Genomic DNA, 55,394 nt, shown 5'->3' with positions numbered 1-55,394 from the left:
AGCAGGCGCAGGTGGCGGTGACACTCGCGCTGGCGAGCCGGCCGGACCTGCTCGTGCTGGACGAACCGCTGGCGAACCTCGACCCCCTCGCCCGCCACGAGGTGATGCGCTCGATCATGGCGGAGGTGGCCGAGCGGCGGCTGACCGTGCTGCTGTCCTCGCACGTCGTCTCCGACCTGGAGGAGACGGGCGACTGGCTGATCGTGCTCAACGCGGGCCGGCTGCAGGTCAGCGGTGACATCGAGGAACTGCTCGACGGGCATCTCGTGGTCACCGGGCCGGACGAGGCGTCGACCGCGGGAACGCAGGTGGTGAGCGCGAGCCGCACCGGCGGGCAGGTCGGCATGCTGGTCAGGGGTGCGCCTCCGCTCGATCCCCGCTGGCAGGCGCGGAGCCCCGGGCTGGACGAGCTCGTCATGGGCTACCTGCGCAGCCCCGAGTCGGCGGCACTGCCGAAACTGACGGGGGTCGGGGCGTGATCTGGGTGACGTGGCGCCAGCATCGGGCGCAGATCCTCGTGACAGCGGCCTTCCTGGCGCTGCTGGGGGTGCTGCTGCTGGGCTCGGCGGTGGAGGCGATCAGGTACGTGGCCGGGCACGCCCCGCCCGGCTGCCCGGGGCCCGCCGTGGCGTGCGGAGACCTGGCGGCGGCGCTGGAGCGCCGCTATGACGCGGTCTACTCGGTGTTCGGCTGGATGCCGCTGGTGGCCCCGGCGTTGATCGGGGCGTTCTGGGGCGCGCCGCTGCTCGGCCGGGAGTACGAGCGCGGCACCCACCGCCTGGCCTGGACCCAGTCCGTGCCCGTGGGGCGGTGGCTGGCGGTCAAGCTGTCGGTCCTGGGCGGGGCGGTCGTGGCGGGCGGGCTGCTGCTGTCGCTCATGGTGAGCCTGTGGCGGCCGGTGTTCAGGGCGGGGGGCGACTCGACGTTCGGCAACATCGGCGTGTTCAACATGGTCGGGGTGGATCCGGCGGCGTGGTGGCTGTACGCGTTCGCGCTGGGTACGGTGGCCGGCTCCCTGTTCCGGCGTACGCTGCCCGCGATGGCACTGGTCGTGGCCGGTGTGGCGGTGACGATGTTCACCCTGTTCCGGCTGAGCCACTACTACGCCGAGCCGGCCCGCACCGAGCTGACCGGCACCGTGGTGCTGGACGACCAGGACGCCCGGCTGGTGAGCGCCGCCTGGGTGGAACCCTCGGGAAGGGAGGTCGCCGACCCGTCGGACAGCGGCTGCCCGCGCCGGGTGGACGCGGGGCAGAGCAGCAAGAACACCGAGGCGTGGCAGGCGTGCCTGTTCGGCAAGGGCTACCGGTTCGCGGTGTACTACCACCCGCCGTCGAGGTTCTGGCGCTTCCAGTGGACCGAAGCGGGGATCCTGACGCTCACGTCGGCGGCCCTCGGCGGCCTGGCGGTGCGCCGCACCCTTCGCCGCCCCGGCTGACGAGCCGGTCGTGTCGGGGGGCGGCGCATGCCACCGAGCGCTGCCGCCTCCTCGACGTGTACGCCCGCATGTTCGTCGAGCGGCCCTCGCAGAAGGCGACGAGCCGGTCGAGGTCCGTCCGTCACTCGCCGGGAGTGAAGCGGGACAGGTCGTAGATGCCGAGCGCCTTCTCGATGTCGGCGACCTGGTCGACCACGCCTTCGAAACCGCGCGGCCCGAAACGCCGGTGCTCTTCGTCTTCGAAGACCTCGCCCAGGCGGAGGAACTCCTTGGCGGGGACGACCTCACGGAAGGCGGGGAACACCACCGTGTCCTCCCGCGCCTCGTGCGGCTCGTACATGCGCACGAACGCCGTCATGTCGGCGACCAGGGGGTGGGCGGCCCTTGCCCCTCTGGAACGCCCGGTGGCGGTGAGAATGCGCCCCGTCAGCTCGCGTCCCCGGCGGTGTTGCAGCAACAGGACCGAGACGGTGCCGGTGAGCCTGCCGGCCTCGCGTAGCCGGGGAAAGACGTACCTCTCCTCCAGGTGCTCGTGGTAGTCCTCGATGAAGCCGCGGATGATGCGGGCGGCGGCGTTCAGCGGCTGCGCGGGAGCCCGCTCGCCGCCCTCGATCCGCCGGATGCCCTCCCGGTAGACGAGCAGGAGACGCTTCAGCACGCCGTGCTCGCGCATGAGGTCCTCGGGCGGAGTCACCTCCGCCCCCTCCTCAGGGGTTTTCGGCGCGGCCGCCGCGGGGGCCGCGACCGTAACCGCCCCGGCGAGGGCGGCGGCGGACAGGTTGAGCAGGTCGCGGCGGCGCACCGCCGGTGAATCACGATCGTCCACGCCGTCTCCGTCCTCCGCCCGGTCGTCGGGCTCCGCCCACGTGCTCGTACGCGATCGGAGACTCCCCCGTACGGCCGGAGGCCACGCGGGGGCGCCGGTAAACGCTTGGCCTGGCGATCCGTCTCACGCGATCGGCCTGGCCGGCCGGCGTCAGGGCCGATGGGCGGGCTGGAACAGCTCGACGAGATTGCCGGCGGGGTCGGGGAGCAGGATCTGCCGGCCGCCGGGGCCGGTGACGATCTCGCCGAGGAACGGCAGGCCCGCGGCGTGCAGCCGGCCGATCTCCGCGTCCAGGTCGTCGACGACCAGCTGGATGCGGTTGCGGCCCGTGCCGGTGGCCTCGGCGGGCGTTGCCCGGGCACCGGAGCTGGCGGGTCCCGACAGCAGCAGCCGCAGCGGCCCTCGTACCACGTCGGCGAAGGCGGGCGCGGCGCTGCTGTTCAGGGTGAAGCCGAGGTGGGTGGTGTAGAAGCCGACGGCCGCCTGGACGTCGTCGACGAGGTAGCGGACGCTGGCGTAGTGGTCGGTCGCCGTCATGAGTGAGCCTCCGGAGTCTGAGCCAGGACGGGCAGTAGGTGACGGATGCGCGTGTCGATGTCCGCCGTCGCCCGGCCGAGCGCGGCATGGACGTCCTGCTCCGACCGGCCGGCAGCGGCCGGGTCGGGGGTGCTCCAATGGATCCGCCGCGCGTGGTCGCCGAACTCGGGACAGGCTTCGCGGACCTTGTCGCACAGGGTGATGACGTAGTCGAACCGGCGACCGCGAAGCGTGTCCAGATGGCGGGGCCGCCGGTCGGCGATGTCGATGCCGTACTGCTCACGCAGCACGCGTACGGCGTGGGGATTCATCCGTGCCGCGGGCCTGCTGCCGGCACTGGTCACGGTCACGTGACCGGCGGTGTGATGGCGCAGCAGAGCTTCGGCGACCGGTGAGCGGGCGCTGTTTCCCGTGCAGGCGAACAGCACAGAGAGACGGGGCCACCGCGGAGGAGGCGCCGGCGGCTCGGGAACGCCGCGCAGTGCGGGATGCAGGGCGGCCCCGGCGCCTGCCAGGGCCTGGGCGCAGCGGTCCAGGTCGAGCCGGTAATAGCTGTCGCGGCCGTCGTGACTGCTTCGTGTGGCGGTGACCAGGCCGCCGTCGCGCAGCAGCCGCAGGTGGTAGGAGACCAGGTTCTGCGGTGCCCCGACCAGTGTCATCAACTCACGGACCCGCAGGTCGCCCACCGCGAGCTCGGTCAACAGCCGCCAGCGCAGCGTGTGGGCGGCCAGGCGCACGAACGCCGGAAGGGCTTGCTCGGACGACGCCATGACCTGGACAATACATCAAATGCATTTGATGGAACACTGTCGAGGAGGCGAGCTCGCGGCATCAGCCTCGTGGCGTCTCGGGACCAGACGCCGGGCTCGCGGTGGTGAGCACGGCGGCTCGAAGTGGAGGAGTGATCGTGGGGGAGAACGCTGTGGCGGGTTCGATTCGTGATCTGTTGCGGGGGCTTCCGGTCTTCGACACCGCATTGCCGGAGTTCGACGTCGACGCCGCGCCGTCCGACCCGGTCGCCCTGTTCGTGGAATGGCTGACCTCGGCCGTCGAGGCGGGGGTGCGCGAACCGCACGCGATGTCGCTGGCGACCGCCGACAGCCGCGGACGGCCGTCCTCCCGCGTGCTGATCTGCAAGGACCTCGCGGCGGACGGCACCTGGTATTTCGCGACGAGCGCGGGCAGCCGCAAGGGACGGGAGCTGGCCGCCACGCCGTACGCGGCTCTGTGCTTCCACTGGCCCGAGCAGGGCCGTCAGATCCGGGTGCGGGGCGTGGCTGTCCCTGCGGACGCCGAGCGCGGCGCGGCCGACTTCCTGGCGCGTTCCCCCGGGGCCCGCGCCGACGCGCTGACCGGCCGCCAGTCGCAGGTCCTGGACGACCCTTCCGACCTCGACGCCGCCCTCCGCGCGGCACACGCCGCGATCGAGGCCGATCCCGGCGTGGTCGCGCCGGGATGGACCCTGTACGGCGTGCGCGCGGAAGAGGTCGAGTTCTGGCAGGCCGACCGCGACCGCCGGCACACCCGCCTGCGCTACACGCGCGAGGAGGCCGCCTGGGCGCGGCACCGCCTGTGGCCCTGAGACGACACGCCGGCCAGGCCCGAATCCTCGGCCGGAAAGCACGGTGATCGATGTCGGGATCGGAGGTAGTCGTGGGAACACCGGCCCGCGCAGGGGAGGGGCCGCTGGAGCGCCGGCTCGGCGTGGCCGACGCCGTGACGATCGGGCTGGGTTCGATGATCGGCGCGGGGATCTTCGCCGCCCTGGCGCCGGCGGCGCGGGCGGCCGGGTCCGGGCTGCTGCTCGGGCTGGCCGCCGCGGCGGTGGTCGCCTACTGCAACGCGACCTCCTCGGCCCGGCTGGCCGCGCGCTACCCCGCCTCCGGCGGCACCTACGTGTACGGCCGGGAGCGGCTGGGGGACTTCTGGGGCTACCTGGCGGGGTGGGCGTTCGTGGTCGGCAAGATCGCCTCGTGTGCGGCGATGGCGCTGACCGTCGGCTCCTACGTGTGGCCGGAGCGGGCCCACGCGGTGGCGGTGGCGGCCGTGGTCGCGCTGACCGCGGTGAACTACGCGGGGATCCACAAGAGCGCCTGGCTCACCCGGGTCATCGTCGGGGTGGTCCTCGCGGTGCTGGCCGTCGTGGTGGTCGCCGGTCTGACCTCCGGCGCCGCGGACCCGGGACGGCTGGACGTCGGATCCGACGCCACCGCCGGAGGGGTGCTGCAGGCGGCGGGTCTGCTGTTCTTCGCCTTCGCCGGATACGCCCGCATCGCCACCCTCGGCGAGGAGGTCAGGGACCCGGCGCGGACCATCCCCCGCGCGATTCCGCTCGCACTCGGGATCACCCTGGTCGTCTACGCGGCGGTCGCGGTGTCCGCGCTCGCCGTGCTGGGCGGCGGGGGACCTGGTGACGGGGGACTGGGTGACGTGGCCGCCCCCCTGGCCGCCGTCGTGCGGGAGGCCGGGCATCCCGGGCTGGCCCCGGTCGTACGGGCGGGCGCCGCGGTCGCCGCGACCGGCTCGCTGCTCGCGCTGATCCTCGGGGTGTCCCGCACCACGCTGGCCATGGCCCGCGACCGGCACCTGCCGCACGCGCTGGCCGCCGTCCATCCGCGCTTCGCCGTGCCCCACCGCGCCGAGCTGGCCGTCGGCGCGGTCGTGGCGTTGCTGGCCGCGACCGCGGACCTGCGCGGCGCGATCGGGTTCTCGTCCTTCGGCGTGCTGGTCTACTACGCCCTCGCCAACGCCAGCGCGTGGACCCTCGGCCCCGAGGAGGGACGGCCGCCGCGGGCCGTGCCCATCGCCGGCCTGGCCGGGTGCCTGGTCCTGGCCTTCGCCCTGCCGCTGTCGTCGGTGGTCTCCGGGGCCGCCGTGCTGGCGGCCGGCGCCGCCGTCTACGCCCTGCGCCGGGCCGTCACCTGACGAGCGGGGCTTGAGACTCGCGGGCCGTTACCATGAGCGGATGCGACCCGAAGCCTCAAGTCCGGTGAGCCACAGGTGAGTCACAGGGCGCTGCGCCCGGTCGACCTGGCGCGGGAGGCGGGGGTCTCCACCCAGCAGATCCGCAACTACGCCGACACGGGGATTCTCCCGCCCGCGGAGCGGACGGCCGCCGGCTACCGCAGGTTCGACACGCGGCACCGCGAGGCCCTGCTCGCCTACCGGGCGCTGGCCAAGGGATACGGGTGGGAGGCCGCCCGGTCGATCATGCTGGCGGTGCACGACGGCGACCTGACGGGTGCGCTCGCCCTCGTGGACGCCTGCCACGCCGCGCTGCACGGGCAGCGGCTCGCCCTGCGGGCGACGGGGGAGGCGCTCGAAGCGGTGGCCGGGCAGGATCCCGGCGGCCCGGCCGCGCCGCAGTCCGCGCTGCGCATCGGGGAGGTGGCCGCCCTCCTCGGCGTACGCGCCTCGGCGCTGCGGGTGTGGGAGGCCGCCGGACTGCTGACGCCGCAGCGCGAGCCCGGCACCGGCTACCGGTGGTACGGCCCGGCCGAGGTCCGCGACGCCCGCATGATCCACATGCTCCGGCAGGGGCGTTATCCGCTGACGCGGATCGGGGACGTGCTCGACGGCCTGCGCGCCACCGGCAGCACCGAGGCGCTGCGCGCCGCCCTCGCGGAACGCGGCGCCGCCCTCGCCGCCACGGCCGTCGCCATGCTCGAAGGATCGGCCCGCCTGCACGACTACGTCGCCGGCGCACGCCGACAGGCCTGATTCCTTGATCCTTACGATCTCTTAACAACTACACTCCTAACGTGCTAGGAACCTAGTTGAATAGAGGTTGCGATGATCGAGTTCTACCTGGACGGCAGGTCCGGTCTCTCGCCGTACCTGCAGCTCGTCCAGCAGGTGCGGCACGCGCTGCGGCTGGGCCTGCTGCGCGAAGGCGATCAGCTTCCGACCGTCAAGGACGTGGTGGCGCGCCTGGCGATCAATCCGAACACGGTGCTCAAGGCCTACCGGGAACTCGAGCACGAGAGCCTGGTGGCGGCCCGGCCGGGGGTCGGGACGTTCGTGACCAGGACGCTGACCGACGCCTCACTGGCCGCACACGGCAGGTTGCGGCAGGACCTGCGCCGATGGCTGACCAAGGCCCGCCTGGCCGGCCTGGACGACGAGAGCATCGAGGCCCTGTTCATGACCACCTTCCGCACCGCCTCCCAGGAGGACATCGCGTGAGCGCCGTCCTGCGGGCCCACGACCTGGGCAAGAAGTACGGCAAGCGATGGGCGCTGCGCGACTTCACCGTCGACATCCCGGCCGGCCACGTCGTCGGGCTGGTGGGCCCCAACGGCGCCGGCAAGACCACCCTGCTCAAGCTGGCGGCAGGTCAGCTGACGCCGACCTCGGGAACCATCGCCGTGCTCGGCGGCCGTCCCGAGGCAGAGCCGGCGCAGCTGGCCATGATCGGGTTCGTCGCCCAGGACACCCCCGTCTACGCGGGGTTGAGCGTGGCCGACCATCTGCGGCTGGGCGCCCGGCTCAACCCCGGCTGGGACGCCGCGCTCGCGCGCGACCGCCTCGAACGGCTCGGTCTCGATCCCCGGCATCGGGCCGGGAAGCTGTCGGGCGGGCAGCGCGCCCAGCTCGCCCTCACGCTGGGCCTGGCCAAACGGCCCGATCTGCTGATCCTGGACGAGCCGGTCGCCGCGCTCGACCCGCTGGCCCGGCGCGAGTTCCTGCAGGGCCTGATGGAGGCCGTGGCCGAGCACGAGCTCAGCGTGGTGCTCTCCTCTCACCTGGTCTCCGACCTGGAACGGACCTGCGACTACCTGATCGTCCTGGTCGGCTCGCGGGTGCGGGCGGCGGGGGAGGTCGAGGAACTGCTGGCCACCCATCACCGGCTCACCGGCCCGCGCCGGGACCCCGATCGCCTGCCCGCCGGGCAGCATGTCGTGTCCGCCCGCCACACCGACCGGCAGAGCACGCTCATCATCCGCACCGACGCCCCGATCCACGACCCCGCCTGGAGCGTCAGCCAGGTCACGCTGGAAGACCTCGTCCTGGCCTACATGGACGAACCCGCCCCTGCCCCCCTGAGACCGGTCCTGGAGGTCAAGCGATGATCTGGCTGACCTGGCGCCAGTTCCGCCTCGCGGCCTCGGCGACGGCCGCCGCGCTCGTCGTGCTCGCCGCCGTCCTGGCACTGACGGGCCCCGGCCTGGCCTCCGGCTACTCCGCCGGGATCACCGCCTGCACCCGGAACGGCGACTGCCCACGCTTCTTCGACCACTTCTTCGACGACTACCAGACGCCGTTCCTGGCCGTGGCCGTCGTCGTGCTGATCCTGCCGGCCCTGCTCGGTCTCTTCTGGGGGGCGCCGCTGATCACCCGTGAGCTGGAGGCGGGCACCCACCTGCTGGTGTGGAGCCAGAGCATCACCCGCACCCGCTGGCTGGCCGTCAAGCTCACGTTCACGGGCCTGGCCGCCGTGGCCGCCGCCGGAGTGTGCAGTCTCGTCGTGACCTGGTGGTCCACTCCTCTGGACAGGTCCGCCGCCCCGGGCTTCACGCTCATGGACCCCCTGGTATTCGGCGCGCGCGGCATCGTCCCCATGGCCTACGCGGCGTTCGCCTTCGTGCTCGGCGTGACCGTGGGGATGCTCGTCCGCCGCACGGTGACGGCCATGGCCGTCACCCTGGCCCTTTTCGCGGCGGTTCAGATCGTCATGCCGCTGGCGGTCCGGCCCCACCTGCTGCCTGCCGTCAGCGCCTCCTTCGAGCTCGGCCCGGAGAACGTGGACTCGTTCAACAAGCTCAGCGACCAGGAGTTTCCGCAAGTGATCCTGGATGCGGCGATACCCGGGCAAAGGGGCGCGTGGGTGCTGTCCAGTCGCCTCACCGATCCGTCGGGACGCGTGGGCGGCGACGGCGCTCCCGTCACCGTTCGCGTGTCCACGACATCAGGACCGTGCGCGCCGTCCCAGCATTCCCAGGGTCCGGGCAAGGGCTTCGACACCTGCATCGCCGAGATCAACCGGCTGGGCTACCGGCAGGAGGCGGTCTATCAGCCGTTCGAGCGGTTCTGGGCGTTCCAGTGGATCGAGACCGGGATCTACGTCCTCGTCACCGCCGGCCTCGCCGGTCTCTGTTTCCGGTGGATCCGCAGGCGTCTGTCATGACCGCCAAGTCCACGGTGGCCGGGCTCGTGCTCCTCCTGACGGTCGCCTGCACGGCGACGACCCCGCCGCGGACCCAGCCCGCCACGGCGACCGCCGCCGGATCCCCCGTCTGCGCCGAGCCCCGGGGGAATCCCCCGCCGGAGTCGCCCACCACGATCGACGTCGTCGAGCAGGCGTACTTCTGCATCCTCGCCAACTACTACAGCGGGGCCACGCTGGACGCACGCTCGCTGCTGACCGCGGGATTCGCGGCCTTCGTCCAGGAGCTCAACCGCGGCGGACGCGACGTGCCCGAGGCCACGATGCCGGCGTTCACCGGGGACCGGACCACCGACTGGGCCGCCTTCGAGACGGTCTATCGGCGCGTCACCGGCCGGTTGCCGGACGACGCCGAACTCCAGGGGAAGCTCGCCGCCGCCACCCTGCAGGCCGTCGTGGCCGCCCTGGACGACGACCACGCGCGCTGGAACCACGCAGGCCGGCGTCCGCCGGATTCCTACGACGGGGACCAGTACGGCCTGGGCCTCCACGCCAACATCGGCCGGACCGCGAACCCCGGGACCGCCCTGCCCCCGCTGTTCGTCACCACTGTGCCGGGCGGACCGGCGAAGGAGGCCGGGCTGCGCCCCGGCGACGTCATCGAGTCGATCAACGGATCGGCGCCCTTCGCCGGCGGAGAGGTCACCCCGGCCGCCGTCGCCGCGCTGTATCCGCACTACCCGGAAGCCGGAGCGGTCCGGCTCCGGATGCTGCGGCAGAAGACCGGCAGGCACTGGACCGTGACGCTGAAGCCGAGGTTGTACCGGCCCGATCCGGCCACCCTGCAGGTGGTGACACCGACGCTGCTGGGCGACGGCATCGCCTACGTGCGGCTGAGCGGTTTCGCGCCCGACGCCGCGGACCGGGTGTTCCACGCGATCTCCAGGCTGCGCGCGGGCCGCACGCTGACCGGCGTCGTGCTCGACCTGCGCGGCAACGGCGGCGGGAGCCCCGACGAGGCGATCCGCCTGCTGAGCGGGTTCGCCCACGGCAAGGTCACGGCCTACCAGTGCGCGGCCTCCCCGAACACCGGGGACGGCGCGTGCGACCCCATGCGGACCGACGACAGCGTGCCGCTGCTCGGCCTGCCCCTGGTGGTGCTCACCGACCGCGGCTGCGCCTCGGCCTGCGAGCACTTCAGCTCCGCCGTCAAGGACCTGCGTCTCGGACAGCTGGTCGGTACGCGAACCGCGGGCGCCGTCTCGGGTCCGGCGCGGCCGTACCTTCTCGGCGACAACACCACCCTGACCCTCCCGTCGACGCACCACCTGGCGCCCGGCCGCGAGGTGATCGACCGGGTCGGCGTGGCACCCGACCACTACGTCCCACTGACCCCGCAGGACGCCGCCGCCGGGCGCGACCCCGCGCTCGGCGAAGCCCTCAACCTGCTGCACACGTGACCGGCGCGCACGCAGACGTGCGCCGCGGGAAAGGACGGACCGCTTCATGAGTCACGCCGTCAAGCACCTGGCGGTCGCCGGGCTGATCGGCCTCGCCGCGGCCGCCTGCACCGCGCCGCCCCCGCCCAGGACCGTCGCCGCCGCGGCCACCGCCCCGGCGGCCGCACCCACCGGCGCCGCGGCCCTGCCCGCGCCCACCGGTTCCCACCCGGTGGGCGCGACCACCCTGTACCTGAAGGACGCCTCCCGCCCCGACCCGTGGGTGCCCGAAGTGAAGGCCAGGGAGCTCATGATCACTCTGTGGTATCCGGCTCGGGCTGGGGAGGGGCGGCGGGCCCCGTACATGACCGCCAAGGAGTCCGAGCTCACGCTGCGGGGCAAGAAGGTGACCGGCGTGCCGTACGACGTGCTGAGCCGCACCCGCACCAACGCCGTCGACGACGCGAAACCGGCCGGGCGCGCGGGCAGCCTGCCCCTGGTGGTGCTGTCGCCGGGGTTCACCATGCCGCGGAGCACGCTCACATCTCTGGGCGAGGAACTGGCCAGCAGGGGATATGTGGTGGCCGGCGTCGACCACACCTACGAGAACTACGCGACGACCTTCCCGGACGGGCGGGTCGCCGAGTGCGTCGCGTGCGACAGCGACACCGACCCCGGCTTCGGCGCGAAGGTGGCCGACGTCCGCGCAGCAGACGTCTCCTTCGTGCTCGACCAGCTGACCGGACCGCACGCGAAGTGGGAGGGCTCCTCCTTGATCGACCCGTCCGAGATCGCGATGGCGGGCCACTCGATCGGCGGGGCCGGAGCCGTGGCAGCCATGCTGAAGGACTCGCGGGTGCGCGCCGGAATCGACATGGACGGCACCACCTACGCCCGGATCCCGAAGAGCGGGCTGTCGCGGCCGTTCCTGTTCATGGGCTCGGCCGGGCACGAGCCCGCGGGCCGCGACAACTCCTGGGACCGCGACTGGAAGCTCCTGACCGGATGGAAGCGCTGGCTCGTCCTGCCCGGCGCGGACCACCAGTCCTTCACCGACGTGCCGCTCCTGGTCGGCGCTCTCGGCATCGCCGTCCCCGGCGACCTGTCCCCGGACCGCTCCGCGGAGATCACCCGCACGTACGTCCGCGCCTTCCTCGACCGGCACCTGCGTCACGAGCCGCAACCCCTGCTCGACGAGCCGTCGCCGCGCTACCCCGAGGTGCGCTTGTGCACCCCGGGCGGGGCCGCCTGCCGGTAACGCGGCGCCCCCGGGCTACAGAGCCCACCAGTGCGCGGCCAGGCAGTCGAGGGTGGGCCGCGGCGGCGCGGGCAGCCGGGTCAGATACCAGGCGAGGCTGCTGTAGCGGTGCAGCAGGGCGTAGGCCAGCAGCCTCCTGCTCAGCTCCTCGCCCAGGTCGCACTCGCGGTAGCCGTACGCGAGGAGCAGACGGCGCAGGATCCCGGTCTCTGCGCAGGAGAAGAACAGCCCCACCGAGGCGAACTCGTACTCCCGCGCGCCCCGCATCGCCGGTTCGAAGTCGAACAGGCCCGCCGGCCGCCAGCCGTCGCCGTCCCGCTCCACCCTCAGGTGCTCGCGCATCACCTCCGTGTGCAGCAGTACGGGCGCGGACGGCGGGAGCTCGACGCTGTCGAGGAAGCCCGGGATCTGCGCCAGCCACACCTCGTCCAGCCCGTCGGCCCGGTGGTGGGCCACGCACTCCTGCCGCCGCGTACGGAGGAAGCCGTCCCAGTCGGGCGGGCCCACGGCGGCGTCGACGGCGGGGGAGGAGGAGACCGAATGGAGCGCCGCCAGCGTCTCACCCACGATGGCGGCGAGCTCCATCCGGTCGTCTCGTGGGATGTGCGGCCAGGCCCCGGCGAGGCTCTCGCCGCGCAGGCGGGTCATCAGGATGTAGCTCCACCCCTCGAGATGCTCCGCCCCCATGACTCGCGGTGTCGGGATCGGCAGGCGTCCCTCGACGGCCCGCAGGACGGTCAGCTCCGTGTCGTATTCCTCAGGCAGGTAGACCTCGGGGTAGAGCTTGAGCACATGCCGGTCGCCCACCGCGTAGACCGGCAGCGACCCGTCGGCGAAGCGCTCGACGCGTTCGCCGCCGAGCCCGAGATGTTCCAGCAGGGCCGACACGGCCGGTCCGAGACGGGACTCGTCCCGCCGGACGGCCATGAACTGCTCCTGCGTCTCGGCCGGAGGCAGCCGCACGTCGGATAGCACGGCCCCGACGATAGACGGGGGCGCCCGAAGCCGATCAACTGGTTTTCCCGCGGCGACCGCCCCTGCGCGGCCTGCCGCACGTCGAGGAGCAGTCCCTCGTGTCCTCGGCTGAGCTCACGGCCTCCGCCGGAACGGGGCGAGCGTGGCCCGCACGAGGTCGGCGGCGCCCCAGTCGGGGTCGAACTGGGCGATCACCGCCAGGTGCTGGCGCAGCTGGAGGATCGGCATGCGTTCACGCCAGTCGCGGTCGAGCCCGGTCAGCTCGGCGTACAGCTCGAAGAACACCTGCGCCTCGGGCGGCGGCGCCGTCGTCCAGAGGTGCGCCAGGTCGACCTCGGCCCACGTGTACGACACGGCCGGGTCGATCAGCGCGGGCCGCCCATCGGGGGTGGCCATGACGTTCAGCGCCCACAGGTCGCCGTGCGTCAGGCACGCGGGCCTGACCGGCAGCAACTCGGGCAGCCGGTCGCACAGCCGCTCCAGCGCCGCCCGGTCCGCGGTGTCGAGCGCCTCCCGGACGCGCGGCTCGCCGAGCCAGCGCAGCAGACGGTGCCGGGCGAAGAACTCGAACCCGTCGTCATTCCAGGTGTTGACCTGGCGGCGACGGCCCAGCCAGTTGTCCCGGTGCCATCCGAATCGCGGGGACCGCGTGGTGGTGTGCAGGTGGGCGAGCGCGTGCGCGAACCGCTCCCAGAAGGCCCCGGTGTCCGGCCGGGGCTCCAGCACGGACAGCACGAGCAGGTCCCGGTCCGCGAGGGTGATCTCGGGCGTGGCGACGCCGCCCGCCTCACGCAGCACCGTGAGCCCTTCGGCCTCCGCGGCGAAGACGTCGTCCGAGGGCGACTCGCCGAACGCCTTGACGAACACCGGCGTGCCGTCGCCGCGGCGTGCGAGCCCCGCCGTCGCGGCGAGGCCGCCGGTGGCGGGCTCGACCGCGACGACGTCGGTCAGGCCGGCCGCGTGCAGGCGTTCCAGCAGGAAGGACGTCGTATTTGTCACGGGTGAGCTCCTCTACTCCCCAAAGGCCCGGACACGGGCGCCCGAAGCCGATCAACCGGTTTCCGCCGTCCCGGCCGCCTCAGCCGGCGGGGCTCGGCCTGGTTCCGATCACGGTGGTCGCGTCCAGTTCCTCGTCGTACGTCAGGCGCGCGGTGAGCCCCGCGCGGGACACGGCGTCGGTGGTCGCCCGGGCCTGGCCCTCGCTCGTCTCCACCAGCAGGTGGCCGCCGGGCGCGAGCCAGGCAGCCGCCTCGTCGACGACCCGCCGTACGATGTCGAGCCCGTCCGCGCCGCCGTCGAGCGCGACCTGCGGCTCGTGCACACGCGCCTCCGGCGGCAGCAGCCCGATCGCGCCGGTGGGCACGTACGGCGGGCTGGCGAGCAGGACGTCCACCCGGCCCCGCAGGTCGGCCGGCAGGGCCTCGTACAGGTCGCCCTCGTACACGCCGCCTCCCATGGCCCTGCCCCCCACGACCCTGCCACCGGTCGCGGCGAGGTTGCGGCGGGCGCAGCGTACGGCGGCGGGATCGACGTCCACGGCATGCAGCTCGACCGGCCCGACGGCGGCGGCCAGCGCCGCGCCGAGCGCGCCCGAGCCGCAGCACAGGTCGACGACGACGGCGCCCGGCCGGGCCAGTGCGGCGGCCTGGCGGACCAGGAACTCGCTGCGCGGCCGGGGCACGAAGACCCCCGGGTCCACGGCCAGCCGGAGACCGCAGAACTCGGCCCACCCGAGGACGTGCTCCAGGGGAAGGCCGCGGGCGCGCCGGTCCACCATGTCGTCGAGCTCGGCGGGCGTACGCGCGGCGGAGACCAGCAGACGGGCCTCGTCCTCGGCGAACACGCATCCGGCGGCGCGCAGCCGGGCCACGATCGGAGAAGGAGCGGGGGAGAAGGACAGTGACAAGGGAGAGCCTTTCGGTGTGCAGAGGGCGCTCCCGCGGTCGCCTGCCTCTACGCGACCGAACGCATGGGGAGAAGGGAGCACCCGACCTGTTCAGCGGTAATGGGGCTCACCTCCTCGCGTCGTCGCCGCCGTGAGCGGCACCCTACACCAGGCCGCGGGCGCACCCTCACATCGCGGGGCCCGGAAAGGCGGGGCCCAGAGAAGCAGGGTCCAGGAAGGCAGGATCCGGGAAGGCAGGGTCGAGAAGGGCAGGGTCGAGAAGGGCGAGATCCAGCGCGTGCAGGCGCGCGGGGTCGGCCACCACGTCGATCTCGGCGATCCGCTCCCCTTCCACCGCCAGTGCGAGAGCGAGCAGCAGCCGGCCGTGCGGCGCCACCACCACGCCCACGGCCCCGTTGACGAGCGCCGGTTCGGCGAACCGGGCCCGCCGGCCGAGGACGACGGTCTCCTGCGCGACCGCCCGCGCACCGCGCACCACCGCCGGCACACCCGGGGGCAACGCAGCCGGATCGGCCCTGCGCACCACTTCGGGCGCCAGCACCGCCATCAGCGCGTCCATGTCGCCCTCGCGCGAGGCGATGAGGAAGGCGTCCACGACGCGCCGGTGCCGCGCGGCCTCAGCGCCCGCGGCCTCCGGTCTGCCCCGCAGCCGGTGGCGTGCCCGGCTGGCGAGCTTCTTGGCGGCGACCGGCGACCGGCCCACGATGGGGCCGATCTGGTCGAACGGCACGGCGAAGACGTCGTGGAGCACGAACGCGACCCGTTCGGCGGGAGGCAGCGTGTCGAGCACCACGAGCAGCGCCCGGCCCACGGAGTCGGCCAGCACCGCCTCCTGCTCGGGGTCGCCCCCGCCGTCCAACGCCCTGCTGTCCCACTCGCTGCCGTCGACCGCCTGGCCGTCCCGCCCCCGGTCGTACGGCCGCGGCGCGGCCTCCTCCCGGCGGGCGCGGGCGCGCAGCATGTCGAGGGACACGCGGGAGACGACCGTCGTCAGCCATCCGCCCAGGTTGGCGACCCCGCCGACGTCGGAGCGGCTCAGCCGCAGCCAGGTCTCCTGGACGGCGTCGTCGGCCTCGCCGCCGGTGCCGAGCATCCGGTGGGCGACCGCGCGCAGATGCGGACGGTAGGTCTCGAACAGCTCCGCCAGCCCGTCGTGCTCGCCCATCGGTCACCTTTCCCCCGCCCGCCTCGTCACCACCATGACGTACACGAGGCAGGAGAGGTGACAGGTGACGTCATTGCTGCATGTCGATTCCAGCGCGAGCCTCGCGGGCGATTCGGTCACCCGGCGGCTGACGGCGTCGTTCGCCGATGCCTGGTGCCGGCGGCACGGAACGAGCGGGTACCGCTATCGGGATCTGACGGCCGACCCCGTGCCGCTGGTGTCCCACGCCTACACAACCCTCGGCCGCCGGGTGGAGCGGCACGGGGTCGTCCCGCTCGCGCGGGTGACCGCGATGACCGGCGGCCCGGCCGAAGAACGCGAATGGGCGCTGACGCTGCCGCTGATCAGGGAGCTGCTGGCGGCGGACACCGTGCTGGTCGGCGTCCCGATGTACAACTTCACGGTGCCGGCCGCGCTCAAGGCGTGGATCGACCGGGTGACGTTCCCGGGAGCGTACGTCGATCCCGTCACGGAGGCCGGCCGCCTGCGCGACACGACGGTGGTCGTGGTCGCCGCCAGGGGCGGCGCCTACGGTCCCGGCACCCCGCGGGAGGGCTTGGACTTCCAGACGCCCTACCTGCGGACGTACTTCCGCGAACTCGGGGTGGCCGAGGAGAACCTGCACGTCGTGCAGGCCGAGATGACCCGCGCCGGGGACGTCCCCGCGCTGGCCCGCTTCCGCGAGCTGGGCGACAGGTCGCTCGCCGACGCGTACGCCGCGGTGCGCGTGCTGGCCGGCGGCGGGGAGGGCGACCGGGCGTTCCCGCAGGATCTCGGCTCACGACTGTGACGCCGTCCACCTGTGACGCCGTCGGATCCGTGACGCCGTCTACTCCCGGCGCAGGGGCGGCCGGCGGGTCCAGGTGGCCCAGCGCCACAGCCATTCCAGCGGGCCCTGCCGGTAGCGGCGCAGCCACAGGGTGGACCACACCCATTGGACGGCGAGGATGACGCCGGCGATCAGGGGCACGGCCGCGACCGGCCAGGTGTGCGGCGGGCTGCCGAGGGCGCGGCCCGCCACCAGCACGAGGACCGTCGCGGACAGGTAGTTGGTCAGCGCCATCCGCCCGAGGGGTGCGAACACGGCCCGCAGCACCGGACGCAGCGGCGTCCTGAGCACAACCAGCAGGGCGCAGACGTACACCCCGGCGATCAGCAGTCCGGCCCCGGCCAGTGAAATGCCGAAGGCGCGGCCGGCCGGGTCGGACCGGGCCTGGAGCCACAGCACGGGCGCCGCGGCGGCGGCCAGGACCAGCCCGAGCGTGGCGGGCACGCGCGCCGACTGCTCCAGCCGGTCGATCACGCCATAGCGGACCAGCGCCGAGCCCAGCAGGAACAGTCCGGCGATCAGGGCGAACCGGTCGCCTCCGACGAGCAGCGACACCGCGATGAACGCGGGAGCGAGGGCGGCGACGGCCAGACGGGGCAGCCAGGTCGAGGGCAGCAGCACCAGCAGGCCGATGACGGCGTAGGTGCTCAGGATGTCGCCGTGCCACAGCAGCAGGAAGTGCGCCACGCCAAGCGCGAGCAGCGCCAGGAGCCGTCGCAGCAGGATCACCCGCGGGCGGGCGGTGCGGGTGGCCGCGGAGTCCAGCAGCAGCGAGAAACCGACGCCGAAGAGCAGGGAGAAGATCGGGAAGAAGCGCTGCTCGACGAGCACTCCGAGCCAGGCGGCCTCGCTTCCCCCGGGGGTGGACGGCGGGACGAACGCGCCGGTCGCGGCGATCGGCTGGACGTTGGCGAGCAGGATCCCGCAGAGGGCGAACCCGCGCACGACGTCGAGTGCGGCGATGCGCGGGCGGCCCGCCGAGGTGGTGGCGTGGCCGCCCTCGCCGGGCCGCAGGTGCACGGCGGGGGAGGTGACGTTCTCACGATGCATGGGGCCTCATCCTGCGGGCGGCGGCCCTTCGCCGTTATCGGCCGGAAGCATGGTTCCGGCCGCCCGCGACCGTACTTTCGGCCAGTTCCGGAGGCCGGGCTCGGCGCGGCGGCGCCGGGGGTGCGCCCTGACCTCCCTCGTCCCGCTCGGCGGGGCCGCCCGGCAGGCCGCCGGGCGCCGGTCAGGGGCTCCCGGCCGCCGCGACGATCGGAGTGACGTGGTGTGGGCTCAGCCCCGGCCGGCTTCCCGCGCCGTCTGCTCCAGTCGGTTGCGGTAGTCCTCCCACCACTTCTGATCACCGGAGGGCAGGTTGAGGTTGCCGTCCCGCATCCCGGCCTCTCCGTCGATGAGCTCCCTGACGATGTCGGCGTGGCCGGCGTGCCGGTTGGTCTCGGCGATCACGTGCACGAGGATCTGGTGCAGCGTGACCTCGCTCCGCTCGTCCGGCCACCACCGCACGCGCCCGGTCGCGTCGAGCGCCAGCGCGGCGATCGTGGTGTCCGCGTGCTGCCACACCCGGCGGTACAGCCCGGCGATGTCGTCACGCGACTCGTCGGCGGTCGCCCACATGTCGGCGTTGTCCTCGGCGTCGTCCGCTATCCACGGCAGCGGTTCGCCGAACGGCCGCCCGAAGGTCTCGCCGAAGTAGCCCGCCTCCACTCCCGCGAGGTGCTTGACGAGCCCCAGGAGGTTGGTGCCGGTGGGCGTCAGCGGGCGGCGGATCTCATACTCGGAGAGCCCGTCGAGCTTCCACAGAAGAGCGTCACGGGCGGCTTGCAGATAGCGGTGCAGGTCATTCTTCGGTTCCCATGCGGTCATCCGCGCAGTCTTTCAGCCGGCACCTGCAGCACGCACCGGCGTTTTCCGGGGGAGCGGTCGTCCTCATGTCATGCGGTCGTCCTCGGGCAGCGCGGTCGTCTTCGTGCAATGCGGAAACGTCCCGCCCCCGGTGGGCACCGGGGGCGGGACGCGGCGGAGCCGGGGTCAGCAGACGATGAAGATGCTCTTCCAGCCGACCGGAGTCCTCTGCTCCGCGTTCCTGTCGGCGGCGAGTGTGAAGTGGGCGACGCCCTGCGCGTCGGGCTGGTTGTACATCCGGCCGCTCTGGCCGTCGCCATACCAGCGGTAGGACCCGTGGAAGGGGATGTTGGACACGCCGCAGCGGTCGATGACCACCGACCTGCCGCTGAAGCCGGGGCCCTCATAGGCGACGTACTGGGAGGCGTAGGCGGCGCCGGCGCTGATCGCGATCGTCGCGGCCGTCAGGGCGGGGACGAGGACGAACCTTTTCATGACACTCCTTCGGCAGACCTTTGTCCTACTCTCAGTAATCAAATGGTAACGCTCAGTGCTCACCTCGTCATCCCCTGGGGCGTGGCGGGAGCTCGGGTGATCGCCGGCGTCGTCGCCTCGTGAAGTTTTTGAAGAAATCCGGAAGGCGGGTGTCGGATCGAGGCGGCGGTGTTCGTAGCAGGGGTGTGGCCGCCCACGAGGGGCGGCGCCCAGGAGAAGGAAGCGCGATCATGAAGCTGACCACCATCACCCAGATCACCCTCGACGGAGTGACGCAGGGGAACGGCGGCGCGTCGGACGAGGACCGCAGGAACGGATTCGAGCGCGGCGGATGGGCCCTGGGCAAGGGCGACGACGAGACCCACGCGTTCATCAATCAGACCTACCAGCACGCCGACGCGTTCCTGTTCGGCCGGCGGACCTACGAACTGTTCGCCGGCGCGTGGGGGACCATGACGGTCCAGGACGCGCCGGGCTGGGAGCCCGTCGTGCGGGCGTTGAACACACGACCCAAGTACGTCGCGTCGGCCACACTCGCCGATCCGGCCTGGTCGGGCACCACCGTTCTGTCCGGCGACCTCGCGACGGCCATCGCGGACCTCAAGGCCAAGCCGGGCGGTGAGCTGCAGGTGCACGGCAGCGGCATCCTGATCCGGTGGCTGCTGGAGAACGATCTGGTCGACGAGATGACGCTGATCGTCGTTCCCGTCATTCTCGGCCAGGGTGCGCGGTTGTTCCCGGACGCGGGCCCGGATCATGCGCTCGACCTGGTCGAGTCGCGCGTGGACTCCAAGGGTGTGACGATCCAGGTCTACCGGCCGGCGGGGCGCCCGCAGTATGCGACGGCGTGAAGCGCCCGACCGGCACGCCCCCAGTCTTGACACCACCGTCTTGACATCGCTGTCTTGACACCACTGTTGCGGCTCCACTTGTTCCGGCACCCAAGGAGATGATCCTCAGATGCAGTACCTGCTTTCCGTGATCCACGACCAGGCCGGTCTCGCCACCCCGGAGGAGGACGCCGCGATCGACGTGTTCAACGACCGGCTCCAGGCCGAGGGCCACTGGGTCTTCGCCGGCGGCCTCGCCTCGCCCAGCACGGCCACCGTCATCGACAACCGGGGCGGGGAGGCGATGGTCACCGACGGGCCCTTCCTGGAGTCGAAGGAGTACCTCGCCGGCTTCTGGATCATCGAGGCCGCCGACCTCGACGTGGCGCTCAGGCTGGCGACCGAGGGGTCCGAGGCCTGCAACCGGAAAGTCGAGGTGCGACCGTTCCTGTGAGCGGGATCGACGTCCGCGAGGCGATCACCCAGGCCCACCACGAGGAATGGGCACGGGTGGTCGCCGCCCTGACCAGGCGGTTCGGTGACCTCGACATCGCCGAGGAGGCGGCCGCCGAGGCGTTCGCGACCGCCGTCCAGCGGTGGCCGGCCGACGGCGTGCCGCCCAATCCCGGCGCCTGGCTGACCACCACCGCCAACCGAAAGGCCATCGACCGGATCCGGCGCGAGAGCAGACGCGACGACAAGCACAAGGAGGCTCAGATGGTCTACGACGACGACCCGCGCGAGCCCGTCGGCGCCATCGACGACGACCGGCTCCGGCTGATCTTCACCTGCTGTCACCCGGCACTGGCGATGGAGAGTCGCGTGGCGCTGACGCTGCGCATGGTCGCCGGCCTGACCATGCCCGAGATCGCCCGTGCCTTCCTGGTGGCCGAGAGCGCCATGGGGCAGCGGATCACCCGCGCGAAGGCCAAGATCAAGGCGGCCCGCATCCCCTATCGAGTGCCGTCGGCGGAGGACCTCCCGGCGCGCGTCTCCGGCGTCCTCGCCGTCCTCTACCTCGTGTTCAACGAGGGCTACCTGGCCACCGGCCCCGACACCGATCCCGTACGGCACGAGCTGACCGCCGAGGCGATCCGGCTCACTCGCCTGATCCGTGTCCTCCTGCCCGACGACGGTGAGGTGGCCGGACTGCTGGCGCTGATGCTTTTGACCGAGGCCCGCCGCCCCGCACGGGTCTCGGCCGACGGGCAACTGGTCGCTCTCGACGAGCAGGACCGTGGGACCTGGGACGCGGCGCTGATCGCCGAGGGGCACCGGCTGGTGCGCGAGCGCCTCGCGGCCGCCGCCGCCGGAGAGGCTCCGGGCCGCTACCAGATTCTCGCGGCCATCAACGCGGTGCACACCTCCGCCCGTGACATGCGCGACACCGACTGGTCGCAGGTCCTCGCCCTCTACGACCAGCTCGTCCGCCTCGACCCATCGCCGATCGTCGCGCTCAACCGGGCCATCGCGGTCGCCGAGCTCGACGGCCCGGAGGTGGCGCTGGCGGCCGTCGGCCGTCTTGAGCCCCGGTTGGCCGGCTATCACGCCTACCACGCCACCCGTGCCGACCTGCTGCGCCGGCTGGGCCGTGATCATGAGTCGCGCGCGGCCTACGACAAGGCCATCGGCCTGGCGGGCAACACCGCGGAGATCGCGTACCTGACCCGCCGTCGCGACCACCTGCGGTAGCGCCTGCGGACACATCCTGTCCGCCAGGTCCCGCGACGAGGGCCGCGCCGCCCGCACGGCCCTCGTTCCGCCGGCGACGCTCACGCGCCCGGGACCTGACCCTGACCCTCGGACTTGCCGATCCGGGTGAGGAAGAAGTCCCGGACGTCCCCGGCGAGCAACTCCGGCACCTCCATCGCCGCGAAGTGGCCGCCGCGCTCGAACTCCGACCAGTGCCTGATGTCGTAAAGCCGCTCGGCCAGCGGCCGCACCGACTGCGTGATGTCGTGGGCGAACACCGCCACGCCGACCGGCGCCGGGCACGGCGCGGCTCCCCGTGGGGTCTCGTGGTGCAGTCGCGCCGAGGAGGCCGCGGTGGCGGTCAGCCAGTACAGCGAGACGTCGGTGAGCATCCGGTCGTCACCGATGTCCGAGCGGGGGTCGGTCCACTGTGCGAAGCGCTCGGCGATCCAGACGAGCTGGCCGACCGGCGAGTCGGTCAGCGCGTAGCCGATGGTCTGAGGGGTGAGAGCCTGCAGGGCCTGGTACGGCGGACGGTTCGCCATCAGGCGCCTGACCTTGCCCAGCCGGGCCTCGTCCGTCTCGGACAGCTCGATGCCGGCATCCGGGACCGGCCGGGTCGGAAGGTAGTTGACGTGGACCCCGACGACCCGCTCGGGTGCCACCGCGCCGAGCGCCAGGGAGATGCCCGCGCCGAAGTCGCCGCCCTGGGCGCCGTACCGCTCGTACCCGAGACGGCGCATCAGCTCGGCCCAGGCCCGCGCAACCCGGACGACGTCCCAGCCGCGTTCGTGGGTCGGCCCGGAGAAGCCGTATCCGGGGATGGACGGGATCACCAGATGGAACTCGCGCGACAGCGGCTCGATGACATCGAGGAACTCCAGGAACGAGCCGGGCCAGCCGTGGGTGAGGATCAGCGCCAGCGCGTCCGGCTTCGCGGACCGGACGTGGACGAAGTGGATGTTCTGGCCCTCGATCTCCGTGGTGAAGTGCGGGAGCCTGTTGAGCTCGGCCTCGTGCTCGCGCCAGTCGTACCCGGTCCGCCAGTATTCGGCGAGTTCCTTGAGTTGCGCGAGCGGGAAGCCGTAGTCCCACCCGGCGTCGGCGACCTCGTTGGGCCAGCGGGTGCGGGCGAGCCGGTCGGCCAGGTCGTCGAGGTCGGCTTGAGGGATGGCGATGTGGAACGGCTTGATCATGGTCTCAACTCCGGAGGGAATCGTTTGTTTCATAAACGTTAGGCTGGCCAACGTTTGCTTGCCGAACGATAGCACAACCATTAGTGCGCCAAACGATTCGTTAGACTTGGCTGCATGGAGACCGAGGAGACGCCCGCCCGGTGGGAGGGCCTGCCCAGCTGGCTGCTCGGCCAGACCGCCAACCACGCGCACCGCCTGGTGGGCGACGGGTTCTCGTCGGTCGGCGGCCGCGGCTACCACTACCGTCTGCTGGCGACGCTGGAGGAGCGCGGCCCGGCCAGCCAGGCCGCGCTGGGCCGCCGTAGCGGCATCCACCTCAGCGACATGGTCGCGACGATCAACGAACTCGCCGAGCGCGGACTGGTCGAGCGCGCCCCGGACCCCTCTGACCGGCGGCGCAACATCGTCTCGCTGACCCCGGAGGGCGCACGGCAGCTGCGGCGGCTGGAGAAGCGGCTGGCCGAAAGCCAGGACGAACTGCTGGCTCCGCTGTCACCCGAGGAGCGACAGCAGTTGACCGAGCTGCTGTCCAAGCTGCTGGTTCACCACAGTCGGCGAACCGGCTCCCCCGAAGAGCGGTGGCGGTGAGCACCCGCGGCCGGTCGGGTACGTCCTGCCGCCATTCCTAGGATCCCTAGGAGAAAACTTAATCAATTGCCCTGAAAACCGGCCACCGATAGGTTCGTGCCTATGAGGCCAATTGCCGAGCGCGAGATCCGCGCCTCGTTCGTCAACTGCACCAAGGGTGAGGTCAAACGCCTTGCCGTACCGAGGGACCTGGATGGGCGGCCCTGGGACGACCTGGACTTCCTGGGCTGGCAGGACCCTTCCTCCCCGGGTCGCGCCTACCTGGTCGCCGAGCAGGGCGACCGTCTGGTGGGGGTGGCACTACGACGGGCCGCCCCCAACGCCGGACACGTACGGCGCAGCATGTGCTCGCTCTGCCTGACCACGCACACCGGTGACGGCGTGTCGCTGATGACCGCCCGCCGCACCGGCGGAAGCGGCAACTCCGTGGGCGCCTATATCTGCACCGACCTGGCCTGCTCCCTCTACCTGCGAGGCAAGAAGGACGTCGGTCCCGGCGGGCGGATGCCGGAGTCCCTCACGCTCGAAGAGAAGATCAGCAGAACCGCGGTCAACGTGAGCGAGTTCCTCCAGAAGGTGACCGGGTGACCGCCACGCTCCGCGCGCACGGCGCGACGGAGCCGCATCCCTTGCCCGTCATCTGACCGGCAAGGGGTGTCGCCGCCCTGACCTGGTCTCATCCGGCACGGCGGTCGATGTGATCGGCCGGGCGATGGCGAGCACGATCGCGCCTCGGGCATGCCTCGGAAAGCGCACTCCAGACGTGGACGAGGGCTCAGGCGGCGCCGGCGTCGTACGTCGCGCGGTTGGCGAGCACATCGTCCATGTGCATCTCGGCCCAGGCCTTCAGGCCGCGCATCAACTGGTGCAGGGAGAGACCGAGGTCGGTCAGCTCGTAGCAGACCGTTACGGGCACGGTCGGCGTCGCGGTGCGGGTGATCAGACCGTCGCGCTCCAAGGAGCGCAGCGTCTGGGTGAGCATCTTCTGACTGACGCCGGCCAGCTGGCGGGACAACTCCGAGTAGCGCATCGACCGCGGCTCACCGGCGCAGTCGGCGCCCGGCTCAGGCGAGCCGCCGCCGCTGCCCAGCGCGGCCAGGATCAGCGTGACCCACTTGTCGGAGATCCGGTCGAGCAGCTTGCGGCTGGGACATACGGCGAGGAAGGCGTCATACTCCGCCTTGGCCTGTGCCCTCTTCTGTGCCGCCGTCATCGTCGTCATCGACCGCTCCTTGGATCTGTGGGTGCCTTACGCACTCCGAAGTGCCTACTTCCTATCGGTGCGTTGCACACCAATACTGATGCATCGAACCGTTATGCACCACTTAGTTCGACACGAAAGACGTAAGGCATGAGCACGCTCTCCACTTCGCTTCCCGGCGGCACCTGGACCCTGGGCGATCTGACCGTCACCCGGTTCGGCTACGGCGCCATGCAGCTCGCCGGGCCAGGGGTCATGGGCCCGCCCGCCGACCACGACAGCGCCGTCGCAGTCCTCCGCGAGGTCGCCGACCTCGGAATCACCCACATCGACACCGCCGGCGCCTACGGCCCGCGCGTCACCAACCTGCTGATCCGCGAAGCGCTGCACCCGTACGCGGAATCGCTGCACATCGCGACCAAGGTCGGCGCGACCCGCGACGAGCACGGCGGCTGGCCCCCGGCCCGACAGCCCGAAGACCTGCGCCGCGCCGTCCACGAAAACCTTGAAACCCTCGGCCTCGATGTGCTCGACCTGGTCAACCTCCGGCTCGGCGACGCCCGGGGACCCCGGCCCGGCTCGCTCACCGAGCCCTTCGAGACGCTCGTCGAGCTTCAGCGGCAGGGTCTTATCCGCCATCTCGGAGTCAGCAACGCGACGGCCGAACAGGTCGCAGAGGCACGCACGATCGCGCCGATCGTCTGCGTGCAGAACATGTACAACCTCGCCTATCGCCAAGACGACGAGCTGATCGACGAGCTCGCCGAAGAGGGCATCGCCTACGTGCCCTTCTTCCCCCTCGGCGGCTTCAGCCCCCTGCAGTCCTCGGCGCTGTCGACGGTGGCGGCACGGCTGGATGCGACGCCGATGTCTGTGGCCCTGGCCTGGTTGCTGCAGCGGTCGCCGAATATCCTCCTGATCCCCGGCACCTCGTCGCTGACGCACCTGCGCGAGAACGTCGGCGGCGCCGGGCTCTCGCTCTCCGACGAGGAACTCGCCGAGCTGGACAAGATCGGCCGCTGACGGGGTGTCCACGGACCTTGGCGGGGTCGGTCACCGCGCCGGGAGGAACCTCCGGTCCTCGCGAAGCCGGCTCCGCTCCACCCGCGGAAATGCCTCCACCGAGCTCGTCCGCTCGGGGGCGGGGGTCAGAGCTCGGCCGCGGCCCGCTCCACGGTCTCGAACTGGACAAGCGCGCGTTCGAGGCCGGTCAGGTTCAGCACCCGGGCCAGCATCCCGCGCGTGTCAGCCAGCACCATGCGGCCGCCGTCCGCGACGCACCGGTCCTGCAAGCGCAGCAGCATCCGCAAGCCGTAAGAGTCGCAGAACCTCAACGCCCCCACGTCGAGGATCACCTTCCGGTAGCCCGCCTCGCACTCCCGCACGAACGCGTCGTCGAGGTGTGGGGCGGTGGCCACGTCGAGTTCCCCGTCGAGAGCCAGCACCGTGTGGGGCGGTTTGTGGCCGACGACGATGTGTAGCCTGCCCATCTCGTCCTTCCCAATCTTGTCAGCCGCGACCAGCTTCAGCCGGGGGTAGCACTCCACTCAGACCCGGCCCGCGTGGACCCCGCCCACGGAGACACCGGTTCACGGAGACCCGGTTCACGGAGACCCGGTTCACGGAGACGCGGGGCGCCGTACCCCCTCGGGGTTGGGCACGAGCGGCTCCCTCTCAAGCCTCCTCGGTAGGGCCGCGGCCGGCAGATCGCGTTCTCTGTCATGAAGGTGGCTCGCTCCTGTTCCGTTGCAGGGAAAGCGGCGGCCGTCAGCGACGGACCTTGGAGGACAGCTCGAACCAAATGATCTTTCCCCTCGGGGTGCGATCGGTCCCCCAGCAGCAGGCCAGTGCGTCCAGTATGTGCAGCCCTCGGCCGCTCTCGTCGTCGGGGGCGGGCCAGCGCATCTTGGGGATCCCCTCGCTGCAGTCCTCGATCTCGCAGCGCAGCAGCCCATGCACCGTCGACAGTCTCATGGTGAGGTCGTCGCAGCACGTGTGGCGCAGCACGTTCGCGACCAGCTCGCTCACCAGGAGCTCCGCCTCGTCGGCCAGGTAGTCCATGCCCCATGTGCTCAATTGCTTGCGGGTCAGACGGCGGGCCCGGCCGCATGAAGTCGTCTCCACGGGCAACCGCCAGGAGGTCACTTCGAAGTCGGGGCTGTCCGCGAGCTGTATCGCCAGGTCGCCGACCACCCGTAGCAATGTCTGCCAGCGGTCACGGATGAACGAGTGCCGGCGCCGCGGGCGGTTGCCCGCCTCGCAGCCGTACGAGGCCGGCACCGGCTGGTTCCGGAAAGGAGAGTAGATCATGCTCACACCGCACACCCCACCAGCTCGCGGGCGGGGATGCTCCGTCCGCCGGCCGTGAGCTCGCCGCTGTCGGCCAAGAGCACCACGCCGTCGCCCAGCGGTCCCCATCCCTGCCGGAGGCCGTCCCCGATCCGGCAGGTCACGGCGCGGTCGGGAGCGGTCGCCGACGGGCGCTGCGAGTGGTGCCGGCACATGGTCGATTCCCCCTTGCTGTCATGCACTGCTCCAGGGACTTCCAGGTTGCCTGCGCCCGTCGTGTGGTTGGCAGGGGGAAAACACCCGTATCGCTACCCCATCGCGGCATATCCGCCGCAGTGGGCGCCGGCCGGGAGAGCGGAGGGGTGACGCCGGCCTGGCTGCGCCGCATGTCGCCGGGGACGAATTGGCGGTGAAGCGGCGGGAGCTTACGTCTATCGAGGAGTGATTCCCGGACGTACGCTGTCGGAGTGGAGCTGGCCGAGATCCGTATGTATCCGGTGAAGTCGGTTTCTGGGTGGGTTGTTGATTCGGCGGTCGTGGAGCCGTGGGGGCTGGCGGGGGATCGCCGGTGGGCCGTGGTGGACGAGTCGGGCAACCTGCACTGGGTCGGGGAGAATCCGCGGATGCTCTCCGTCGTGGCCACCCCCACCGCCGAGGGCGGCCTTCTGCTTGAGGCTCCCGGTCTGCCGCAGCTGAAAGTCCCCCCGGCCACCGGTGAACACGTCCCCGTCCACTTCGTGGAAGTGGACACGGTGGTCCTCGCCCATCCGGAGGCCCACACCTGGTTCACCCGATTGCTGGGCAAACCCGCCCGCCTCGTATGGCTCGACGACCCCCGGCGCTGCGCCGTCCCGGCCTCCCACGGCGGCCTCCCCGGCGACGTCGTCAGTCTGGCCGGGGACGCCCCCTTCCTGATCACCTCCCGTTCCTCCCTCTGCCGGCTCGACGACTGGATCGCCGAGGGCGCCCTCGAACGCCAGGAGGAGGTCCCCGCCCCCCTCGACATGGCCCGCTTCCGCCCCAATCTCGTCGTGGACGGCTTCGCCCCCTATGTCGAGGACACCTGGCGCGAGATCCGCATCGGCGCCCTCCGTTTCCGCATGTCCGAACTCTGCGACCGCTGCGCCGTGCCCACCTACGACCCCACCACCTTGGAGAAGGGCAAGGAACCTCTCCGCACCCTGGCCCTCCACCGCCGCTGGGACGGCAAGACCTGGTTCGGCGTCCGCTTCGTCCCCCGCGACTACGGCGAAATCCGGGTCGGTGACCCGGTGACCGTCCTCGCCACCCAGCCCTGATCCGGCAGCGCGGGGCTAAGGCGTGTCCTTTGGATCATGGGACGGGGGGCGCGGAGCCAGATATTCGCGAGTTGATGACGGATCGTCACCTGAGTGCTCAACCGAAGGTCCAGGCGCCGCCACCGAGCAGGTGGTCCAAGTCATTCGCGACCTGCTCGATGAGGTCATCTCCGAAGACGACGAGGGCTTGTTCGGCGTAGTGGGCGAACGTGCCGAGGCGGGCGTCCGCGGTGGCGAGGAACTGGAACTCGTCGTCGGCGATGGCGCTACCCGGCCAGGGCGGCTGTCCCGGACCGCCGACGCGGTGCGGGTCGAACTCCCAGCCGTTGAGATAGGGGCGGCACTCGTAGATCCATTCGCCGGGCCGGACGCAGGCGCGCAGGCCGCGCTCGATGACGCCTTCGGCGGCTGCGATCGCCGAAGTGCCGCGGTCGAGCATGCCGTAGAACCAGCGGCGCGAGTCGAGCGGCGCGGTATACCGTCCGCTCCCGCTGGCGTAGTCGAAGCCGATGCGGGCCTCGCAGCGACGCGCTATCCGTCCGGACCCGGCGTCGTGGAGAGAATGCCTCGCGGGCGGGGTCGCAGCGGGCTCGCCCGGCGGTGTCCAGTGGTGGGACCGGACCGTCGTGACGTCCCGTAACCCAACGGCCATAAGGGCGCTGCGCAGCTGCCCGTCGGCCTCGGCGACCAGGAACCCCTTCGTCGGCGGCTGGAACCGCCACCATGGCAGCTTGGCGAGCAGTTCGGGACGTGACGCGGTCAGGCCCCCGACAGCAGCGAACGCGGTGCCCCGGACGGTCTCCAGCCAGCAGGCCGCGGTAACCCTTCCGTGGTGGGTCAGCACACGGACGTCGACGTCCCAGTATGGGGTCGAGCCCATCGCGTGCCAGGCCGACAGGGGAACGCGGTGCGGCCCGGAGCTGGCGGAGAGGTCGAGCGCCTGCTGCGCCTGCAGCTCGTCCCACCGGACCGATTCAACTTTCCACTCCGGCTGCAGCTGGGGGAAGTGGAGCTCGGCGACTTCGCCGACCAGGACACTGCGCTCCCATCCCGCGGTGAAACCTGCCGCTTCGAGCGAGGCCGTCAGCTGCGACGCTTCTGCGTCGTGGGCGAACACGCGCCACTGCACAGGTTCCACACGCGCGGCCGCGCTCTGCTGCACTTGCGTAGCAAGCTGCGCGGCCGAGGTCGAGGCGTCCAGGGCGGGGTGGTCGACAATGCAGTGGGTGCCGTAGTGCGTGAGGGTCAGCGGTCCGATCCGCTCGACCACGGTGCCCAACCGCGGATGCGCCGAACCGGAGCCACGCAGGCTGCGATCGTGCGCTGCCAGCAGTTCCCCCGCGTCCAAGGCCACTGCGGCATTCAAGCACTGCGGTTTCCGCGACGCCATTGGTTAAATGCGAACGGGTCTCGGCCCTAAGGCGTGCCCCGTGGATCTTCAGTGGTGGTTTGGTGTAGATCAGTCACGTGGAAGATCGCCCGAATCGTCATGACTTGTCCGATGAGGAGTGGCAGCGGCTGTCGCCGCTGCTCCCGGTCAATCCTCGGCAGGGTGGCCGGTGGGCCGACCACCGGACGGTGATCAATGGCGTTTTCTTTCGGGTCCGGACCAACATTCCCTGGCGTGATCTGCCGCCTTGCTACGGGAACTGGAAGACGGTCTACAACCGGCATCGCCGCTGGTCGATGGACGGCACGTGGGAGCAGATCCTGGACAGACTGAGGGCGGGATGCGATGAGGTCGACGGCCAGGACTGGACGGTGAGTGTGGACTCCACTGTCGTGCGGGCTCATCAGCATGCCGCTGGGGCCCGGCATTCGCCACCGGCCGATGTCCCGCCAAGGGGGAGGTCGTAGATCACAAAACGATGACGCATCGGGAGGCCTTGGGTCGCTCCCGCGGTGGGCTGAGGACCAAGATTCACCTGGTCGCCGACCGGCGCTGCCGTCCCCTCGCGCGGATCCTCAGCCCTGGCCAGCACGGTGACAGCCCGTACTTCCAGCGCGTGCTGAACACGATCCGGATTGCACGCCGGGGCTTGGGCCGCCCCCGCAGGCGGCCGGCGACCGTGCTGGCGGACAAGGCGTACTCCTCTCGGCAACCGTGTTCGGCGCGCGGTCGACCTGCTTCTCATGGTCTTCAGGCCGCGCCCGGGCCGGGGAGGAGGTCGACGTCGTCGGCGTGCATCGGCTCTCCGCAGTGGCTGCAGCGTGGGTCGACGTGGCCGATCTGGCCGCAGGCATGGTGACGGTAGAGGACGGGAGGCCCGGCCTCGCCGGCGAGCCAGCGGTCACCCCACCGGGCCATCACCATGAGCATCTCGACGAGATCGGCGCCCTTGGCGGTGAGGTGGTACTCGTAGCGGGGGCGGGCGTCGTAGGGCAGCCGCTCGAGCACACCCTGTTCGACCAGGTGGTTGAGCCGCTCGGTGAGCACCTTGCGGGAGATCCCCAGGTCGGCCTGGATGTGGTCGAAACGGCGCACCCCGGCCCACACGTCGCGCAGGATCAGCGGCGACCAGGGCTCGCCGATCACGTCCAAGGTGCGCGCGATGGAACACGCCATGTCCCCGAACCGCGTTCGCTGCATGGCAGCAATCTAGCAACTGGGGTTCCCTTACGGAACTTCGGGTGTTACCTTTTCGGCGTCTCTTAAAGAAACCCGGAGGGGATCCGATGACATTCATCAGGCGCTTCGACCACGTCGGCATCACCGTCGCCGACCTCGATGCCGTGACGGCGTTCTTCGTCGGCCTCGGTCTGGAGGCCGATCCGAAGATGGCCGTCGAAGGCGAGTTCCTGGACACGGTGATCGGCATGACCGGCGCCCGCACCGAGATCGTCATGCTGCGAGCGCCCGGCGGAGGCACGACGCTGGAGCTGTCGAGCTTCACGCGGCCGGATCACCTCTCGGGTTCGCCTGCCGCGCCGGCCAACGAGCTGGGCCTGCGCAACGTCGCCTTCGAGGTGCACGACCTCCATGCCGCGGTCGAGCACGCCGCCGCCGACGGCTACGGCCTGGTGGGAGGCGTCGGCGAATACGAAGGCGTGTGGCGGATGGCCTACGTCCGCGGGCCCGAAGGAATCATCGTCTCGCTGGCCGAGCGCATCGAGAAGTAGGGAGACGTCATGAGCACGAGCGTGACCGACGAACAGATCCGGGCTCTGGCCGCGACCGCGAAGCCCTATAGCCTGGCGCTCCTTTCGTGGGGGCCGGAGCGAACCATGGACGGCGCTGACGCGATCGAACTCGAACACCAGCGGCGTATGGTCTCGCTGCGCGCCGAGGGGGTGATCGCGATCCTGTGCCCGGTCGCCTCCGACACCGTGGCGGGCGTCGCGATCATGACCGTGCCGGCCGAAGAAGCCGCGGAGATCATGGCCGGGGACCCCTGCGTTCGAGCCGGGATGATGCGGTGCGAGGTTCACCCGTGCTACGGCTTCCCCGGAGACTCCCTCCCCGATCTGCCCGTTGGCGCCGGCTGAGCGGAAGGTGCGCGGTTCAACCCGGTCCGTCGCTCGGGCATAGCGTTGGCGGCGTGGCACTGCGACTTGTCCAGATGGATTTCAAGGCGCGGGACGACGTGGCGCTCGGGCGGTTCTGGGCGGACGCGCTCGGCTGGGGTGATTCCAGCGAGGGACCCGGGTGACCAACGTCGAACCCGTGGACGGTCCTGGCCGACCCGGAGGGCGACGTGTTCTGCGTGCTCGCTCTGTCCTGACGCCTACGTTCGCCCCGTATCCGGCGCCTCGCTGAAACAAACCCCGCCGGGCACGGCCGGCGACGGCCGGGCGGCATCGATCAGCCCAGCGACGCGGTCGCCGCGCGCAGGTCCTCCAAGGCCGCCAGCGCGTGAGGCGCGAGCCCTCCCGCGTCGTCACGACCACTTTCGCACCACCGGGCGTAGCCCCGTTTGAACGCGAGGACTCCCAGCTCGCCGGCGAGATGCGCCGTCGGCTCGGGGACACCCCGGTCGATGAGCGCGGCTGTCATGGCGGCCGCGAGACCGACGCTCTTGAGGGCGTCGCGCTCCTGAAGTTCGGAGCTGGCCGCCACGGCCGCTTTGAGGCGGGGGCCGAGTTCACGGTTCGCCGGGCCCATGGCGCTCGATGCGCGCTCGAGACCGGCTGCCACCGCCTGAAGCGGGCTGGCGCTCGCGGGCGCCTCGGCGATGCCGTCGGCGAGCAGCCTGCTGAGCGTCTCCTGACCGGCCACCAGTACTTCACGTTTGTCGGAGAAGTGCCGGAAGAAGGTGCTCTTGGTGACGCCGGCGCGCTCGGCGATCTGCGTCACCGTGGTGGCGTCGTACCCCTGCTCGGTGAACAGGTCGACGGCCGCTACGACGAGTCGCTGGGCCGCCCCCGGTTGCCATCTGGCCATGAGACCAGGATAGGTGATGCGACTGTTGTCCCGTCACCATGTAAGGTCGGTGATGGGACAAAGGTCTCATCACTTTGGGGAGGGCTCATGCACGTCTTCGTCACCGGCGGCACCGGCACCATCGGCTCCGCCGTAGTCGCCGAACTGCTCGGCAACGGCCACACCGTTCTCGCACTGGCTCGCTCGGACGGCTCCGCGCAGGCCCTTGAGAGCGCCGGCGCCACGGTGCTGCGAGGAGATCTGGCGGACCTCGACGTCCTGCGTTCCGGCGCTGCACAATCCGACGGCGTGATCAGTCTGGCGTTCGGACGCGACTACGGCAGCCCGGACGCGCTCGCGCAGGCCGTCGCGGAGGAGAGCGCCGCTCTCGCCGCGCTGGGGCAGGAACTGATCGGCAGCGACCGCCCGATCGTCACGGTCTCGGGTACGCCCTGGGTGCCGGGGCGCGCCTCCACCGAGGCCGATCCGCTGCCGGCCGACGGACCGGTGGGGGGCCGAGGCCGTTCGGTCACAGCACTGCTGGATCTCGCCTCGCGCGGCCTGCGTGGCATGGCTGTCCGCATGCCGCGCACGGTCCACAACGAGGGACAGGGCGGATTCGCCGGTCTGTTGGTCGATGCGGCGCGCCGCACCGGAGTGGCCGGCTACCCGGGCGACGGCACCCAGCGCTGGCCGGCCGTGCACGCGCTCGACGCGGCGGTCCTGTTCCGCCTGGTCCTTGAGTCGGCGCCGGCCGGGACGTCCTGGCACGCCGTCGCCGACGAGGGTGACGCGGTGCGGGACATAGCGACGGTCATCGGCCGGCGGCTGGACCTGCCGGTGGGGGAGGTCCCGCAGGAGAACTTCGGCCCGTTCGGCCCGATCTTCGCTATGGACCAGCCCTCGTCCAGCGCCCACACCCGGGAGGCCCTCGGGTGGCGGCCGACGCACTCCAGCCTCCTGGAGGACCTGGAGAACATTCAGCCCTGACGCGCGTCCGTACGAGAGCCGCACTCGTCTTCGGTGGCTTCCCGATACGTGTTCATCGGAGACGGCGCCGGAAGGGGGAGGGGAGAGGCGGGGCGGGCGCGAGCCGTACGCGCGCGTCCACGGCCACCGCCCCGCCCGGCGTCACGATGACGGGGTTGAGGTCGAGTTCGGCGATGTCAGGCTGGTCGTCCATCAGGCGGCCGACGCGCACGATCTGGTCGGCCAGCGAGGGGAGGTCGGCCTCCGGCCGGCCTCGATAACCGTGCAGGAGGGGCGCGCAACGCAGCTCGCCGATCATTCTCCCGGCCTCCGTGCGGTCGATCGGCGGCACGCGGAAGGCGCGGTCGGCGAGCAGCTCGGTCGCGACACCGCCGAGCCCCACCATGATCAGTGGCCCGAACGTCTCGTGCGCGACGCCTCCGATGATCAGTTCGGTGCCCTCATCGGCCATGGCTTGGACGATCGCTCCCTGCATGGCGGGGCCGAGGCGGGCCGACATCTCCCGGTAGGCGTGCCGGACCTGCTCAGGTGTCCGCAGACCGAGCCGGACGCCGCCGACGTCGGATTTGTGGACGAGGCGTGGGCCGGTCGCCTTGAGCACGGCGGGTAGTCCGGTGAGCGCGGTCGCCTCGGCGGCGGCCTCGGGTCCGTCGACGGTGACGGATTCGGTGACGTGGACGCCGTAGGCCGACAGCAGGCGGGTCGTCGTGCGCTCGTCCAGCCAGCGTCCCTCGGGGTGGGCGGCCAGGTCCGCTGCGACGATCCGCCGGACGGCGGCGACGTCGATGCCCGGGACGTCTCCCATCGGGGCAGCCGGCCGGGCGCGCCACGCGGCATGGCCGACGGCCTGGGCGAGGGCGTGCACGGCCTGCTCGGGGAAGGCGTACGCGGGCACGCGGCCGTCGATCAGCTCGTCGTGCCCGGCCAGGCAGGCGAGCACGGGCTTCGCTGCCCCCGTGGTGGCGGTCGCGATCGCTTCCCTGGTCGCGTTCAGCCCTGCGCCGAAGGGCGGGGTGTAGACGACCATCACGGCGTCGGCGCCCGGGTCGGCCAGGACGGTCGCGATCGCGAAGGCGAAGTCGGCGGCGTCGGCCTCGGCGGTGAGGTCGACGGGGTTGCCGACGGCCGCGGCCGGGCGGAGCCGGGCACGCAGCGCCTGTGCGGTGGCGGGGTGCAGGTCCGGCACGACCAGGCCGAGCCGCTCGCAGGCGTCCGCGGTCATCGCCTGGGGGCCGCCGGAGTTGCCGACGATCGCGACCCGGGGACCGTCCGGAAGCGGTTGACAGGCCAGCAGCCGGGCGGTGTCGAGCAGATCCTGGACGCTGTCCTCCCTGATCGCGCCGCATGCCCGCAGCAGCGCGTCCACCGCGACATCGGGGGTCGCCGCGGCCGCGGTGTGCGAGTGGACGGCCCGGCTCCCCGAGGCGCTGCGTCCGCTTTTCACGACGATGATCGGTTTGCGGGCGCTGATCCTGCGGGCGATCCGGCCGAACCTGCGCGGGTTGCCGAACGATTCGAGATACAGGGCGATGACGCGGGTGGCGGGATCGTCTTCCCAGTATTCGAGCAGGTCGTTTCCGCTGACGTCCGCCTTGTTCCCGACGGAGGCGAACGAGGAGACGCCGAGGCCGAGCCGTCCGGCACGCTCGATGACGGCGGCCGCGACCGCGCCCGACTGGGACATCAGTCCCAGCGGACCCGCGGGTGGGCGTCCGGGCAGGAAGCCGGCGTGCAGGCGGGCCACGGTGTTCACGATGCCGAGACAGTTGGGCCCGACCAGCCGCATGCCGGCCTCGCGGCAGACGTGCAGCAGTTCCCGTTGCGTCTCGCGTCCGCCGGCTTCGGCGAAGCCGGCGGTGAGGACGACCAGGGCGCGCACCCCGTGACGGGCGCACTCGCGGGCGACGCCGAGCACGGCCGGGGCCGGGACGGCGATCACCGCCAGCTCGGCCGGTCCGGGCAGCGAGGCGAGGTCGGGATAGGCCGGCAGGCCGCGCACCTCGGCGGCCCGGGGATTGACGGGATAGATCGGCCCGGGGAAACCCCCGTCGACCAGGTTGCGCAGCACTCGATTCCCCACGCGCTCCGGACGACGGCTGGCCCCGATCACGGCGACCGAGCACGGGGTGAACACGTGTGCGAGGGAGTTGCGCTCCGCCTCGTGTGCCCGGGCCTCGATCTCGGCCACCAGGCTCTCCGTGGGCCGCGTGGCGATGCGGATCTCGACCTGCCCGTGCTCGTACCGCCTCTCCACGGGCAGGCCGAGATCGTTCAGGACGCGCAGCATCGCCCGGTTCTCGGACAGGACGGTGGCGACCAGATCCTCGATGCCCGCGTCCGCCGCGTCCAGCGCGATGTGTTCGAGCAGCAGCGTGCCGAGCCCCTGGCCGTGCACCAGGTCGTCCAGCAGGATCCCCAGCTCGGCCTCCGCGCCGTCCGGGTCGGGGATGCATTCGGCGACGCCGACCACGAGGCCGCCGACCAGGGCGACCAGCGCGCGCCCGCGGTAGCCGGGGCCGGTGATCCGATCCATGTAGGCGTGGGCCGAGGCGGCGCCGCCGGTGAAGAACCGCAGGTAGGCCGAGCGCGGCGAGGACCTCCCGATCAGCGCGTGCAGGGCGTCCCGGTCCGACGGCCGCAACGGCCGGATGTGCGCCACCCCGCCGTCACGCAGCAGGACGTCACATGCCTCGGCAACGGTTGGAGCCATGCTCCCAGCGTCGACCGGCGCCCGGCAGACCTCCAGGGGCCTCCTCCCCCTCTCGGCAGGGACCCTGGTCCCGAGGTTCTCGGACGGGCTTCGACCCCGGCGGCCGGGTCGTGAGCGGGCCGCCAGGGTGGCGGCGGGGGTGCGCGCTGCGCGTCGGGCGTGCTCGGCAGGTCGGAGCCGTGCTTCCCGATGGTCTTCTCGCTGTGCCCCTCCGCCGGGGCCGAAGGTCCTCTGGGCCGATGGCTTTCGCCCGGAGCCGTCGCCGATACCCGGGTGATCTGCTGAGGGCATGGAACCCGCTGTGCGGACCCTGACCGGGCTGACCGAGGAAGTGGCCGCGCGCCGCCTGGCCGAGCACGGGCCCAACGAGATCCCCCAGCCGAAACCGCCCAACCTGCTCGTCCGGGCCGCCCGCCAGCTCGCGGATCCGATGTCCGTCCTGCTGCTCGTCGCCGGTCTGGTCACGCTCCTCGTGCTCGGCGAGGTGCCCGAGGGCGCGGCGATCCTGGCCATCCTGCTGGTGAACGTCGTCATCGGGGTCACCCAGGAGACCAGGGCCGACAAGGCCGTGCGGGCCCTGCGCACCCTCACCGCGCCGATGGCGACCGTCGTGCGCGGCGACGTCGTACGCCGGATCCCGGCGGCCGAGGTCGTCCCGGGCGACATCGTCACCGTCGCGGCCGGGGACAGGGTCCCCGCCGACGCCCGGCTGGTCGAGGCGGGCGCGCTCGCCGTGGACGAGGCGCCGCTGACGGGGGAGTCGCTGTCGGCCGAGAAACACGCGGGCGGCGCGGGCGGCCCGGGTGTGCCCCTCGGCGACCGCGCGGGCGAGGTCTTCTCCGGCACGCTCGTCGTGCGCGGCTCGGGTACGGCCGAGGTGCTGCGCACGGGATCCGGCACCGAGGTGGGGCGCATCGCCTCCGCCCTCGGCGGCGGGGGCAAGGGGCCGCTGGAGATCGAACTCGGACAGGTGTCGCGGCGCATCGGCCTGCTGGCGGTCGCGGCGGGAATGATCATGGTGCTCATCGGGCTGACCCGGGTGAGCAGGGGCGAGGCCGCCCTGATCGACATCATTCTGGCCGGGGTGGCGCTGGCCATCGCCGCGGTACCCGAGAGCATGGCCGCCGCCGTCACCACCGCGCTGGCTCTGGGCGCGCAGCGGATGGCCCGTCTCGGAGTGATCGTGCGCAGGCTGCCGGCCATCGAGGCCATGGGCGCCACCACCGTCATCGCCACCGACAAGACCGGCACGCTCACCACCGGCCACCTGACCGTGGCCGACCATGTCACCGTCCCTGGCGCCGATCTGTGGCGGGCCGCGCTGCGCTGCAACGACGCCCGCGACGGGCTGGGCGACGCGGTGGACGTGGCGCTGGCCGACGCGGCCGCCCGTCACGGCGTACGGCTGCCGCCCACCGAGGCCAGACTCGACGCGCGTCCCTTCGACGCCGAGACCCGGTCGATGGCCGTGGTCACCGCGCCGGACGGCGGGCCGCCGCTGCTGACCGTCAAGGGGGCGCCGGAGGCGGTGCTGGCCCGCTGCGCGCCCGGCGGGCAGACCGACCGGCTGGCGGAGGCTGTGCCAGGGCTGGCCCGGAGCGGGCTGCGGGTGCTCGCACTGGCGGAGGGACGGACGGGTGACCTCGACGCCGCCGGGCTGCGTCCGATCGGTCTGGTGGCACTTCGGGACGAGATCCGGGCCTCGGCCCGCCGGGCCGTGGCCGACTGCCGGGGCGCCGGCATCCGGGTCGTGATGGTGACCGGTGACCACGCGGAGACCGCTCGCGCCGTCGCCAAGGAGGTCGGCATCGACCCCGAGCCGCTCGTCACCGGCGCGACGATCGAGGGGGACGGCGGGCGGGCGCTGCTGCCCGAGGCCGCCGTCGTGGCACGGGTCGACCCGGAGACCAAGCTCGGCCTCGTGCGGGCCCTGAAGGAACGCGGCGAAGTGGTGGCGATGACCGGCGACGGCGTGAACGACGCCCCGGCGCTGCGCCACGCCGACGTCGGCGTGGCCATGGCCGGAGATGAGGGCACGGACGTCGCCCGCGAGGCCGCCGCCGTCGTGGTGACCAACGGCGAGCTCGGCACGATCGTGACCGGCGTGCGGGAGGGCCGCCGCCTGCACCACAACGTGGCCTCGATGATCGGCTACCTGCTCACCGGCAACCTCGCGGAGATCCTCATCGTCCTGACCGGCCTGCTCGTCTGGCCCGACATGGTCGTGCCGCTGCTGCCGGTGCACCTGCTCTGGATCAACCTGGTCCTGGACGGCATCCCGGCGATCGCGCTGGGCGTGGACCGGCCGGCGGGCGACCCGCTCGCCCTGCGCCCGCGCCGCGACGGGCTCCTGTCGTGGCGGGTGCTGCGCCGCATCCTCGTGCGCTCGGTGGTCGTCGCGGCGCTGGTGTTCGCCGTCGTGGAGACGGCCAGGCGGCTCGGCTGGAGCGACGAGCAGGTGCGCACCCAGGCCGTGCTCGCCCTGGTCTTCGCCCGCCTGACCCTCGCGTACGTGGTCAGGGCGCGCCGGCGGACGTTCGAACGCGACTGGTGGCACGGCCGCGCGGTGGCGGCGGCCGTGTCGGCCACGCTGATCCTGCAGGCCCTCGTGACGGCGGTGCCCGTGCTCGGGGCGCCGCTGGCCCTCGCGCCGCTGCCGCCGCTCGGCTGGGCGATGGCCGCCGCCGCGGCCGTGCTCACCGTGCTGCTGTGCGACGCCCTGCGCGCGAGCGAGACACGGCGCGGTGCCGCATGAAGTCGTGCTCGCCTGACGGCGCCTCGCCGCAGCGCCCGATGGGGGAGGGGGACGAGCGGCGCGAACCAGGTCGATTCTGAGGGTGGTCGCCGATGTCGGAAACCGAAGGCCGGCCGTCGGATCCGCGGGAACCCGTCGTCCGGCTGTTCCGTGATCTGCGGACGCGTCCTACCGGGCTGTCCTCCAGGGAAGCTGCACGTCGCCTTGTGGTGTACGGGCCGAACCAGCTGGTCAGGAAGGCCCGGGGGAACTGGGCGAAAGAGCTCGGCCGCCAGTTCACCCATCCGCTGGCGTTGCTGCTGTGGGCGGCGGCGGGTCTGGCGATGGCGGCGCACACGGCTCCGCTCACCATCGCGATCATCTTGGTGATCGTCTTGAACGCGCTCCTGGCCTTCGCGCAGGAGCAGCAGGCCGAGCACGCCGTCGAGACCTTGGCCCGCTACCTGCCGGCCAAGGCCAAGGTCGTCAGGGACGGCGGGCTCCAGGTGATCGACGCCGGCGGGCTCGTGCCAGGTGATGTGCTGGTCGTCGAGGAGGGTGACCGGGTGTCGGCCGACGCCCGGATGCTCGACGGCGCGGCGGAGATCGACCTGTCGACGCTGACCGGCGAGTCGTTGACCGCGTACAGGTCCGCCGCCTTCGACGATCGCGCCGGTCCGCTGCTCCAGGCGCGAGACCTGCTGTTCAGCGGCACCACATGCACCGGTGGGCAGGCTCGGGCGCTGGTGTTCGCCACCGGAATGCACACGGAGCTGGGCAGGATAGCCGCGCTCTCCCAGCGCGTCGGCAGGGACGAGTCGCCGCTGGAACTTCAGGTCAAACGGGTCGCCTGGTTGATCGCGATCGTCGCGGTCACGGCGGGCGCGGCCGTCCTGCCCGTCGCCGCCCTGGTGGCACGCCTCCCGCTGGCCGACGCGTTCAAGTTCGCCGTCGGCCTGCTGGTCGCGAACGTCCCCGAAGGACTGCTGCCCACCATCACCCTCGCCCTGGCCGTCGGGGTCCGGGCGCTGGCCCGCGGCGGCGCGGTGGTCAAGCGGCTGAGCGCCGTGGAGACCCTCGGCTCCACCACCGTGATCTGCACGGACAAGACCGGCACGCTCACGCTCAACCGGATGCGTGTGACCGACATCTGGACCAGCGCCGGCCCGATCCGGAACACCGGCGGAAAGTGGGCCGGCCTCTCGTCTTCACCGCCGCTGAGGGCGGTCGCAGGGGTGGCCGCCCGCTGCAACAACGCCGCTCTCGAACCGGCCGAGACGGGGGACCCGACCGAGATCGCCCTGCTCCGGATGAGCGTCTCACTCGGGGAGAGCGGCCACAACGGCGAGCGGCGACGGCAGTTCCACTTCGATCCCTCTCTGCGGATGATGTCGACGGTCGACACGGTCGACGGGACGCCGTGGGTGCACGCCAAAGGCGCTCCGGAGGAGGTCCTCAAACGCACCACGATGATGATGACCGCCGACGGCGCGACGCGGCCGATCGGGGAGCGGGACCGCGCGGAGATCGCCGAGGTGGTGGACGGCTACGCGTCCCAAGGGCTGCGCCTGCTCGCAGTGGCCCGGCGTCCCCTCGACGCCGGCGTGCCGTTGCCTGCCCGGCGTGAGCATGCCGAGGCCGAGCTGACCTTCCTCGGTGTCGTCGCCATGCTCGACCCGCCCCGCCCCGAGGTGCCCGACGCGGTCGCTCGCTGCCATACGGCGGGAATCCGGCTCATCGTGGTCACGGGCGACCACGGGCTCACCGCGGCGATGATCGCCAAGCGGGTCGGCATCGCCCGCGACCGCACTCAGGTGGTGACGGGGTCCGAACTGGACGCGATGACCGACGACGAATTGGACGCCCTGCTCCGCAAGGGCAACGAGCTGATCTTCTCGCGCAGTTCGCCGGAGGCCAAGCTGCGCATCGCCGATGCGCTGCGGGCCGAGGGCCACGTGGTGGCGATGACGGGTGACGGAGTCAACGACGCCCCCGCCCTGCGCAGTGCCGACATCGGCGTCGCGATGGGGGTCTCGGGGACCGACGTCGCCCGCGAAGCGGCCACCATGGTGCTGACCGACGACAACTTCGCCACGATCGTCGACGCCGTGCAGGCGGGCCGGCGCGTCTACGACAACGTACGCAAGTTCATCTGCTACATCTTCGCCCACGCCACACCCGAGGTGATCCCGTTCCTCGTGTTCGCGCTGTCCGGAGGCAGGGTCCCGCTCCCGCTCACCGTGCTCCAGCTCCTCGCGATCGACCTGGGCACCGAAACGCTGCCCGCGCTCGCCCTGGGCCGCGAACCCGCGGAACCCGGCCTGATGAACCGCCCGCCCCGTCGCCGATCTGAGGGGGTGATCCAGGGCGCCATGCTGGCCCGTGCCTGGGGTCTGCTCGGCGGAGTGTCGGCGGTTCTGGTGCTGGGGGCCTTCTTCGGCACGCTCCTGCTGGGCGGCTGGCATCCGGGCGCGGCCACGGGACCCGGCTCGGCGCTGCACCACACCTGGCAGCAGGCCACCACCATGACCTTCCTGGGCATCGTGGTCTGCCAGATCGGCACCGCCTTCGCCGCACGCACCCAATCGGCGTCCCTGCGGGCCATCGGCGTGACCAGCAACCGGCTGCTGCTGTGGGGGATCGCGTTCGAGATCGCCTTCGCCGCCGTGGTCGTCCTCGTGCCGCCGTTCCGCGCGGTCTTCGGCACGGCGCCGCCCGAGCCGGCTCAGTTCGTGCTCCTCCTTCCCTTCCCTCTCGTCGTCTGGGGCGCCGACGAGGTGTGGCGATGGAGACGCCGTCGCGCACGCACCCGGTCACGAAACAGCCGGCCTGACGGGTAGGCGCCATCACGAAGAGCTGGAGGCGAGAGAGAAGTATGCCTCCTCCTCCTGAGCGAAGTGGAGGGTGAGCACGGCGTACAGGCCGTACAGGCAGGCCCGCAGGTCGTCGAGTTGTTCCGGGCGCAGACCGTCGTCCGCGGCGAGGTCGAGATGACGGCCCAACCGGCGGACGAGCTTGTCGATCTCGGCGTGGGCCCTGCTCATGGTGACCGTGGCCTCAGGGTCGCGAAGGAGCCGCACCATGGCGGGATACAGCCGCGCCTCCTCGTCGTGCTCGTGCGGCAGGAGGTCGCGAGTCAGGAACACGTGGACGTCACGGAGGTCCGCCAGCGCCTCGCGGGGGTCGCGCCGGCCCAGGCGGCCGGCCACGTCCCGGATGAGTTCGAGCGGCCGGCGCAGATCGGCGTGCTCTCGCTCGAAACGCCGCAGCAACTCGGAGGTCGGCCGGTCGAGGGGCAGCCGGGTCCCCCGGATCGGGCGCAGGGCGCGAAGCGCGTTGAGGATCACGGCGACGTCGATGGCCTCCTGCAGCACGGCGCCGGCGCTGGGCGGCAGCGCGCCCACGGCGGCGACGGCCATGGCGATCAGAGACAGCGCCATTCCGGTTCCCGCGCTCTGGACGGCGATCCGCCGTGTGCGGCGTGCCACGTCCATCGCGTCCGCGATCCGATCGAGCCGGTCGGCCGTCAACACCACGTCTGCCGTCTGGGCGGAGGCGGCCGCACCGCGGGCCCCCATCGCCACGCCGACGTCGGCCGCGGCCAGCGCCGGTGCGTCGTTGATCCCGTCGCCCACCATCATGGTCGTCGCCCGCCGCGCCTCGTCCCGCACCCCCTCGACCTTGGCCGCCGGGGTCTGCTCGGCCAGCACGCGGTCGATCCCCAGCACGCCGGCGACGGTCTCGGCCACGTCGGCACGGTCGCCGGTGAGCATCACGACCCGCTCGATTCCGGCGGCGCGCAGCCGCCGCAGCGTGCGGCCCGCATCCCCGCGGACGGCGTCGCGCAGCAGAATGACGCCGCTCACCTGGTCGTCCACCGTGATCCAGACGGTCATCGCGCCGTCGAGAGCGGCGCGTGCGCGCTGAGCGGCCTCCCAGGGGGAGGACCGCGCGCCCGTGGCCTTGCCCACGCGGACACGGCGCCCCTTGACCAGCGCCGACGTGCCCGTGCCCGGCACCTCCGACACGTCCTCGGGAGCGGGCAGGGCCAGACGCCGCCCGTGCGCCGCGCGCACGATGGCGGCGGCCAGCACGTGTGAGGACATCTGGTCCACCGCGGCCGCCAGTCGCAGGACCTCGTCGGAGTCCCCGCCGGGGGCCGCGACCACGTCCATCACCTGCGGGCGGCCCTCGGTGAGGGTGCCGGTCTTGTCGAGGACGAGCGTCCGCGCCCGGCCCAGGGTCTCCAGTGCTCCGCCGCCCTTCACCACGACACCTTGCCGCGCGGTGCGAGACAGGCCGGAGGCGATGGCGGCGGGGGCGGCCAGCAGCAACGGGCAGGGTGTGGCCACGACGAGCACGGCGACCGCCCGCACCGGCTCGCCAGAGATCAGCCAGGCGCCTGCGGCCAGCAGGAGCGTGGCCGGCAGGAACCAGGCCGCGAACCGGTCCGCGAGCCGGACGACCGGGGCGGACCCCGCCTCCGTCTCCCGCGTCAGCCGCACCACACCCGCGTAGGCGCTGTCGTCTGCCGTCGCCGTGGCACGCATGTCGAACGCCTGCCCGGCGTTGACCACGCCACTGGCCACGCTTTCCCCCGTCCGGTGCTCGACCGGCAGCGACTCGCCGGTGAGCGCGGACTCGTCCAGCAGCGCGGAGCCGGACTCGACGACGCCGTCGACCGGCACCAGCTCGCCGCCGGGCACCAGCAGCCGATCTCCCCGGCGCACCTCCTCGGCCCCGATCAGGCGGGGGACGCCCTCCTCGTAGCGCCGGGCGGACCGTGGCGCCCGTTCGTACAGGGCGGTCAGATCGCGGCGTGCCCGTCGCAGCGCGTAGTCCTCCAGGACCCTGCCGCCCGCCAGCATCACGGCGATCAGCGCTCCGGCGAGGAACTCCCGTACGGCGAGCGCACCGGCGAGGGCGAGCACCGCGATCGCGTCGACGCCGAGCCTGCCGGCGCGTAGGGCGGAGGCCACCCACCAGGCGGCGGGGGCGAGCGCCAGGACGGTGCCGCCCGCCCAGAGGGCGTCACCGGCTGGGCCGGCTCCGAGGAGGTGGAGCACGCCTCCGGCGATCACGGCGCCGAGCGTGCCTGCCAGCAGTGCGATCCGCTTCACCTGGCCAGATTCCCCCGGGACGGATGTCGCGAAATAGGGTCTCTGTTCCCTGGGCCAGGGCCGAAAGACCGTGTCCCGGCCGTCCACGTCACGGACCGGCGCGTCATGGGGAATCCTGCCGGAATCTCTCCTCCAGCTCCCGCACGAGGGCGTCGATCGCGGACAGCACCGGCGGCGTGATCGGCGCGCCGATCGTGAAGTCTCCGCCCTCGACGCCGATGACGACGAGCTGGGCGGGCATGCGGCCGAGCACACGGCCGAGGTCGACGGCGTCGGCCAGGCCGAAGGAGTGGGAGCTGCCGTGCCAGGACGGCCCGCCCTCGACGCCGGTCCGGCGATGCACCGTGCCCGGCGCCGCACCGGAGGAGACGGCGTCGATCACGACGGCCAGACGGGCGCCGGTCCAGGCCTCGACAAGCTGGGCCGGGTCTCCGGCGCTCTCCACGATCACGACGGACGACGAGAGGCGGCCGCGCAGTCGCCGTACGACCTCGAGGCCCGCGGCGTCGTCGCCCCGGCCGTCCCCGCCGAGGCCGATCACCACGATGTCATCGCGAGTCGACATGGAGGTGGAGGAAGTGCGCCGAACAGGAGATGCAGGGATCGTGGTTGCGGATGGCGCGCTCGCACAGCGTGGCCAGCTCCTCCTCGGGCAGGTCGAGCCGGGGCTCGATCAGATGCCGCAGGTCCGCCTCGATACGCGCCTGGTTCTGCGAGGTCGGGGGCACGATGTCGGCCTCGCCGATCAACCCGTCGGCGTCGATGCGGTAGCGGTGGTAGAGCGTCCCGCGCGGCGCCTCCGAGGCTCCGTGGCCGGTGGCGGCGCGGGGCTCGACGGGCACGTACGGCGCGTCGGGCTCGGCCAGATCATCGATGATCCGCAGGGCCTCGTCGCAGGCGTGCACGATCTCCACCGCCCGCACGACGATGCTCAGGAAGGGGTTGCGGCAGGCGGGCCCGAGTCCCGCCGCCGCGGCCGCCTCCCGCGCGAGCGGCGACAACTGGGCGGAGTTGAGGCTGTAGCGGGCCATCGGCCCGACGAGATAGCCAGGGGAGCCGTCGAGCCGGGCGTGCAGCGCCGTCGAGTGCGGCACCTGCTCCTCGATCACATGCTCGGGCCACTCCCGTACGCCGAAGCTCCCGCCGTCGCTGGTGATCAGGGCCCCGGACAGGATCGCGTACTCGCCGGGGTGACGCAGCGCCAGGAAGCGGTAGCCGTGTTCGACGTCGGGGAAGTCGAAGCCGGCCACCCAGGAGACGGTTCGGAGGGCGATCTCACGGGCGCGGCGCAGTCGCTCGGCGGCGGGGGCCAGTTCGCGGCGGGAGGGCACGCGGTAGAAGCCCCCGACGCGGACGTTCACCGGGTGGATGGGCCTGCCGCCGATGGCCGCCACCAGGTCGTTGCCGGCCTTCTTCAGCGCCAGCCCCTGCTGGATCAGGTCCCGGTGGTCGGCCGCCATCGCGATGCCGCTGTCGTAGCCGAGGAAGTCGGGCGCGTGCAGCAGATACACGTGCAGCGTGTGTGACTCGATCCATTCGCCGTAGTACAGCAACAGCCGCAGGTCGCGTAGCGGACCGGTGACCTCGACCCCACAGGCGGCCTCGATGGCCTGGCAGGCGCTCATCTGGTAGGCCACCGGGCAGATGCCGCAGATCCGGGCGGTGATGTCGGGCGGCTCGGTGTAGGACCTGCCACGCAGCAGCGCCTCGAAGAACCGGGGCGGCTCGTAGATCCGCAGCTCCAGGTCCTCGATGCGCCCGTCGCGGGCGCGTACGAGCAGAGCGCCTTCCCCCTCCACCCGGGACAGGCCTCCGACCGTGATCGTCTTGTGGGTCACCGTCGGCCTCCCCGGTCCTCGCCCGGTGCCTTCTCATGGCCGAGCAGTTCCGGGTCGGCGTCCTCGGACGCCTGCCGGAAGGGCTCCTCGCCGGCGTTGAAGGTCCGGTAGACCCGCACCAGCTCGGGCGTGCTCATTCCCAGCTCGCGCAGCTGCCGGTTGAGGGCACGCACGTTGGGGCTCTCCATGGGGCCGAAGCAGCCGTAGCAGCCGCGGTCGAACGCCGGGCACAGCGCCCCGCAGCCGGCCTGGGTGACCGGGCCGAGGCAGGGCGTGCCGTGGGCGACCATGACGCAGGCGTTGCCACGGGCCTTGCACTCGACGCAGACGCTGTTCGGCGGCACGACCGGGCGCCGCCCGGCGAGGAAGGCCGAGACGACCTCCAGCAGTTGCCGTTTGTCGATGGGACAGCCGCGCAGCTCGAAGTCCACCGGCACATGGGCCGAGATCGGTGTCGAGCGGTCCAGCGTGGCGATGTAGTCGGGCCGGGCGTACACGACCGACAGGAACTCCCGCACGTCGGCGAAGTCTCGCAGCGCCTGGATCCCCCCGGCCGTGGCGCAGGCCCCGATGGTGACCAGGCGCGTGGACACCCGGCGCACGTGCCGGATCCGCTCAAGGTCGTCCGGAGTGGTGATCGACCCCTCCACCAGCGAGAGGTCGTACGGGCCCGGCCCGGGGGCGCTGGAGGCCTCCAGGAAGTAGGCGATCTCCACCTGGGCGGCCACCGACAGCAGTTCCTCCTCGCAGTCGAGCAGGGTGAGCTGGCACCCGTCGCACGAGGCGAACTTCCACACCGCCAGCCGGGGCCGCGCGCCGCCCGGCCCCCTCGCCGGTGTTCTCCCGGATGCGCCCATCACAGCTCCTTCACGGCCAGCAGACGCGCCGCGCGCTCATAGCTCAGCACGGGGCCGTCCAGGCAGACGAACAGCGGGCCGAGCTGGCAATGGCCGCACCAGCCGATTCCGCATTTCATGTTCCGCTCCAGCGACAGCTCCACCCGGCGAGCCGCCACACCACGCCCCACCAGGTCGTCGGCCGTGGCCCGCATCATCGCCTCCGGGCCGCACACGAAGGCGAACGTGCGCCGCGGTTCGAAGACGATGCGGTCGAGGAGCCGGGTGACCAGGCCGACCGGCCCCTTCCACACGTGATCGGGGTGGTCCACGGTCACCTGGACGTCGACGCCGTTACCGCGCCAGCGCGCCAGCTCCGGCCCGTAGACGAGGGTCGCGGGCGTACGGGTCCCCGCGATCACACTGATGCGCCCGTACCGTGAGCGGTGGCGCACCAGCTCCCGCACCAGGGGCCGCAGCGGCGCCAGGCCCAGCCCGCCCGCGGCGACGACCACGTCCATTTCCGCTGCGGCCGGGATGTCCCACCAGGTGCCGTACGGCCCGCGCACCCCGACGACGTCTCCGGGCCGCTTGCCGCACAACGCGCCGCTGACCGCGCCGACCGCGCGGATGGTGTGGACATATCCACCGGAGCTGGCCCGGCCGCTGATCGACATCGGGACCTCGCCGACCCCGGGGGCGTACAGCATGGTGAACTGGCCGGGCAGATACGGCGGGCATCCGCCGCGTACGGGCACGAGCTGGAGAGTGACCGTGTCCACCCGGTCGGCCCGCCGCGAACGCACCCGGTAGAGCTCCGGCGTCATCGGACGGACCGGCGTGCACGCACGGCTCAGGCCCGGGCGCGGTTCGTCGCGCTCGGCGCGCGGCTGACGCGCCTCGGCCGTCATGGCAGGTTGGCCAACTCCTCGGTGACGTCGATCCCGACGGGACACCAGGTGATGCACCGGCCACAGCCCACGCAGCCCGAGGTGCCGAACTGGTCGAACCAGGTGGAGAACTTGTGCGTGAGCCACTGCCGGTAACGCCCGGCCCCCGACCCCCGCACCGGCGAGCCGCCGACCTCGCTGAACCCGAGCGTGAAGCAGGAGTCCCACCGTTCGATCCGCTCGGCCGCCCCTTCAGTGAGATCGGTGGAGTCCTCCACTGTGGTGCAGAAGCAGGTGGGGCAGACCATGGTGCAGTTGGCGCAGGTGAGGCAGCGGGAGGCGACCTGCTGCCAGCGCGGCGAGTCGTGGGCGCCGGCCACCCGCTCCTTGATCCCTTCGGTGTCCACCTGCCGTCCCATGTGCTCGGCGGCCGTACGGGAGACCCGCTCGGCCGCGTCGAGATCGGCCTCGGCGGCCGGAACGCGGGGGAGCGCCCGGAGGATCTCCGCGCCGCGCGCGCTGCCGGCGTCGGCCACGAACCGGTGCGGGCCGGCGAGCTCTGTCAGCGCGAGGTCGTAGCCGGCGGTCGCCTTCGGCCCGGTGCCCATGGAGACGCAGAAGCACGTCCCTCCAGGCACGGCGCAGTTCACCGCCACCAGAAAAAGCGCTTCCCGCCGCTTCCGGTAGTCGGGGTCGGGATGCCTGCCCCCGAGGAACACCCGGTCCTGCACGGCCAGCGCGGCCAGATCGCACGCGCGTATGCCCAGCAGGGCTACCCGCGGCACCTCCGCCTCCGGCTCCTCGATGTTCTCGCCCCTCATGCGGAACAGGGTCCGGCTGGGCGGCTGTGTGTAGCGCTTCGCGGAGTCGGGACTCGCGGCGAAGCCGAACAGCATCTCGTCGTCGCGCTCGCGCAATCGATACCGGCCGGGCGCCTGCTCGTCCCCGTGCCCCCTGGGCAGCTCGCTCTCGGAGGCGATCTCGTCCATCCGGATGACCCTGTCACGAGCCTTCGGCGCCACCACAGTGAAGCCTCGTGCCCGCAACTCGGCGATCAGTGGTTCCAACGATCGAATGACGACGGTTTCCATGGGCGGCCCTCCTTCGCCCCTATGGGCGGCCCTCAGACGCGTCTCCTCCACGCTACGCCGATGTCGCACTCCGTGACACCACGGTCGCCTACGGAAAGTGGCGGACCACGATCACGGGTGCGTACGCGTGATGGAGTACGGCGTGAGCGGCGGCGCCCAGGCCCTGCCGGTGCCCTCTTTGGCGCGCGGTCAGCTCGTCGAGCGCCTTCCTAGCTGAGCGCCGCCTGAGCTTCCTCAGCTGATCTACGATTTTCGGCGGTTATCCCACCAGTGGCTCGGCTCACCATTCTCCGACGTCATCCGTTTCTGAAGGGAAGTCCTGTGGCATCCATCAAGGACATCGTCTTCGACAGCCCTCATCCGGCTTCGACCGCCAGATTCTGGGCGCAGGCCCTGGACGGCTACGAGATCGCGCCGTACGACGAGGAGGAGCTGGCACGGCTGCGCTCCATGGGCGTCGACGACCCGGAGGACGACCCTACGGTCCTGCTCGTCCACACCGCCGGCAGGCTGCCGCGCATCTTCTTCCAACTCGTGCCGGAGAGCAAGCGGGTCAAGAACCGGGTTCATCTCGACCTGGGCACCACCGACGCGGTCGCAGAGGTCAAGCGGCTGTGTGCGCTGGGGGCAACGGTTCAGGCCGAGCGTGAGGACTGGATCACGTGCGGGATCCCGACGGCAACGAGTTCTGCCTCACGCGTTCGTGAGGCAGAACCACGCCCCCGGCCAGAGGACGCGACTGATCCCCGCAGAGACTGCGCCGCGGAGCTTACTTGAGGAACGGATAGCGCCGGACCAGCGCGGTGTTCCCCCACCACCTGCCGATCCCGAGAGTGTCCCCCGCGTTGATCAGGGCCAGTCCCACTATGACGAGTGTGTAGAGAAGGCGGTAGTCCATGAACGGGTTGTGCTCGGGCGGCAGCTCGGCGGCCCACATGAGAAGCAACAGCAGCCCGCCCAGGACCGCTGTCAGGCGCAATCCGATCCCCAGGATGAGCGCCACGCCGACACCCAAGAGGCCGATCATGAAAAGCCAGTCGGCCCACGCGTAACCGGCCAAAGGAGAGAACACAGCGCCGAGCGGTTTTCTCGCTGTGCCTTTCAGGTATCCGGTCGTCGGGCTCGCGCCCCTGATCCAGGCCTGGTCTGCGGGGGTGCTGAAGCCCCAGCCGAAGGCCTTGTCCAGGAACGCCCAGAGGAACACCCAGCCGATCGAGATCCGGACGAGCGCCCAGACGTAATCGCCGGCACGAGCCGCCGTACCATCCGCGCGGTGCCGAGCGGTGTGAACAGCCGCGGCCCCGCGTCCGTTTTCGGAACCGGCCATCGCAGCTTCCTAGGAGTGTCGCGCAGTCCCTGACGAGGATGTCTGCCTTGTCTGCCCCCGCAGTGGGGCACTGTGATCGGTCAGCTCGGTGTGGCGCACTGCTTGCCGAGCTTGGACACCTCGCCGGAAAAGGCCTTCGCGTGCTTCAGCTCATCTTTCGCGGTATCGCTGAGCACCTTCGCCGCCTCGGTGTCGCCGGCCGCTGAAGCCTGGCGGGCGTAATTGGGGTACATCTGCGTTCCCTCGTGTGTCTCCCCCTTGATCGTCGCGCACAGGTTGGTCGCGGTGTCGCGGACCGCGCCGGCCAGATTCGCGTGCTCGGCGAAGTGCTCGGTGCGCTCGACGGCGGCCGTCCGGTGGAACAGCTTGGCGAGTCTGGGCTGTCCGCTCTCCCGTGCCTTGTCGCCGTACAGCGTGTACTTGGCGTAGGCGAGGGCCTCGCCCTTCATCGCCGTCCGCAGGTTGTCAAGTGTCCGGCGGGAGGAGACCTTGGGCGGGCCGGCCTGGATCTCCACCGGCTTGGCCTGCACGTCGGTCGGGATCGTCGCCCGGGACGCCCGGTTGGTGATGGCCTTTTCCGCCTGGAGGAACTTCTCGCGGTGATTGGCCTCGTCTTGGCCGACTTCGGAGAAGAGCCTGGCGGCTTCCCGATCGCCGTCCGCCTTGGCCTGCTCGGCGAACTCTTTGTACATCGTCGTCGCCTCGTAGGACTCGCCGCCGGTGCTGGCGCGGAGGTTGGCCGCGTTGCCGCCGACCAGGCCGATCACCTTCGCCTGCTCGGTGAAGTGTTCCCGCAGCTCCGTCTGCGCGGTGCGCCGGTACAGCTCCGCGACGTCGGGCAGGTTCTCCCTGTCCGCCTGCTTGGCATAGGCGCGGTACTTCACGTGTGCTAACGCCTCGCCCTGCATCGCGTTCGAGACGTTGGTACGTGTCGACGGGTCTATATCGTCGCCATGGGGAACGCGGGCCGCCGTGGCGCTGCCGACCCCCGCAGCGAGGAAGGTGACAACGCCGGCAGTCGTGAGACACGCTCTCCAGCAGACGAAACCTCGGCTTCTCATACGCCCCCCTCGGTAGGTGCGATCTCGGCGCGACCACGCCATCAGAGTGCTTTCGCCCAGCCGCCGTCGTCACGACGGCATGAGGAGCCTCTTGACGGTGCTACCCCAGTGCGCGAGCGGAACCTCCTGAAGCACCCTGGATTAGGCCGCACTTGGGCAAAGGGCAGGGCCGCGGCCTGCGTGACTCCGTTGCTGGGGGCGTTGGATCGATGACGCCTTCGTTGATCCGAGCGGTTTACTCAGCGTCCCCTGCATGTCAGGCCGGCCCGCATCTTGTGCAGAAACAAAAGACAATACGTCCGGCTATACGAGTTCGCATGGCAAAAATGGGAAGCGGCGAGGTGCGGAGAGGGCTAGGCTTCCTGGTGTTCCAGGTGCGAAGGCCCCGGCTACTTCTTCGGGTGAAACTATGCCGGCACCGTCCGCGCACCTCTGGAACGCACAACTGGATATGCACCTCCCGGTGCGAAGGCAACGGCTACTTCCTCTACCGAAGGAACAACGCGGGTTCGAATCCCGCCGCCGACTCGTTCGGCGTCGTCTAGTGGCCTAAGACACTTACGTATTCCGTCGCCGAATCTGATCTCGGGAGGCCATAACTTGATATGCACTTCCCGGTGCGCCGACAGCGGTTACTTCGAGGTTCGATTCCTTGCAGCCCCACCCATGGGGCTGTCGCCCATCTGGTGGGCGTGTCCGCCGTCACCTTGATCTCGGGGGGACCACAACTTCAGAGCGTGCCCGGTGCGCAGGCGAGGCCTACTCTCACATCTCGGGCGCGCTTTCTGGACGCGGGCTCCTCCCATCGCGGAAGGGGCCCGTTTTCATGGCCAGATTCAACCGTGGCACGGCCCGGGCCACGACCGACAGCCCGGTGACCACCGAGGCGCAGCCGACCGGCCGCACGTACGAGGGCGCGCCCGGCTACATCCGCGACGCCAGGTCGGAGCTGTTCCTGCTCGCCGTCTCCAACATGGTCGGCGAGGACACCTTCTATGAGAAGGCGGGCGACCGCGACGAGCGCTTCCGCGCCCTCGTCCACCAGGTAGCCGTCGAGGACGGGGACTGGCTGGCCTGCTTCCTGCCGTGGCTGCGTGGCGAGGCGAACATGCGGTCCGCGCCGGTCGTGGCCGCGCTGGAGGCCGTACGGGCCCGCCTGGCGGCTGGACTGCACGGCGGCAACCGCGAGCTGGTCGCCTCCGTGCTGCAGCGTGCCGACGAGCCGGGCGAGGCACTCGCGTACTGGACGTCGCGGCACGGCCGGGCCATCCCGAAGCCGGTGAAGCGCGGCATCGCCGACGCCGTTCAGCGGCTCTACACGGAGCGGTCCCTGGCGAAGTACGACAGCAATGCCCGCGGCTTCCGCTTCGGCGACGTCATCGATCTCGTCCACCCCACCCCGGCCGGCGACCGGCCGTGGCAGGGCGACCTGTTCGCCCACGCGCTCGACCGGCGTCACGGCCGGGACAAGCCGATCCCGCAGTCGCTGCGGGTGCTGCGCGACCGGGCCGAGCTGCTCTCCATCCCGGTCGGGGAGCGGCGCTCCGTGCTGGCCGACCCGCGCCGCCTGGCCGCCGCGGGCATCACCTGGGAGGCGCTCGCCGGCTGGCTGCAGGGCCCGATGGACGCTCAGGCCTGGGCGGCGGTCATTCCCTCCATGGGGTACATGGCGCTGCTCCGGAACCTGCGCAACTTCGACGAGGCAGGCATCGGCGACGAGCTCGCGGGTCAGATCATTGCCAAGCTGACCAACCCGGAGGAGGTCGCGCGGTCGCGGCAGCTGCCGTTCCGCTTCTACTCGGCGTACCGGACGGCGCCGTCGCTGCGGTGGGGCCACGCGCTGGACACGGCGCTGACCCTGGCCGCGCGGAACGTGCCCTCGTTCCGGGGACGGACGCTCGTGCTGGTCGACACGTCGGCGTCGATGTCGTCCGGCGCGGTCTCCGCGCGGTCGACGGTCACGCCGGTCCAGGCCGCCGCGCTGTTCGGCGTCGCCGTGGCGGCACGCGGTGACCAGGTGGACCTCGTGGGCTTCGCGAACGGCACGTTCCGGCACGAGATCCGGCCGGGAGCGTCGGTGCTGCGCGAGGTCGATCGCTTCTGCGGACGGATCGGCGAGGTGGGCCACGGCACGCAGATCGCCGACGCGCTGCGCAGCTCCTGGAAGGGGCACGACCGGGCGGTGATCCTCTCGGACATGCAGACCATGACAGGCCACTACGCGAACGGGGTCACGACCGCGGTCCCGTCGCATGTGCCGCTGTACGGGTTCAACCTCGTCGGATACAAGGCGGCGGCGATGCCGACCGGCTCGGGCAACCGCCACGAGTTCGGCGGGTTCTCCGACGCGTGCTTCCGGCTGATCCCGCTGCTGGAGGCGGGCCGTCACGCCGGCTGGCCCTTCTGACGACGAGTCCGCGTGCTCGGCGGCCGTACGGCAAACCTCCTCGGCCGCGTGGCGATCGGTCTCGGCGGCCGGAACATGCGGGAGCGCTTGGAGAATCTCCGCGCCGCCGGACCGAGCCCGATCAGCTCGCCGCTGCCGACCGGAACCGCGTCGGCACTGGTCAGGCGGGTAGTTCCGACTTGACCGATCGCCTAGCCACCGGGCGGCGAAGATGACGCAGAATGAGGAAAGTTCACAGCAGCAGGTGCGTCTGCGCCTGGGCGCCGAGTTGGAACAGATCGCCGATCAGCTCAGGTCCTTGGCCCGGGCCCAGGACCAGCTGCACGATCTGTATGAGGCCGTTCTGTCCCGGGAGGTGGACCTGTCCGTCGTGCTGGGTTTGATCGTGTCCACCGCGATGAACCTGGTCGGCGCCCGCTATGGCGCGCTAGGCGTACTTGATGAGGAAGGCACAAACATCGCACTGTTCATCCCCATGGGGCTGTCCGAGCGGGAAAGGGATGAACTGGCCGGAACGGAGTTTCCCCACGGGCGCGGCCTGCTGGGCCGCCTGATCACCCACCCTGAACCGCTACGCGTCGATGACATCTCCGCCCACCCGGACTCGGCAGGCTTCCCGCCCGGGCATCCACGAATGCGCACTCTGCTGGGAGCCCCGATCATCATCCGTGGCAAGATCTACGGGAACCTGTACGTCTCCGAGCGGCTCGACGGACGGCCTTTCCTCGTGCGTGACGAGACCTTGATCGTCGCGCTGGCCAGCGCCGCAGGTCTGGCCATCGACGATGCCCGCCTGCACGAGCAGACCCGCCGTGACGCCGAGCGCTTCCAGCGGCTCCTGCTGCCACGGCTCCCTGAGCACATGGAGCCGTTCGACGCTGCCGCCGCTTACCGCCCCGCCATCGTCCCCGGCAACGTCGGCGGAGACTGGTATGACGCGATGCTGGTTCCCGACCAGGCCTGTGCAGCAGTTATCGGCGACGTCGTCGGACACGACATTCAGGCGGCCGCCGCCATGACCCAGATTCGCAATATGCTGCGCGCCTTCCTGTACGACCAGTGCACTGCGCCGAGCGTCGTCCTCGCCCAGCTCGACCGCGCCGTTCACGGCATCACCGACGACCCCGTCACCACCGCATGCCTCGCCCGCATCGAACCCGGAGGTCAGGGCTGGACGCTGCGGTGGAGCACCGCAGGCCACCCCCCGCCGCTGTTGATCGCCCCGGGGCAACGGGCCCACTACCTGCACGCCGACCCTGACCTGCCCCTCGGCGTCGACGCCGCCCAGCCACGCCGGGACCACACTCACCGCCTACCCCCGGGCGCCATAGTGATCTTCTTCACCGACGGACTCATCGAACACCACGAGCGTCCGATCGAAGAGGGGATGGAGCGTCTCGCTGTCATCGCCACCGCTCACGCCGATCAGCCCCTGCACGACCTTGTGGAAACGCTGATCGCCGAACACCCCAGCGATGGCCGCGACGACATGGCCATCCTCGCCCTACGCGCCCCGAACGGGGGGTAGACGGCGCTTACCGCTTCGCCCAAGCAGATGGAGCGCAAGGTGCAACGGTTGCGCCGTCGGCGGCCCTCGGTACAGATGTCCCTCGGTTGCGGGACCTCCTGCCCTAACCAGTAGGTGCAACCCCAGCCAGGCTGAATAGCGGCAATGGGGGTGAGCTATATGATCACGTTGAGCATCATCAAAGCGGACACAGGGGGGTTCGTCGGCCACACCGCCGTCCATCCCCGGCTGATGGCCGAGGCACGGCGGGAGATCGAGCGGGCGAAGTCCTCCGGACTCCTCATCGACGGCCACGTGGAAAGCTGCGGCGACGACATCTCGCTCATCATGACCCACACCTACGGCCAGGAGGCGGGGCTGATCCACTCCTTCGCCTGGGACACCTTCCAGGCGACCACCCACCTCGCCAAGGAGCTCGGCCTGTACGGCGCCGGCCAGGACCTGCTGTCGGACGCCTTCTCCGGCAACCTGCGCGGCATGGGCCCGGGCTACGCGGAGCTGGAGTTCGAGGAGAGGCCGTCGGAGCCGGTGCTGTGCTTCCTTGCGGACAAGACCGAGCCGGGCGCGTGGAACCTCCCGCTGTACA

The 55,394-nt window shown here is 71.6% G+C and carries 56 protein-coding genes (1 of these 56 running past the window's edge); 29 read left to right on the top strand and 27 right to left on the bottom strand.

Annotated features, from left to right (window positions below):
* Together BXA11_RS36220 and BXA11_RS36215 are read left to right on the top strand one after the other, a co-directional pair.
* Positions 1–479, top strand: partial view of an ABC transporter ATP-binding protein gene (locus BXA11_RS36220; protein ID WP_076441927.1) — the 3' portion only. The gene continues 367 nt to the left of window position 1, outside the view; the window shows 479 of its 846 coding nt (coding positions 368–846); the start codon falls outside the window, past its left edge; its stop codon occupies positions 477–479.
* The gene (locus BXA11_RS36215) at positions 476–1,438 is read left to right on the top strand and encodes an ABC-2 transporter permease (RefSeq protein ID WP_076441925.1); all 963 of its coding nucleotides are present in this window, start codon (positions 476–478) and stop codon (positions 1,436–1,438) included. Before BXA11_RS36220 ends, BXA11_RS36215 begins: the two co-directional genes overlap by 4 nt.
* Before the next feature lie 121 nt (positions 1,439–1,559).
* Here BXA11_RS36215 and BXA11_RS36210 read toward each other — a convergent pair whose 3' ends face one another.
* From BXA11_RS36210 to BXA11_RS36200, 3 genes are all read right to left on the bottom strand, one after another.
* Entirely contained in the window at positions 1,560–2,264 is a 705-nt protein-coding gene (locus BXA11_RS36210) for a hemerythrin domain-containing protein (RefSeq protein ID WP_076441923.1), read from the bottom strand.
* A gap of 150 nt (positions 2,265–2,414) precedes the next feature.
* Entirely contained in the window at positions 2,415–2,801 is a 387-nt protein-coding gene (locus BXA11_RS36205) for a VOC family protein (RefSeq protein ID WP_076441921.1), read from the bottom strand.
* Positions 2,798–3,571: an arsenate reductase/protein-tyrosine-phosphatase family protein gene (locus tag BXA11_RS36200; RefSeq protein WP_076441919.1), complete on the bottom strand. Its 774-nt coding sequence runs from the start codon at positions 3,569–3,571 to the stop codon at positions 2,798–2,800. The genes BXA11_RS36205 and BXA11_RS36200 overlap by 4 nt, the downstream gene beginning before the upstream one ends.
* Before the next feature lie 137 nt (positions 3,572–3,708).
* Here BXA11_RS36200 and BXA11_RS36195 point away from each other — a divergent pair, with 137 nt between their 5' ends.
* The 8 genes from BXA11_RS36195 to BXA11_RS36160 all read left to right on the top strand — a co-directional run bounded on the left by BXA11_RS36195 (position 3,709) and on the right by BXA11_RS36160 (position 11,604).
* The gene (locus BXA11_RS36195) at positions 3,709–4,383 is read left to right on the top strand and encodes a pyridoxine/pyridoxamine 5'-phosphate oxidase (protein WP_143734722.1); all 675 of its coding nucleotides are present in this window, start codon (positions 3,709–3,711) and stop codon (positions 4,381–4,383) included.
* Between the two features lie 71 nt (positions 4,384–4,454).
* Positions 4,455–5,726: an APC family permease gene (locus BXA11_RS36190; protein WP_275409766.1), complete on the top strand. Its 1,272-nt coding sequence runs from the start codon at positions 4,455–4,457 to the stop codon at positions 5,724–5,726.
* Between the two features lie 75 nt (positions 5,727–5,801).
* Entirely contained in the window at positions 5,802–6,521 is a 720-nt protein-coding gene (locus BXA11_RS36185; RefSeq protein WP_076441913.1) for a MerR family transcriptional regulator, read from the top strand.
* 72 nt (positions 6,522–6,593) lie between these two features.
* Complete coding sequence (locus tag BXA11_RS36180; RefSeq protein WP_076441911.1) at positions 6,594–6,986, top strand: GntR family transcriptional regulator; 393 nt, start codon at positions 6,594–6,596, stop codon at positions 6,984–6,986.
* Complete coding sequence (locus tag BXA11_RS36175) at positions 6,983–7,873, top strand: ABC transporter ATP-binding protein (protein ID WP_076441909.1); 891 nt, start codon at positions 6,983–6,985, stop codon at positions 7,871–7,873. Before BXA11_RS36180 ends, BXA11_RS36175 begins: the two co-directional genes overlap by 4 nt.
* Positions 7,870–8,928 carry an ABC-2 transporter permease gene (locus BXA11_RS36170; protein WP_076441907.1) on the top strand — a complete coding sequence of 353 codons (1,059 nt, stop codon included), beginning with the start codon at positions 7,870–7,872 and terminating at the stop codon, positions 8,926–8,928. Before BXA11_RS36175 ends, BXA11_RS36170 begins: the two co-directional genes overlap by 4 nt.
* Positions 8,925–10,367, top strand: a complete 1,443-nt coding sequence (locus BXA11_RS36165; protein ID WP_076441905.1) for a S41 family peptidase — start codon at positions 8,925–8,927, stop codon at positions 10,365–10,367. The genes BXA11_RS36170 and BXA11_RS36165 overlap by 4 nt, the downstream gene beginning before the upstream one ends.
* A 46-nt stretch (positions 10,368–10,413) precedes the next feature.
* The gene (locus tag BXA11_RS36160; RefSeq protein WP_083744831.1) at positions 10,414–11,604 is read left to right on the top strand and encodes an alpha/beta hydrolase family protein; all 1,191 of its coding nucleotides are present in this window, start codon (positions 10,414–10,416) and stop codon (positions 11,602–11,604) included.
* 15 nt (positions 11,605–11,619) lie between these two features.
* Here the strand turns inward: BXA11_RS36160 and BXA11_RS36155 are convergent, their stop codons facing one another.
* From BXA11_RS36155 to BXA11_RS36140, 4 genes are all read right to left on the bottom strand, one after another.
* The gene (locus tag BXA11_RS36155) at positions 11,620–12,579 is read right to left on the bottom strand and encodes a phosphotransferase family protein (RefSeq protein ID WP_204053986.1); all 960 of its coding nucleotides are present in this window, start codon (positions 12,577–12,579) and stop codon (positions 11,620–11,622) included.
* A gap of 114 nt (positions 12,580–12,693) precedes the next feature.
* Entirely contained in the window at positions 12,694–13,578 is an 885-nt protein-coding gene (locus BXA11_RS36150; protein WP_076441903.1) for a fructosamine kinase family protein, read from the bottom strand.
* Between the two features lie 79 nt (positions 13,579–13,657).
* Positions 13,658–14,485: a putative protein N(5)-glutamine methyltransferase gene (locus tag BXA11_RS36145; RefSeq protein ID WP_076441901.1), complete on the bottom strand. Its 828-nt coding sequence runs from the start codon at positions 14,483–14,485 to the stop codon at positions 13,658–13,660.
* A gap of 166 nt (positions 14,486–14,651) precedes the next feature.
* Positions 14,652–15,650: a sigma-70 family RNA polymerase sigma factor gene (locus BXA11_RS36140; RefSeq protein ID WP_076441899.1), complete on the bottom strand. Its 999-nt coding sequence runs from the start codon at positions 15,648–15,650 to the stop codon at positions 14,652–14,654.
* 64 nt (positions 15,651–15,714) lie between these two features.
* Here BXA11_RS36140 and BXA11_RS36135 point away from each other — a divergent pair, with 64 nt between their 5' ends.
* On the top strand, positions 15,715–16,440 hold the full coding sequence (locus BXA11_RS36135) for an FMN-dependent NADH-azoreductase (RefSeq protein WP_076441897.1): 726 nt from the start codon (positions 15,715–15,717) through the stop codon (positions 16,438–16,440).
* Between the two features lie 39 nt (positions 16,441–16,479).
* Here the strand turns inward: BXA11_RS36135 and BXA11_RS36130 are convergent, their stop codons facing one another.
* The 3 genes from BXA11_RS36130 to BXA11_RS36120 all read right to left on the bottom strand — a co-directional run bounded on the left by BXA11_RS36130 (position 16,480) and on the right by BXA11_RS36120 (position 18,822).
* Positions 16,480–17,529 (bottom strand): DUF418 domain-containing protein, encoded by a 1,050-nt coding sequence (locus BXA11_RS36130; RefSeq protein ID WP_083744830.1) that lies wholly within the window; start codon positions 17,527–17,529, stop codon positions 16,480–16,482.
* Positions 17,530–17,757: 228 nt separating this feature from the next.
* The gene (locus tag BXA11_RS36125) at positions 17,758–18,348 is read right to left on the bottom strand and encodes a DinB family protein (RefSeq protein WP_030511220.1); all 591 of its coding nucleotides are present in this window, start codon (positions 18,346–18,348) and stop codon (positions 17,758–17,760) included.
* Positions 18,349–18,513: 165 nt separating this feature from the next.
* The gene (locus BXA11_RS36120; protein WP_076441895.1) at positions 18,514–18,822 is read right to left on the bottom strand and encodes a MiAMP1 family antimicrobial peptide; all 309 of its coding nucleotides are present in this window, start codon (positions 18,820–18,822) and stop codon (positions 18,514–18,516) included.
* 230 nt (positions 18,823–19,052) lie between these two features.
* On the opposite strand from BXA11_RS36120, the gene BXA11_RS36115 reads away from it, so the two are divergent.
* The 3 genes from BXA11_RS36115 (at position 19,053) to BXA11_RS36105 (ending at position 21,344) form a co-directional block, all read left to right on the top strand.
* A complete protein-coding gene (locus BXA11_RS36115) occupies positions 19,053–19,673 on the top strand; it encodes a dihydrofolate reductase family protein (RefSeq protein ID WP_076441893.1) in 621 nt (206 codons plus the stop codon).
* Between the two features lie 109 nt (positions 19,674–19,782).
* Positions 19,783–20,106, top strand: a complete 324-nt coding sequence (locus tag BXA11_RS36110) for a YciI family protein (protein ID WP_030511218.1) — start codon at positions 19,783–19,785, stop codon at positions 20,104–20,106.
* Positions 20,103–21,344, top strand: coding sequence for an RNA polymerase sigma factor (locus tag BXA11_RS36105; protein WP_076441891.1), 1,242 nt, complete (start codon positions 20,103–20,105; stop codon positions 21,342–21,344). The genes BXA11_RS36110 and BXA11_RS36105 overlap by 4 nt, the downstream gene beginning before the upstream one ends.
* An 80-nt stretch (positions 21,345–21,424) precedes the next feature.
* Here the strand turns inward: BXA11_RS36105 and BXA11_RS36100 are convergent, their stop codons facing one another.
* Positions 21,425–22,540 carry an epoxide hydrolase family protein gene (locus tag BXA11_RS36100; protein WP_076441889.1) on the bottom strand — a complete coding sequence of 372 codons (1,116 nt, stop codon included), beginning with the start codon at positions 22,538–22,540 and terminating at the stop codon, positions 21,425–21,427.
* A gap of 114 nt (positions 22,541–22,654) precedes the next feature.
* On the opposite strand from BXA11_RS36100, the gene BXA11_RS36095 reads away from it, so the two are divergent.
* On the top strand, positions 22,655–23,128 hold the full coding sequence (locus BXA11_RS36095) for a MarR family winged helix-turn-helix transcriptional regulator (protein WP_076441887.1): 474 nt from the start codon (positions 22,655–22,657) through the stop codon (positions 23,126–23,128).
* A gap of 102 nt (positions 23,129–23,230) precedes the next feature.
* Positions 23,231–23,716: an FBP domain-containing protein gene (locus BXA11_RS36090; protein WP_030511216.1), complete on the top strand. Its 486-nt coding sequence runs from the start codon at positions 23,231–23,233 to the stop codon at positions 23,714–23,716.
* Positions 23,717–23,903: 187 nt separating this feature from the next.
* On the opposite strand, the gene BXA11_RS36085 is transcribed toward BXA11_RS36090, so the two are convergent.
* Positions 23,904–24,350 carry a winged helix-turn-helix transcriptional regulator gene (locus tag BXA11_RS36085; RefSeq protein ID WP_030511215.1) on the bottom strand — a complete coding sequence of 149 codons (447 nt, stop codon included), beginning with the start codon at positions 24,348–24,350 and terminating at the stop codon, positions 23,904–23,906.
* Positions 24,351–24,479: 129 nt separating this feature from the next.
* Here BXA11_RS36085 and BXA11_RS36080 point away from each other — a divergent pair, with 129 nt between their 5' ends.
* The gene (locus BXA11_RS36080; protein WP_076441885.1) at positions 24,480–25,352 is read left to right on the top strand and encodes an aldo/keto reductase family oxidoreductase; all 873 of its coding nucleotides are present in this window, start codon (positions 24,480–24,482) and stop codon (positions 25,350–25,352) included.
* 125 nt (positions 25,353–25,477) lie between these two features.
* Here the strand turns inward: BXA11_RS36080 and BXA11_RS36075 are convergent, their stop codons facing one another.
* The 3 genes from BXA11_RS36075 to BXA11_RS43510 all read right to left on the bottom strand — a co-directional run bounded on the left by BXA11_RS36075 (position 25,478) and on the right by BXA11_RS43510 (position 26,833).
* On the bottom strand, positions 25,478–25,819 hold the full coding sequence (locus tag BXA11_RS36075; RefSeq protein WP_143734721.1) for an STAS domain-containing protein: 342 nt from the start codon (positions 25,817–25,819) through the stop codon (positions 25,478–25,480).
* Between the two features lie 277 nt (positions 25,820–26,096).
* Positions 26,097–26,639 (bottom strand): ATP-binding protein, encoded by a 543-nt coding sequence (locus tag BXA11_RS36070; RefSeq protein WP_051762415.1) that lies wholly within the window; start codon positions 26,637–26,639, stop codon positions 26,097–26,099.
* A gap of 2 nt (positions 26,640–26,641) precedes the next feature.
* Complete coding sequence (locus tag BXA11_RS43510) at positions 26,642–26,833, bottom strand: DUF5999 family protein (protein WP_076441879.1); 192 nt, start codon at positions 26,831–26,833, stop codon at positions 26,642–26,644.
* Positions 26,834–27,085: 252 nt separating this feature from the next.
* On the opposite strand from BXA11_RS43510, the gene BXA11_RS36060 reads away from it, so the two are divergent.
* Complete coding sequence (locus BXA11_RS36060) at positions 27,086–27,916, top strand: MOSC domain-containing protein (protein ID WP_083744829.1); 831 nt, start codon at positions 27,086–27,088, stop codon at positions 27,914–27,916.
* Positions 27,917–28,013: 97 nt separating this feature from the next.
* Here the strand turns inward: BXA11_RS36060 and BXA11_RS36055 are convergent, their stop codons facing one another.
* On the bottom strand, positions 28,014–29,270 hold the full coding sequence (locus BXA11_RS36055) for a DUF2716 domain-containing protein (protein WP_076441877.1): 1,257 nt from the start codon (positions 29,268–29,270) through the stop codon (positions 28,014–28,016).
* Between the two features lie 113 nt (positions 29,271–29,383).
* On the opposite strand from BXA11_RS36055, the gene BXA11_RS45880 reads away from it, so the two are divergent.
* Positions 29,384–29,773 carry an IS5 family transposase gene (locus BXA11_RS45880; RefSeq protein WP_076441875.1) on the top strand — a complete coding sequence of 130 codons (390 nt, stop codon included), beginning with the start codon at positions 29,384–29,386 and terminating at the stop codon, positions 29,771–29,773.
* Positions 29,671–30,165: a transposase gene (locus tag BXA11_RS45875; protein WP_373320678.1), complete on the top strand. Its 495-nt coding sequence runs from the start codon at positions 29,671–29,673 to the stop codon at positions 30,163–30,165. Before BXA11_RS45880 ends, BXA11_RS45875 begins: the two co-directional genes overlap by 103 nt.
* On the opposite strand, the gene BXA11_RS36040 is transcribed toward BXA11_RS45875, so the two are convergent.
* Positions 30,057–30,506, bottom strand: coding sequence for a winged helix-turn-helix transcriptional regulator (locus BXA11_RS36040; RefSeq protein ID WP_076441871.1), 450 nt, complete (start codon positions 30,504–30,506; stop codon positions 30,057–30,059). The genes BXA11_RS45875 and BXA11_RS36040 overlap by 109 nt on opposite strands.
* Before the next feature lie 86 nt (positions 30,507–30,592).
* Here BXA11_RS36040 and BXA11_RS36035 point away from each other — a divergent pair, with 86 nt between their 5' ends.
* Together BXA11_RS36035 and BXA11_RS36030 are read left to right on the top strand one after the other, a co-directional pair.
* Entirely contained in the window at positions 30,593–31,036 is a 444-nt protein-coding gene (locus tag BXA11_RS36035; RefSeq protein ID WP_076441869.1) for a VOC family protein, read from the top strand.
* Between the two features lie 21 nt (positions 31,037–31,057).
* Positions 31,058–31,402 (top strand): YciI family protein, encoded by a 345-nt coding sequence (locus tag BXA11_RS36030; protein WP_204053985.1) that lies wholly within the window; start codon positions 31,058–31,060, stop codon positions 31,400–31,402.
* Between the two features lie 316 nt (positions 31,403–31,718).
* Here the strand turns inward: BXA11_RS36030 and BXA11_RS36025 are convergent, their stop codons facing one another.
* Positions 31,719–32,297, bottom strand: a complete 579-nt coding sequence (locus BXA11_RS36025; protein ID WP_076441865.1) for a TetR/AcrR family transcriptional regulator — start codon at positions 32,295–32,297, stop codon at positions 31,719–31,721.
* Between the two features lie 87 nt (positions 32,298–32,384).
* On the opposite strand from BXA11_RS36025, the gene BXA11_RS36020 reads away from it, so the two are divergent.
* Entirely contained in the window at positions 32,385–33,266 is an 882-nt protein-coding gene (locus BXA11_RS36020) for an SDR family oxidoreductase (RefSeq protein ID WP_076441863.1), read from the top strand.
* Positions 33,267–33,318: 52 nt separating this feature from the next.
* Here the strand turns inward: BXA11_RS36020 and BXA11_RS36015 are convergent, their stop codons facing one another.
* The gene (locus tag BXA11_RS36015; RefSeq protein ID WP_076441861.1) at positions 33,319–35,976 is read right to left on the bottom strand and encodes a bifunctional acetate--CoA ligase family protein/GNAT family N-acetyltransferase; all 2,658 of its coding nucleotides are present in this window, start codon (positions 35,974–35,976) and stop codon (positions 33,319–33,321) included.
* A 289-nt stretch (positions 35,977–36,265) separates the two neighbouring features.
* Between BXA11_RS36015 and BXA11_RS36010 the strand changes: the two genes are divergently transcribed.
* Positions 36,266–38,731 (top strand): cation-translocating P-type ATPase, encoded by a 2,466-nt coding sequence (locus tag BXA11_RS36010; RefSeq protein ID WP_076441859.1) that lies wholly within the window; start codon positions 36,266–36,268, stop codon positions 38,729–38,731.
* A 92-nt stretch (positions 38,732–38,823) separates the two neighbouring features.
* Positions 38,824–41,550 carry a cation-translocating P-type ATPase gene (locus BXA11_RS36005; protein ID WP_076441857.1) on the top strand — a complete coding sequence of 909 codons (2,727 nt, stop codon included), beginning with the start codon at positions 38,824–38,826 and terminating at the stop codon, positions 41,548–41,550.
* Between the two features lie 6 nt (positions 41,551–41,556).
* On the opposite strand, the gene BXA11_RS36000 is transcribed toward BXA11_RS36005, so the two are convergent.
* From BXA11_RS36000 to BXA11_RS35975, 6 genes are all read right to left on the bottom strand, one after another.
* Positions 41,557–43,830, bottom strand: a complete 2,274-nt coding sequence (locus BXA11_RS36000) for a heavy metal translocating P-type ATPase (protein WP_076441855.1) — start codon at positions 43,828–43,830, stop codon at positions 41,557–41,559.
* A 103-nt stretch (positions 43,831–43,933) separates the two neighbouring features.
* Positions 43,934–44,395, bottom strand: a complete 462-nt coding sequence (locus BXA11_RS35995) for a hydrogenase maturation protease (protein WP_076441853.1) — start codon at positions 44,393–44,395, stop codon at positions 43,934–43,936.
* Positions 44,379–45,668 carry a Ni/Fe hydrogenase subunit alpha gene (locus tag BXA11_RS35990; RefSeq protein ID WP_076441851.1) on the bottom strand — a complete coding sequence of 430 codons (1,290 nt, stop codon included), beginning with the start codon at positions 45,666–45,668 and terminating at the stop codon, positions 44,379–44,381. The genes BXA11_RS35995 and BXA11_RS35990 overlap by 17 nt, the downstream gene beginning before the upstream one ends.
* Entirely contained in the window at positions 45,665–46,525 is an 861-nt protein-coding gene (locus BXA11_RS35985; protein ID WP_051762412.1) for an NADH-quinone oxidoreductase subunit B family protein, read from the bottom strand. Before BXA11_RS35985 ends, BXA11_RS35990 begins: the two co-directional genes overlap by 4 nt.
* The gene (locus BXA11_RS35980; protein WP_239105244.1) at positions 46,525–47,415 is read right to left on the bottom strand and encodes an FAD/NAD(P)-binding protein; all 891 of its coding nucleotides are present in this window, start codon (positions 47,413–47,415) and stop codon (positions 46,525–46,527) included. Before BXA11_RS35980 ends, BXA11_RS35985 begins: the two co-directional genes overlap by 1 nt.
* Positions 47,412–48,485, bottom strand: a complete 1,074-nt coding sequence (locus BXA11_RS35975; protein WP_076441849.1) for a 4Fe-4S dicluster domain-containing protein — start codon at positions 48,483–48,485, stop codon at positions 47,412–47,414. Before BXA11_RS35975 ends, BXA11_RS35980 begins: the two co-directional genes overlap by 4 nt.
* A 321-nt stretch (positions 48,486–48,806) precedes the next feature.
* On the opposite strand from BXA11_RS35975, the gene BXA11_RS35970 reads away from it, so the two are divergent.
* The gene (locus tag BXA11_RS35970) at positions 48,807–49,262 is read left to right on the top strand and encodes a VOC family protein (protein WP_239105243.1); all 456 of its coding nucleotides are present in this window, start codon (positions 48,807–48,809) and stop codon (positions 49,260–49,262) included.
* Here the strand turns inward: BXA11_RS35970 and BXA11_RS35965 are convergent.
* Both BXA11_RS35965 and BXA11_RS35960 read right to left on the bottom strand, forming a co-directional pair.
* A complete protein-coding gene (locus BXA11_RS35965; RefSeq protein WP_076441847.1) occupies positions 49,255–49,812 on the bottom strand; it encodes a DoxX family membrane protein in 558 nt (185 codons plus the stop codon). The genes BXA11_RS35970 and BXA11_RS35965 overlap by 8 nt on opposite strands.
* 80 nt (positions 49,813–49,892) lie before the next feature.
* Entirely contained in the window at positions 49,893–50,873 is a 981-nt protein-coding gene (locus tag BXA11_RS35960) for a rubrerythrin family protein (RefSeq protein WP_275409768.1), read from the bottom strand.
* 826 nt (positions 50,874–51,699) lie between these two features.
* Between BXA11_RS35960 and BXA11_RS35955 the strand changes: the two genes are divergently transcribed.
* The 3 genes from BXA11_RS35955 to BXA11_RS35945 form a co-directional block, all read left to right on the top strand.
* Positions 51,700–53,280: a TROVE domain-containing protein gene (locus tag BXA11_RS35955; RefSeq protein WP_076441843.1), complete on the top strand. Its 1,581-nt coding sequence runs from the start codon at positions 51,700–51,702 to the stop codon at positions 53,278–53,280.
* Positions 53,281–53,491: 211 nt separating this feature from the next.
* Positions 53,492–54,808, top strand: coding sequence for a PP2C family protein-serine/threonine phosphatase (locus BXA11_RS35950; RefSeq protein WP_076441841.1), 1,317 nt, complete (start codon positions 53,492–53,494; stop codon positions 54,806–54,808).
* A 159-nt stretch (positions 54,809–54,967) separates the two neighbouring features.
* On the top strand, positions 54,968–55,394 hold a 427-nt coding region (locus BXA11_RS35945), incomplete at its 3' end, for a fructose 1,6-bisphosphatase (RefSeq protein ID WP_143734719.1).

Source organism: Microbispora rosea, from assembly GCF_900156315.1.
Classification (GTDB): domain Bacteria; phylum Actinomycetota; class Actinomycetes; order Streptosporangiales; family Streptosporangiaceae; genus Microbispora; species Microbispora rosea.
Note: the sequence above shows the minus strand (reverse complement) of the source record. Positions and strands in the feature narration are given on the sequence as shown.

What these genes read in the sequence shown, in the direction of transcription:
- BXA11_RS36205 (WP_076441921.1), bottom strand. Translation starts at nt 2,801, where the DNA reads ATGACGGCGACCGACCACTACGCCAGCGTCCGCTACCTCGTCGACGAC.
- BXA11_RS36200 (WP_076441919.1), bottom strand. Translation starts at nt 3,571, where the DNA reads ATGGCGTCGTCCGAGCAAGCCCTTCCGGCGTTCGTGCGCCTGGCCGCC.
- BXA11_RS36180 (WP_076441911.1), top strand. Translation starts at nt 6,594, where the DNA reads ATGATCGAGTTCTACCTGGACGGCAGGTCCGGTCTCTCGCCGTACCTG.
- BXA11_RS36170 (WP_076441907.1), top strand. Translation starts at nt 7,870, where the DNA reads ATGATCTGGCTGACCTGGCGCCAGTTCCGCCTCGCGGCCTCGGCGACG.
- BXA11_RS36165 (WP_076441905.1), top strand. Translation starts at nt 8,925, where the DNA reads ATGACCGCCAAGTCCACGGTGGCCGGGCTCGTGCTCCTCCTGACGGTC.
- BXA11_RS36160 (WP_083744831.1), top strand. Translation starts at nt 10,414, where the DNA reads ATGAGTCACGCCGTCAAGCACCTGGCGGTCGCCGGGCTGATCGGCCTC.
- BXA11_RS36140 (WP_076441899.1), bottom strand. Translation starts at nt 15,650, where the DNA reads ATGGGCGAGCACGACGGGCTGGCGGAGCTGTTCGAGACCTACCGTCCG.
- BXA11_RS36130 (WP_083744830.1), bottom strand. Translation starts at nt 17,529, where the DNA reads ATGCATCGTGAGAACGTCACCTCCCCCGCCGTGCACCTGCGGCCCGGC.
- BXA11_RS36125 (WP_030511220.1), bottom strand. Translation starts at nt 18,348, where the DNA reads ATGACCGCATGGGAACCGAAGAATGACCTGCACCGCTATCTGCAAGCC.
- BXA11_RS36120 (WP_076441895.1), bottom strand. Translation starts at nt 18,822, where the DNA reads ATGAAAAGGTTCGTCCTCGTCCCCGCCCTGACGGCCGCGACGATCGCG.
- BXA11_RS36115 (WP_076441893.1), top strand. Translation starts at nt 19,053, where the DNA reads ATGAAGCTGACCACCATCACCCAGATCACCCTCGACGGAGTGACGCAG.
- BXA11_RS36110 (WP_030511218.1), top strand. Translation starts at nt 19,783, where the DNA reads ATGCAGTACCTGCTTTCCGTGATCCACGACCAGGCCGGTCTCGCCACC.
- BXA11_RS36100 (WP_076441889.1), bottom strand. Translation starts at nt 22,540, where the DNA reads ATGATCAAGCCGTTCCACATCGCCATCCCTCAAGCCGACCTCGACGAC.
- BXA11_RS36095 (WP_076441887.1), top strand. Translation starts at nt 22,655, where the DNA reads ATGGAGACCGAGGAGACGCCCGCCCGGTGGGAGGGCCTGCCCAGCTGG.
- BXA11_RS36090 (WP_030511216.1), top strand. Translation starts at nt 23,231, where the DNA reads ATGAGGCCAATTGCCGAGCGCGAGATCCGCGCCTCGTTCGTCAACTGC.
- BXA11_RS36085 (WP_030511215.1), bottom strand. Translation starts at nt 24,350, where the DNA reads ATGACGACGATGACGGCGGCACAGAAGAGGGCACAGGCCAAGGCGGAG.
- BXA11_RS36080 (WP_076441885.1), top strand. Translation starts at nt 24,480, where the DNA reads ATGAGCACGCTCTCCACTTCGCTTCCCGGCGGCACCTGGACCCTGGGC.
- BXA11_RS36075 (WP_143734721.1), bottom strand. Translation starts at nt 25,819, where the DNA reads ATGGGCAGGCTACACATCGTCGTCGGCCACAAACCGCCCCACACGGTG.
- BXA11_RS36070 (WP_051762415.1), bottom strand. Translation starts at nt 26,639, where the DNA reads ATGATCTACTCTCCTTTCCGGAACCAGCCGGTGCCGGCCTCGTACGGC.
- BXA11_RS43510 (WP_076441879.1), bottom strand. Translation starts at nt 26,833, where the DNA reads ATGTGCCGGCACCACTCGCAGCGCCCGTCGGCGACCGCTCCCGACCGC.
- BXA11_RS36040 (WP_076441871.1), bottom strand. Translation starts at nt 30,506, where the DNA reads ATGCAGCGAACGCGGTTCGGGGACATGGCGTGTTCCATCGCGCGCACC.
- BXA11_RS36035 (WP_076441869.1), top strand. Translation starts at nt 30,593, where the DNA reads ATGACATTCATCAGGCGCTTCGACCACGTCGGCATCACCGTCGCCGAC.
- BXA11_RS36025 (WP_076441865.1), bottom strand. Translation starts at nt 32,297, where the DNA reads ATGGCCAGATGGCAACCGGGGGCGGCCCAGCGACTCGTCGTAGCGGCC.
- BXA11_RS36020 (WP_076441863.1), top strand. Translation starts at nt 32,385, where the DNA reads ATGCACGTCTTCGTCACCGGCGGCACCGGCACCATCGGCTCCGCCGTA.
- BXA11_RS36015 (WP_076441861.1), bottom strand. Translation starts at nt 35,976, where the DNA reads ATGGCTCCAACCGTTGCCGAGGCATGTGACGTCCTGCTGCGTGACGGC.
- BXA11_RS36010 (WP_076441859.1), top strand. Translation starts at nt 36,266, where the DNA reads ATGGAACCCGCTGTGCGGACCCTGACCGGGCTGACCGAGGAAGTGGCC.
- BXA11_RS36005 (WP_076441857.1), top strand. Translation starts at nt 38,824, where the DNA reads ATGTCGGAAACCGAAGGCCGGCCGTCGGATCCGCGGGAACCCGTCGTC.
- BXA11_RS35995 (WP_076441853.1), bottom strand. Translation starts at nt 44,395, where the DNA reads ATGTCGACTCGCGATGACATCGTGGTGATCGGCCTCGGCGGGGACGGC.
- BXA11_RS35985 (WP_051762412.1), bottom strand. Translation starts at nt 46,525, where the DNA reads ATGGGCGCATCCGGGAGAACACCGGCGAGGGGGCCGGGCGGCGCGCGG.
- BXA11_RS35980 (WP_239105244.1), bottom strand. Translation starts at nt 47,415, where the DNA reads ATGACGGCCGAGGCGCGTCAGCCGCGCGCCGAGCGCGACGAACCGCGC.
- BXA11_RS35975 (WP_076441849.1), bottom strand. Translation starts at nt 48,485, where the DNA reads ATGGAAACCGTCGTCATTCGATCGTTGGAACCACTGATCGCCGAGTTG.
- BXA11_RS35965 (WP_076441847.1), bottom strand. Translation starts at nt 49,812, where the DNA reads ATGGCCGGTTCCGAAAACGGACGCGGGGCCGCGGCTGTTCACACCGCT.
- BXA11_RS35960 (WP_275409768.1), bottom strand. Translation starts at nt 50,873, where the DNA reads ATGAGAAGCCGAGGTTTCGTCTGCTGGAGAGCGTGTCTCACGACTGCC.
- BXA11_RS35955 (WP_076441843.1), top strand. Translation starts at nt 51,700, where the DNA reads ATGGCCAGATTCAACCGTGGCACGGCCCGGGCCACGACCGACAGCCCG.
- BXA11_RS35950 (WP_076441841.1), top strand. Translation starts at nt 53,492, where the DNA reads ATGACGCAGAATGAGGAAAGTTCACAGCAGCAGGTGCGTCTGCGCCTG.